Source organism: Ruegeria atlantica, from assembly GCF_013033965.1.
GTDB classification, from domain to species: Bacteria; Pseudomonadota; Alphaproteobacteria; order Rhodobacterales; family Rhodobacteraceae; genus Ruegeria; species Ruegeria atlantica_D.
This window is the reverse complement of the sequence record NZ_WQFE01000008.1, coordinates 1-57,671: the sequence shown is the minus strand read 5'-3', so window position 1 is coordinate 57,671 and position 57,671 is coordinate 1. Positions and strand designations below refer to the sequence as shown.

The window sequence follows — 57,671 nt, the reverse complement described above, 5'->3', positions numbered from 1 at the left end:
GACCATATGCAGAACGTCTTCGGCGGAACATCCGCGTGAAAGGTCGTTGGCCGGCTTCGCAAGCCCCTGAAGGATCGGGCCGATTGCTTCGGCTCCGCCGATACGTTGGGCAATCTTGTAACCCAGGTTGCCCGCATCAAGGTTCGGAAACACGAATACATTGGCCTCGCCGCGCAATGGCGAATCCTTGGCTTTTTTGGCCGCCACTTCCGGGACGAAAGCAGCATCAAACTGAAGCTCGCCATCGATCAGAAGGTCAGGGTCTGCAGATTTTGCGATCTCAAGTGCCTCGGATACTTTATTGATCTTCGGATGCTTGGCGCTGCCTTTGGTGGAGAAGGACAGCATCGCAACGCGGGGCGTCTCATGCGTCAAGGCCTTGAACGACGCGGCCGAAGCCCGGGCGATTTCGGCCAGTTCCTGTTCGTTCGGATCAACGACCAGACCGCAGTCGGCAAAGATATGTGCCCCCCGAACCGTGTGGTGATCGCGGCAGTAGAGCATCAGGAAAAAGCTGGACACCATGGCCGAGTCGGGCGCTTTGCCGATGATCTGCAAAGCGGCGCGAACCGTGGCCGACGTGGTTTCAACAGCTCCGCCAACGGTTCCGTCAGCAACGCCCATATGCACGAGCATTGCAGCGTAGTTCAGGCGGTGTTTGATTTCTTCAGCGGCCTTTTCAGGCGTCATGCCCTTATGCTTGCGCCGCTCGTATAACTCAGCTGCAAAGGCTTCAGAATGGGTCGAGTCAGACGGGTCGTGAATTTCGATACCGTCGACGTCCTGGCCATCCTGTTCAGCCAGCAGGGCAGTGACTTTGGCTTTGTTGCCAACCAGAATGATGCGTGCGACACCTTCTTTGCGGGCCTTCAAAGCACCTTCAACAACACGTGGATCATCGCCCTCGGCGAGGGCGATGATCTTGTCGGAGCTGCTGGCAGCTCCGAGAATTGTGCGCAGTGGCTTCACGCGCTTATGCTCCGGCCTGAGGCGTCATGTCTGCGTCGGAAACGCCGGCAACAGCGACAGGCTTCTTCATGGCGTCACGGCGGAAGGGCTCACCCAGTTCCTGGTTGATCAGAGCTTCGATCAGGGTGGTGGTGCCGTTCTTCTGGTCTTCGATCGCCTGGTTCAGCGCCGCGGTCAGCTCTTCCTGAGTGCGTGCAACGACGCCCTTCAGGCCACAAGCTTTGGCGATACCTGCATAGGAAACCTGAGTGTCCAGCTCGGTGCCAACGAAGTTGTCGTCGAACCACAGGGTCGAGTTACGCTTTTCCGCGCCCCACTGGTAGTTGCGGAAGACGATCTGGGTCACGGCGGGCCATTCCGAGCGACCAATTGCGGTCAGTTCGTTCACGGCGATACCAAATGCACCGTCGCCTGCGAAGCCAACAACCGGAACGTCCGGCTGGCCGATTTTCGCGCCGACGATGGCGGGCAGACCATAGCCGCAGGGGCCGAACAGACCAGGCGCCAGGTACTTGCGGCCTTCTTCGAAGGACGGGTACGCGTTACCGATGGCGCAGTTGTTGCCGATGTCCGACGAGATGATCGCCTCTTTCGGCAGCGCGGCCTGAATTGCGCGCCATGCCATGCGGGGGCTCATCCAGTCAGGCTTGGCAGCACGTGCACGCTCGTTCCAAGTGGTGCCCGGATCGTCGTCCTCGTGGGTCATTGAGGTCAGTTCCTGCGCCCATGCGGATTTCTTCTGGGCGATACGGTCCTTACGCTCTTGGCGGCCTTCATCACCAGCGGTGTCGCTCAGGCGGGACAGGATGCCGTTGGCAACTTTGGCGGCGTCGCCGATGATGCCGACGCTGACGTCTTTGGTCAGACCGATACGGTCAGGGTTGATGTCGACCTGAATGATCTTTGCGTTGGCAGGCCAGTAGTTGATGCCATAGCCGGGCAGGGTCGAGAACGGGTTCAGACGGGTGCCCAGAGCCAGAACAACGTCCGCTTCCGAGATCAGCTCCATACCGGCCTTCGAACCGTTATAGCCCAGCGGGCCGGCAAACAGCGGGTGCGAACCGGGGAAGGCGTCGTTGTGCTGGTAGCCAACGCAGACCGGTGCGTCCAGACGCTCGGCCAGGGCTTTCGACGCGTCGATACCGCCTTCGGCCAGAACAACACCGGCGCCGTTCAGGATGACAGGGTTCTTTGCGTTCGACAGCATCTCGGCAGCGGCAGCAACTGCATCTTCGCCGCCCGAAGGACGTTCGAATTCAACGATCTTGGGCAGCTCGATGTCGACAACCTGGGTCCACATGTCACGTGGGATGTTCAGCTGCGCCGGGGCGCTGGCGCGCTTGGCATTCATGATCACGCGGTTCAGGACTTCGGCAACACGCGAGGGGTCGCGTACTTCTTCCTGGTAGGCAACGCAGTCCGCGAACATGCGCATCTGTTCCATCTCCTGGAAACCGCCCTGACCGATGGTCTTGTTGGCCGCCTGCGGAGTGACCAGCAGAACCGGGGTGTGGTTCCAGTACGCGGTCTTCACGGCGGTCACGAAGTTGGTGATGCCGGGGCCGTTTTGCGCGATCATCATCGACATTTTACCGGTGGCGCGGGTGTAGCCGTCTGCCATCATGCCGCCGGAACCTTCGTGGGCGCAGTCCCAGAAGTTGATTCCCGCCTTAGGGAACAGGTCCGAAATCGGCATCATAGCCGAACCGATGATACCGAACGCATGTTCGATACCGTGCATTTGCAGAACCTTAACAAAGGCCTCTTCAGTGGTCATTTTCATCTGAGTGTTCTCCGCACAATTGAAGAAAGGTTCGGGCACAGCACCCGCCTTTGCATATGGTTTTGGCGTATGGGGCGAAGCGGCGTTAGGGCCAGAACGTTAACCGGGATATGTCCAGAGCGGTGCTAGGTAGACCGAATAGCATCCGCGATAAGTTTCACGCCCGGCGCAATGCGGTCCCGGCCGATGGACGAGTATCCAAGGCGATAAAAGTTGCGCGGCCGGTGTGATCCGTTGAAGAACGGCGCGCCTGGTTCGATATGTACACCCTGGCTCTGCAGCTTGTGGGCAAGTTTGGTGGTGTCCACCCGTTCGGGAGCGGACATCCAGAGCGAGGATCCGCCCATGATTCCACGCCCGGCAACGGTAAGCCCGTACTGTTCGACTGCGGCATCCAGCGCTTCACGGCGCCGCGCCAAAGTCTTGGACATACGCCGGATCTGGGCATCGTAGTGGCCCAGCGACAGGAAATAAGCTGCAGTACGCTGGATGTGGCCCGGCGGGTGGCGCAACACCAGGGACCGCAAGGCGCGGGCTTCGCGGATAAAAGGCTCGGACCCGACAATGTAGCCAAGTCGTAATCCGGGAAACAGCGACTTTGAGAAGCTGCCCACATAGATCACCCGTCCGTCGCGATCCATCGACTTGAGGGCCGGGGACGGGGATCCCAGAAATGCCATTTCAAACTCGTAGTCGTCCTCGACCACCATGGCATCCAGTTCCCGCGCCTTTTTCAGCAGCTCGTGGCGGCGATCGACGGGCATCGTCGCGGTTGTCGGGCTTTGATGGCTGGGCGTGGTGAAAATAACATCTGTTTCGTCCGGCAGCGCGTCCGGGGTCAGTCCGTCGCTGTCGACGGCCAAGGGTGAAACCTTACAGTCAGAGTGATTCAACAGATCCCGCAGCGCATAATAGCAGGGGTCTTCGATCACGGCCGTGCGATTGCGGTTCAACAGGATGCGCGATGCCAGCCACAGGGCATTTTGTGCCCCCATGGTGATCAGAATCTCTTCGGGGCGGGCGGCGATTCCACGGCGGGGCAGGGTGTGACGAGCTATGAACTCGATCAGCAGCGGATCATCCTGATCCATGTAGTCGCCGGTCAGCGAGGCAAAATCCTTGTGACCTAGCGCACGGACCGCACATAGACGCCAGTTGGCGTGGTCGAACAGTTTCCGATCTGCCTGACCATAGATGAAGGGATACTTGTATTCGCGCCAGTTACTGGGCTTGGGCAGCACGTCCCCATCTGAGAACCGGCGCGCCAAAGCTGTTCCCCAGTCAACATTTTCATCGCGTTTCTGAACAGGCGAGTACTTTGGCGGAACGGGCGCGTTTTGCGACACGAAGTACCCTGACCGCCCCTTGGCCGACAGGTAGTCATTGGCCAGCAATTCCGTGTATGCCAACGTCACCGTGATCCGGCTAACACCCAGATGCGCCGCCAGTTTGCGAGATGAGGGCAGTTTTTCCCCGACATGGAAGCGGCCAGACAGGATGCCCTCGGCAATCATCTGCTGGATCTGGGCCTGCAGTGTACCCTGTCCGTTCAGTTCCAAAAAGAATGTGTCGACTGATATTCCCATACGGCCTTATAGGGTGGACTTAAGTTGAGGGCAATCTGGACTTAAGCTCGCCTCGAGACTTCGTGAACAACGGTGTTGACCAACACGAGTGATTAACCTAAATAACTAGAAATCTAGTTAAATGGAGATGCCAGATGTGGGAAACAGCTGCAGCAGGATTTTCGGCCATGGGTTCTGAAGCTCGATTGAAGGTTCTCAAGACATTGGTTCGGGCTGGCCAAGCAGGATTGACCGTTGGGGAAATCCAGAACCGCACAGGGATTGCGCCGTCAACACTGGCCCACCACCTGCGATTCCTCGCGGCAGGGGGTGTGGTCGAGCAAGAGAAAATCGGGCGCGCCACCATCAATCGTGCGAATTACGACGAACTTAAGAACCTGGCGCAGTTCATCCTCAGCGAATGCTGCGCAGACGAAGTTGGAAAGGCTGCGAACGATGGCTGAACTGACACAAAACCCAAAGATACCGGCCAAGGTTGCCGTTGACCTGATTAAAACCCCTTGGGCGGTGATCGTGCTCATCCTGGCGCTTGTCGCCATCCTTGACCCCGGCAACTGGAGTGAGATCGTTACTTTTGCAGGGAAAGCTCTTGCCCACACCGGCCAGTACATTCTGTTTGCTGTCTTGCTGCTATCTTACCTTAAGGCGACCGGTGCCGAGGTGATGGTCGCACGCGCGTTCGAGGGGCGTGAGACGCGGATGATCTTTCTGGCAGCGGTCTTCGGCGGGCTCGCACCGTTCTGTTCCTGCGAGGTCATCCCGTTCATCGCCGGATTGCTCGCACTTGGTGCGCCTCTGTCGGCGGTCATGGCGTTCTGGCTCAGCTCGCCCCTGATCGACCCGCCCACCTTGTTGATCACTGCAAGTGCATTGGGTTGGCCATTTGCAATCGGCAAGGCCATTGCCGCCGTCGCATTGGGTCTGTTTGGCGGCCTTACCGTCCGCGTCCTGATGCGGAGCGGTGCCTTTGCCCAGCCACTGCGCGAATATAAACCGGCTGGATGCTGTGGGTGTGGTGCCAAGCAGGATGACAAACCGGTCTGGAAGTTCTGGAATATTCCCGAGCGCCGTCAGCGTTTCCGGTCCGAGTTCGTTCACAACGGCCTGTTCCTGCTGAAATGGCTGGCTCTGGCCTATGTGCTCGAGGCACTTCTGGTCAGCTATGTACCCGCCGATCTCATCGCCCGCCTCGTTGGCGGCGAAGGTGTCGTTCCGATTGTCATAGCAGCGCTTGTCGGCATGCCTGCCTATCTGAACTCCTATGTCGCGCCGCCGCTGCTGGCAGGTCTGATGGATCAGGGGATGAGCGCGGGGGCTGCGATGTCGTTCATGGTTGCGGGTGCCGTCAGTTCGATCCCGGCAATGGCCGCCGTTTGGTCATTGGTCAAACCACGGGTCTTTGCGACCTACCTGGCGCTGGGGATCATCGGGGCCATCATCGCTGGTATCCTGTTCCAGATGGCCTGATACGAAATCCGTCCGGTGTTATTATCTGATGTGTTCTGTGTTGTGGAAGGCAGTTGGCAATTAGCCTCTGAGCTTTAGTTGGCTCCACCAAAAACGGTGGAGCCAACTTTGATAGATTGGACGGAAACCGGTCATGCGCTGCAATCGCATGAATCCCCGGACGCGACTTTCAAAGCGGCCATTCATTTCGGTAATGGAGAGTTGAAAAGGAAGGTAATTCTCTTGTCGGGGCGGCTCAGTCTCGGTTTCGACAAATGATTCAACTTCGGTCTTTGTGACTGTATCAGTCTCTGGGTTGATGATTGTCGAGATGGGTGTGTGCGGATCAACATCAACGTCCGGGGACTTGATAGACACGATCAGTGCATAGCGCGCAGACTGACTGTTGTTTCCCGGTGTTTTAGAACCTTTCCACCAACCTGTAGCTGGAGACACGCAGATCATGTTCCGGGTCAGGAGTCTGGCGGCCTCTCCGAGCCAAACATCACAGTGAATCGATCCAGCAGATACGGCAGCACTTCCGAACACCCACCATTCATCAGACGGTCTCGTCTGTTTCTTCGCCTCTGTTCAAAAAGCTTTTCTTTAGACGCCTAAAGGGCGGACACGAGTAGATCAGAGACTGTTAAGCCGATGCTTCTCTAGTATCCCGCAAAGCATAGCCATGGCTTGGAGTCTGTGTTCTCGATGGCGTTCGCGCGCGATATCTGGTTGACCTTCGCTAATCGCTTGGAAGACAACTCGGTGATCTTCGTTGGATTTGACGGGCAGGGGCCTGATGAACAACGTCGTTGCGCGCGCGCGACTCACTTGGTCGCTCATCATGGCAACAATCGCTTCGACTCGTTTGTTGCCGCCCAACCGAACGAGCTCCTGATGAAACAACTCGTCGGCCTCGGCCCAGGCTTCAAGGTCTTCGGCTTCGATGGCTTGGTCCATCTTGGCAATTGATCCAGCAAGCACCGCCAGTTCATCTTCTGAATAACTCGCTTCGGCAGCGCGCTGTGCTGCGAGACTCTCGAGTTCCGTCAGTATGTCGTAAATCTCACGCATATCGTCTGAAGAAACAGGCAGTATCCGAACACCCTTGCGGGGCCGCATTTCCAGCAACCCTTTACTTTCCAACATCAACGCAGCTTCCCGTATCGGGGTGCGGGACATTCCAAGTGTCTCGGCGAGTTCCGATTCCAGATGGTCAGTTCCGGCCGCAAGTTCGCCGGACAGGATCATCTGTCGCAAATCCCTAACAGCGCGTTGCGTATTGGAAAGAGTTTTTGCGTCCTGATCCTTCACGGCGTCTCCAGGTTGATCTTTCGTCCCTCCGCAGCCGAGAGATAGATGTTCTCTTCAATGCGGATCACGTCCAAATAGTCTCGAGCCGTGTTTTCCAGCGGCGTGCCCTTTACAAGGCCTGAAACGACGTGACTTTGCAAGGCGTGTACGCAGTCTCCTCCAAACGCATCATGATCGCTCGGAGGGAGAATATTCTGTCGGTCCTGTTTTCCAAAAGCGCGGAGGTCAACTGAACCGTCGCCGTTAAGAACCAGTGATCCTTCGGTTCCTTCGATGAGAGCCTCACCCATGGTTTGACGCAGGTTTTCGGCACTGTGGTCGAGGCACCTGTTGCCGTCGAAAAGAGCTTTCAAGCCGTTGGGGTGATCAAACAGAATGAAACCTGCATCCTCGCCCGAGATAACAGGGTTAACTTGGCGCAAGTCTGCATAAACGGCGCTGGGCGCATCGAACAAAAAACGGAATGTGTCTACCCAGTGCACCGCAGTTTCATGAACCAGGAAACGCGGCATGTCCTGAAAATACGGCTGCCGGTCAAGGTAGGCTTGTGGTCCCTTTCCGTCGCCGGGCCGAAGCCGAAAAGTAGCTTGTAGTGGTGTACCAATTCGACCCTCTGCCATCGCCACCTTGATCGCACGATACCAGGGCTGAAAGCGAAAATTCTCATGCACGACAATAGTTGCCCCAACCGCTTCAGCCTCTGAAACAATCTTCTCAGCTTCATCCAAAGACAAACAAAATGGCTTTTGGCAGATCAACCATTTTATTCCAGAGCACAGTGCCGTTCGGATGGTATCGGCCTGCGCCACAGGTGGAAGGATGATGTCCACGAGATCTGGTTTTTCCGCCTCCAGCATTTTTGACAGATCATTGTAAGCGGCCAGTCCTGTTTCTTTAGCCTTGTTGATATCACGGTTGCAGGATGCAATCGGAATAGCTCCGGGCATTCGGGACCAGCTTTCGTAGTGGAACCTGCTGAAGTATCCCGCACCGACACACGCGACTCTGATGGTTTGGCAAGTATTCATACCCGAAATGCTTCCAATACCGATGAGGCTGCGTCTTGCGTTCCTGCGGTGCCACCTAGGTCACGCGTCAGGTTCTGTCCGTTCGCAGTCACTTTTTCCACCGCTTCACGCAACCGTTCGCCGTCGTTGGACAGGCCTGGGTGGTCATGGGTCAAACCCAACCATTCAAGCATCATTGCTGCGGACAGTATCATCGCAAAAGGGTTGGCAATACCCTGTCCGGCAATGTCCGGAGCGGAACCATGGCAGGGTTGGAATACAGCGTGATTCAACCCGATATCCGCTGACGGAGCCAGTCCAAGACCGCCCATAAGACCTGCGCCAAGGTCGGAGAGGATGTCTCCGAACATGTTCTCAGTGACCAAAACATCAAATTCCCAAGGCTTTTGAACCATCCACAGAGCGGTAGCATCAACATAAGCATGGTCTGCCTGCAATTCGGGATGGTGGGCGGCTTCTGCATCAAACATCGATCTGAAGAACGCAAAGGCGCGGAATACGTTGGCTTTGTCGACACAAGTAACTCGACCCCGACCGCGCCCGGTTTTTTTGCGGTTCTGGGCGAGTTCAAACGCGAAACGGAACAGTTTTTCGGAAACCTCACGAGTGATCAGCAGAGTTTCACGTGCTTCGTGTTCGGTGACTTCACCAGCACCTTGGGTGAAAAACAGCCCTTCTGTGCTTTCGCGTATTAAGACAAAGTCGATCTCTTTTTCGGGAGGCAGAGCCAAGGGGGTCATTTGTTCGCTGCTTACCTTTACTGGCCGTACACCAGCGAAAAGTCCCAGTTGCTTTCGCAGATCAATCTGCGGTGAAATCTCGGTTCCGTCCGGGTATCGAACATCCGGCAAGCCCATTGCAGACAGCAGAATCGCGTCTGCATTGCGGGCAGTTTCGAGTGATCCAGCCGGAAACGATTCTCCAGTTTTGGCGTAGTGGCCTGCGCCTGCCGGAGCGTCTGTAAACACCAATTCGTAGGAAGGACTGCCGCGCGAGAGCTGACGCAGGATTTCAAGCGTAGGGGCCATAATTTCAGGGCCGATTCCGTCCCCGTGGAACACTGCCACATCATATCTTTTCTTCATCTTAGCCCGCTTCCTTCCCGTTCCGCATTCATAGCGCGATAGCAGCTTTCACTACAGTCCGTTGACAGTGCATTCTTTAATGTATACGCAAATAAATGCAATAATAAACGCAAAGATGTTTGGGAGGACTTGGAAATGAAACTGAAGTTAGGGCAGTTGGCGGCCGCAGCCGTGATTGCAACCGGGATTTCAGGGGCTGCTACCGCGCAGGATTACCCTTACCGTGATATCACCACAGCTGTGGTCTGGGGGGCCGGTGGCGGCACGGATACGATCAACCGAATGATCATGGCCGAAATGGAAAAACACCTTCCGGTTTCGATCAATGTGATCAACCAAACCGGTGGGGTCGCAGGCTCCAACGGCATGGTCTATGTCATGAACCAACCAGACGATGGCTATACGCTGGTTGGTCTGTCTGAGTCGAACGTCACCGCTGCTGTGCAGGGCGGTTGGGACAAGAAATTTGACTTTTGGTATCCGTTTATTGTCGGTGGTTCACCTGATCTGATCTCGGTTCCGGCGGACAGCCCTTACAATACTCTGGAAGAATTGGTTGATGCTGCCAAAGCCGCCCCTGGCACAATTCCTGCTGCCGCGTCCGGCGCGGGTTCGATCCACCACTTGAACCTTCTGGCCATCGAAAAAGGGTCCGGTGCAGAATTCAAGTTTGTTCCCTACAAAGGCTCAGCCCCGGGGCAGGAAGCGGCAATAGCGGGCGAGGTTGCGCTGGTTGTGACATCGCTGGCTGAACAGGCCCCGTTGATCGAAGGCGGCCAACTTAAACCCCTCGCGATGTTGACACCTGAAGATGCGCAGATTGCAGGGGCAACAGTGCCTTCTGCCTTTGGCATCTATGACGGTCTCGATCAGTATTTGCCGCTCAAGCAGGCCATCGGGTTTGCAGTTCACAGTTCAGCCGGGGACGACGTAAAGGCCGCGCTTGGTGATGCCTTCGAGCAAGCGATTGCGTCCGATACCGTCGCTGAATGGGCCTCTGCAAACAATTATGATGTCGGTGGTCAACACGGCGAAGAGGCTCAAGAGCTGTTTGCGAACCTCGAAGCTACCTTTGCCTATACCTTGCAAGATCTGGGCGCAGCGACCGTCGATCCGGCGTCGCTGGGTATCGAGAAGCCATAATCCGATCACTTTTGAAAGGGCGCGCCTGATCGCGCCCTTTCCGACAAGAGGCAGGCAATGGACAAACCTGACGATACACTGATCATGCGGGCGCGCGATTTCTGGGCATCGATTGGTCTGATAGCAATTTCCACCTTTTTCCTTTGGAAGACGTCGGACATCCCGCTTTGGGGTGAAAACCGCGCAGGTGTAAGTGGATCGGATTGGTACAACTCGGCTGCAATTGTACCGCTGTTCATCTTCGGGGGATTGCTTGTGCTGTCCTTCGTTTTGCTGGCTATTTCAATCCGCTCAGGTGGAGCTCAACACGCGTTCAGTGCTTTGGGCATCGGGTGGGATAAGTCGGAAGCCTATCGAGCTTCTACAATAGGCCTGATCCTTCTTGCATATGTCGTTGGGTTGGTTCCAAGAGTGGACTTCATTCTGTGTTCTGGCTTGCTGATTACAGCTTTGACTTACGGCTACTACGGCGGTCACGCGCGGCGTGCTTTGGTGGCTTGTATCGCAGTTGTCGTCGCCGGTTTGTTTGCGTTCGCCGTGTTTCCTGCTCAGGCGGATTGGAATGCACACGGTGATGATTGGTTTACACTGGCCTTGTGGGTCGCGTTAACACTAGTGGTGTTGACCAAAGCGGCTTCTGAACGCGTTTTGCGGTTCGTTCCATTGGTGGCAATACTTGCCCCGCTCATCCTCGTTTGTGCGATGGCCTTTGTTTTCCGGCAGAACGTGCCCGCGCGCGGCGGGCTGATCTTCAAGCAAATCGAATACCACTACTACGTGACGCTTCGTCCGCTATGGAAAGACTGACCGGATGGACTTTATTCTTTCGCAACTGGCTGGATTTGGGACTGCATTCGTGGGTCTGGCGGTGGACCCGCTGACCTATCTGTATCTGATCGCATCCGTATTCCTGGGCATCACATTCGGCGCATTGCCCGGCCTGACCGCAACCCTGGCAGTGACGATCCTGACGGGTTTCTTCGGCAACAAGATCCCGTTGGACTATTCGCTCATCGCATTGCTCGGGGCCTATGTTGGCGCGATTTACGGCGGTTCTTACCCGTCTATTCTGCTGAACATTCCGGGCACGGCAGCCAGCGCGGCGACTGCTATGGATGGCTACCCACTGGCCAAAGCGGGTCGAGGGGGCGAAGCACTTGGGCTGACCACGACGGCCAGTTTCATTGGCACAGTTATCGGGACCATCACGCTTTTGATTTTCGTCTGGGTGTTGCTTTTGGTTTCAAAGAACATCGCAAGCCCGGAGAAAGCATTGCTGGCCCTGTTCGGCATTCTGCTTTCTGGCACTTTGATGAGCGAAGACCTGGTGATTAAGGGATGGATCGCCGGTCTGATCGGGCTTGCGATGTCCATGGTGGGGCTTGACCCTCTGTTGTCTGAACCGCGCTATACCTTCGGCTGGTCTTACCTGATGAGCGGATTTCAGGTTGTGCCAGTTTTGATGGGGGCCTTTGCGATCCCCCAAATCATTGATGGTTTGACGCACGTTGAGGCCGGGAAAGTTCTGGCCCTGAAAGGCCGCATTCTTCCAAACCTTCGCTCTATTCGACGTTACTTGCCGACCATTGGCCGATCAGGAGTGATCGGGACCGGGGTAGGAGCGCTTCCCGGCGTGGGCGAAGATGTCGCCGGTTGGGTCAGCTACGGTGTTGGCAAGACCGTGTCCGCCGAGGGCGACAAATACGGAAAAGGCTCCTTGGAAGGTCTGCTGTGCTCTGAGACCGCAAACAATGCCTGTATTGGCGGCGCGCTGATCCCGCTTTTGGTGTTGGGTATCCCCGGTTCACCACCCGCCGCCGCTTTGATGGGGGCCTTCAAGATCAACAACGTGATCCCGGGTCCGACGATTGATCCCGAGATCATTCTGCGCGTTGTCGCAATCTTGGTGCTGGCCTCCCTGACAATGTTCTTGATGGGGCTTTTCACCGCTCGGGTCTTTATCAAAATACTCGCCATCCCGCAGACCATCTTCTTGCCCGTTGTTATGGTTCTGACAACAATTGGGTCTTTCAGTGTTGGTGGTGGCATCAATGATCTCTACCTGATGCTCGGAGTAGGCGCCGTTGCCTATTTTATGAACTTGATGAAATACCCAATCGCGCCGTTGGTGATAGGCGTTATTCTGGGCAGCCTGTTTGATGAAACCTTCCGCCGATCGCTGTTCTTGTCGGACGGGGATCTTTCGGTCTTCTTTTCGCGACCCGGTGCGGCCATTCTGCTTGTGCTCAACGTTGGACTGATCCTCAGCCAACTGCCCGTGGCAAAGCGCGCTTTCTCACGTCTGAAAGGACTTTCCGTCTGATGTTTGTGGTTACCGTCACCTTCACTCTCAAGCCCGGTACGAGAGAAGCTTTCATGCCGCTGATGGTAGAAAACGCTTCAACCTCTTTGCGTGAAGAACCCGGATGCCAGCAGTTTGACGTATGCCTCGGCGACGATCCCGAGACAGTTTTTCTCTATGAGGTTTATGATGACAGCGCGGCGTTCTCCGCCCACCTAGAAAGTGCGCATTTTCAGTCCTTCGATACGGCTGTGGCTGATATGATCGCCACCAAGACGGTTCACCAGTATTCCGAGATCATCCGATGAACGATTGGGAAATTCACGCCGTCAAGTACGCGGATCGCAATGCCCGCACTCGACGCGACAGCTTCATCTTGGATGACAATCACGACGCACCTCACGCGATGGACTATTTCGTTTGGGTATTGAAGCGCGGTAACGAAGTCATTCTGGTCGATACTGGCTACGACTCCGATGAGGCCGCTGCCCGCGGTCGTCCCATCGCGATGGACCCACGCGAGGCTTTGCGCCCCTTGGACATTGCGCCGGAAGCGGCGACAGACATCATCGTGACCCATCTTCATTATGACCACGCGGGGGGGCTGCATATGTTCCCTAACGCGAAGTTGCATATGCAATCGGCGGAGATGGCCTTCGCCACCGGCCCCTGCATGTGCCACGATCACCTGCGCGCGCCTTTCACGGCGGGCCATGTCTGCGAGGTCGTAAAGCGTCTCTATTCAGGCAAGGTCGTGTTCTACGATGGAGAGGCCGAGATTGCAGATGGGGTGACCGTGCACTGTATCGGCGGGCATTCGCGCGGGTTGCAATGCGTTCGCGTAAGAACGGCAGTCGGGTGGATGGTTCTCGCCTCTGACGCCTCGCATTACTACGAGAATTTCATGGCGCGCAAAGCCTTTCCCATCGTCGTCGATTTGCAGGACATGATGGATGGTTTCGAGACACTCGAGAGGTTGGCGTCGCATCCTAGGCTTATCGTGCCCGGTCATGATCCACTTGTGCGTGCGGTATTTCCTGTAGGCGCGGCACCGCATATCCATAGGCTGGATCCAGGGCCGGCGCGGGACATTGAACTATGAAAATCGGTGTCATAGCGGACGATTTTACCGGTGCGAGTGATATCGCTAACACCTTGGCAAAGGGCGTTGAGCCGGAAGGTGGGTTACGAACCGCGCAGTTTCCAGGTGTTCCGAATACCCCAGCCGACGAGGAGATCGAAGCAGGCGTCATCTCGCTCAAGAGTCGCACTGCACCGGTCGAGGAAGCCATTGCAGCCAGCCTGAGTGCCTTGCGGTGGCTCGCGGACCAAGGATGCCAGCAGTTCATCTTCAAATATTGCTCGACCTTCGATTCCACGATGGAGGGAAATATCGGCCCGGTCGCGGAAGCACTTGCCAACGAACTGGGTGCGCAAAAGGTGGTTTTCTGTCCGGCCTTTCCGGCAACGGGACGTACGGTCTATCACGGTCATCTATTTGTGCTTGGCAAGCTGTTGCACGAGTCTGGGATGGAAAATCACCCTCTTACTCCGATGAGGGATGCCAACATCAGGCGATGGTTGCAGTATCAGACCCAAGAAGCGGTCGGGTTGGTGTCAATTGACGCCGTGGAGCAAGGATCAGAGGCGATTGCTGCTGCTTTGCAGAAGGCCGACGAACGCTTTGTGATTGGCGATGCGATTTCGGACGAGGATTTGCTGACCTGGGGCGAGGTTCTGAAGGATGCCAAGCTCATTACCGGGGGATCCGGGGTGGCACTGGGGCTCCCCAGAAACTTCCGGACGGAGGATTCATCTAAAAATGTTGGCAGTGTGTGCACCGGTATCGCTGGGCCTGCCGCGATCCTTGCCGGGTCTTGTTCAGGAGCGACCCGCGGGCAGATTGAAACTCACGCGAAGACCCATCCGACCTTCGCCATTGATGTTCCAGGTGTCATGTCCAGGGAAGTGACCACGCAAACGCTTCTGGATTTCTTTGAAGCGCACCCGGGTCAGGCGCCGCTCGCATATTCATCGGGAAGCCCGGAGGATGTGCGAGCGATCCAAAATCAATTTGGTCAGGAAGCAGTTGCGGAAAAGCTGGACAATCTCTTTGCAGAAACTGCACGGGAACTTGTCCAAACGGGGTATAAGCGCCTTGTCGTGGCCGGAGGAGAGACGTCGGGAGCTGTCGCCCAGGCTGTCTCTGAGGCACTGAGATCACCGGCCATGTCAATTGGGCCGGAAATTGACCCGGGCGTGCCAGTCCTGAGCGTTGGAAAAACTGAACCCATTGCGCTGGCTCTAAAGTCTGGAAATTTTGGCTCTCCCGACTTTTTTGCTAAGGCCCTGAGAATGATGGAGTCTGGCAAATGAGTTCTAAAGAATTGGTATTGCGACAGCAGATGTCAGATCTCTGCGCTTCGTTGTTTGCGCGGGGATTTTCAGTCGGTACTGCGGGCAATGTCTCCGCACGTCTACACAACGGAATCCTCATGACACCAACCAACTCCACCTTGGGGGATATCGATCCCGAGTGCATCGCCAAGATTGATTTGGATGGGAACCACGTCTCCGGAGACAAGCCGACCAAGGAGGTCTTTCTGCACCAAGCCTTCTATGAGACGCGGCCAGAAGCTGGTGCAGTGGTGCATTTGCATTCGACCTGGGCCACCGCACTGTCGTGTCTGGAAGACACCGATCCCAATGACTGTATTCCACCGCTTACACCATACGTGGTCATGCGCGTAGGCACGGTCAAACTGATCCCATACGTCAAGCCGGGTGATCCGAAATCAGGTGATTTGATCCGTGAACTGGGCGGCAATTTTAGTGCTGTTCTGCTGGCCAATCACGGGCCCGTCGTATCGGGAAAGGATCTGTTCTCAGCAGTTTGTGCAGCAGAAGAGTTGGAAGAAACGGCTAAGCTGCTAGTGGCTTTGCGCGGCCTGCCAACCCGCCTACTGGATGCTGAAAAAGTCTCAGAGCTCAAAGTGGCTTTCGGAAGAATTTAAACCGATACCGAAACGGGGAATGTGCATTTTTTGGGCAAATCGTGCAAAATGACGCACAAATACTACGCAAAGTTTTGGCCAAGCTTCTAAGATTTTCTTGGATAATATCAATGTAAGAAATCCGTCGTGAAACCTGCACTTTGGCAAACTTCTGAATAAGCCTTTGTCCTATTTGTGACCCCAGTTCTGTCCTGGGGTCACAGTTGGATACGCGCGTACTATTCGGCGAGCATAGTTGATGTTTCTGGATCAATAGTTGATGCAACACCGGCGGCTTCGCGGCGTCCGTCATTCCAGATCGCTTTTATCAACGCGATACACATCAGCGCCATGACGATAGAGAACGGTAGTGCGCCAATTACCATGGCGGTCTGAATGGCCCCAGTTCCGCCTGAGATCAGCAGACCACCTACCACCAATGCCAGCGCAGCACCCCAGAACATGATATGCGGCCGCGCCTTGGGTCCTTCGTCACCAGCCGCGTTGATCGTATTCACGATCAGCACAGCCGAGTCAGCTGAGGTCACAAGAAATGTCATCAACAGTACCACGATCACAACCGCCATGGCCCAAGCCAGGAATTCTGCTATGGGCGCAAGCATGTAGGTGGTCATGGCAAAGATCTTGTCGCCATTAGCTGCGTCTAGGATCACGCCATTTGCGCCGCCATTTAATTCAAGGTCGATGGCTGTGCCACCGGCCCACGCAAACCAGACAAAACACATCAGCGAGGGTACAATCATCGCGCCCAGCACAAACTCACGGATGGACCGACCGCGTGAGATGCGTGCCAGGAACAATCCGACGAAGGGGGCAAACGCGATCCACCAGGCCCAGTAGAACACCGGCCACCAGCCCTGCCATTGTGCCAGCAAGAATGACTCGGACCCTTCGACTCCATCTGATGTGTAGACGTTGAAGCTGAGCCAGGGCAGAGCGACCAGATAGTCCCAAATGCCAACAAAGAAGGCCTTGGCACCGAAGAATGTTGCTCCGAACAGGATGAAGAAACCCAACAGGAAGATCGACAGCGCCATGTTGATGTTTGACAGCCATTTAATGCCCTTACCAACGCCAGACAGTGCTGACAGCGTCGAAGCGCCCATGATGACCAGCAAGGCAACAATAATGCCCAATGTCGTGGCCGAACCATCTGCATGCGCCAGACCGCCGATGCCGATACGTGTCAAACCCGCCACGAACTGCTCAACACCAAATCCAAGCGTCTGTGCTACACCGAGGATCGTCGCAACAACCGCGACGATATCGATCAGGTGACCCAGATTGCCGGACAGTGCCTTACCAAAGAGCGGCGTCAGAGACGAACGGATCGTCAGGGGAAGCCCGCGGCGATAGCTGAAGAACGCCAGCGCAAGACCGGCAATCGCGTAGCACGCCCAAGCGCCAAGACCCCAATGCAGGTAGGACCAGACGTAAGCCGTGCGTACATTGTCCGCGTCTAGGGCTGTTGTCACACCCTGAATAACCGACGGGTTGTTCTTGAAATGTGCGACGGGTTCCGCAACGGCCCAGGTCAACATCCCAACACCGATACCGGCACCGAACATCATCGAGAACCAGGAGAAGTTCGAGAATTCGGGCTTTTCGCCTTCAACACCCAGGTTTAGGCGTCCCGCAGCTGGCCAAATGGCCAAACCTATGCAGACAATGACAAACCCGGTTACAACCCAGATATACCAGGCCGCGAACTGCGCCAGAATGGCTGCGTTCCAGTCGCCGAGAATCCTGCCGGCCTGGGTTGGCCACACGATGCACCAGACAACCAGCAAACTGATGATGATCTTACTGATCACCGTCACGTTGACGCTGAACCCCCGATAAAAACCGTTGTCAGCGGTCTTAATCGGAAGTTCCGAAAGAGGTGGCTTTATTGCCATATTCAACTTCTCCCTGTTCTTGATTTTAGAGCGGATAGATTTGCTTGTTCTGACCCGATCACCCATTTTCCCAAGACACCAATGAGATTGGCGATGCAGATAATCTGCTTTGCTAATCTCATTGGGTCCGGGGAGTTAATATTTGCCGGAGTTCTCAGCTCTCCAGAGCCAGCTTATGCACGTGAATTTCATTAATCGGGTGGCTCTCCGCGCCTATAATGCCAGGACGAGAGTGGCGGTATAGAGATCGCCAATAGGGTTGAATTATCGTTCCGTCATCTCGCATAAACTGTTCGATCTTTTCCATGCGGACTCGACGAGTTTCAGCATCGGCGATTGCTGAGGCTTCTTCCAGCATTGCGTCAAATTCGGCGCTGGCCAGACCGGTTTCATTCCAAGCCACCCCCGATTTGTATGCCAGCGTCAGCACCTGGACACCTAGCGGGCGATGTCCCCAGTCGGTCGAACTGAACGGGTATTTGTTCCAATCATTCCAGAATGTGTTACCTGGCAATACTGTGCGTTTTACCTTGAGCCCAGCATCGCGCAGTTGTGCCGCTAATGCGTCGGTCGTGTTTCGGCGCCAATCGTCGTCGATCGAGAAGATTTCGTGCTCGTAGTCGAGCATACCGGCTTCTTCCAACAATGCTCGTGCGCCCTCGACATCCTTTTCAGGTGCTCCAATGTCCGCGTATTCCGGGTGAATAGGGCAAACGTGATGGTTTTCGCCTAGAGTCCCACGATTGGCGTATCCCAATTCTAGCAGAATGGCATTGTCGCAAGCCATCGCCAGAGCCTGGCGAACACGTGCATCTTCATACGGCTTTACTCCGTCGACGTCGGCATCGCGGTTTGTTCGTAAAACCATAGTGTTGGCCGAAACGGACTCGCTCTGGTTCCAACCGATGCTTTCATAGATGTCAACAAATTCACCGACCGTTTCGTAGGTCATGTCGATTTCTTCGGCTTCTGCCGCAGCCAAATGCGCCGCGCCATCGGTGCCGTAGTCAATAAATTCGATCCGATCTAAATAGGCACCTTCTCCCCACCATTCGTGATCCGTGTTCTTTTCCAGTACAACCTTTTCACCGACCAGATATTCAACCAGCTTATATGGCCCCGTACCAACCGGGTCATTCGCCGGATCGCCAGACCAACCGTCGGGCACGATTGCTGCCGGGTATTCCGTGACGGCGGGAATAATTGTGATGTCAGGTCGTGTCAGCTTCAGTTTCAGCGTCAAATCATCGACCACTTCCAAAGCACCCTCTGCAGGGCCATCGCCAGCGTCATTCTGTAAAGACCCCATGCGCGCGGCCATGGAATTGCCTTCCCAACTACCGTCACACCATCGACCAAAGTTATAGGCAACATCCTTGGCCGTCAGCGTTCCGCGCCCGTCATTCCAGTTCACTCCGGGTCGCACACGCAATACATACTCCGTCGCGTCGTCGTTCACTTCCCAGCTTTCAAGCAACCGAGGTTCGAATGTACCATCAGCGTTGTACTGAACGAGATACTCCAAGAACCCACGCACCACGTTTCCAAGCTGAGGCCAGTTGTAAAGCGGCGGATCAAGCTGAGCGCGTACAACCTGCTGAATACGAATCGTACCACCAGGTTGGATATTCGACGCGGCCTGTGCTGGCTGAGCCATACCAATCATTGAATACGCAGCCGATGCAGACAGCCCAAGTGCAGTCGCGCGCGTTAAGAATTCACGGCGGCTGAGCATTCCGTCGGCTACTTCACCTGCATGCATGGCGATTGCTGGATGAATAGCCCGTCTGTGACTGTGTTTGGTCATGATTAGCTCCCGTGTTTCTCTCACAGGGCTGCTTACGCGCCCTTTGACACAGTTTTTGATATAATTTTTCTCTTTTTTGCAGTAGCTGAGTAATTATGGATGACATTAATAGAATTAATACCAGCCTAAGTCGCAACCTCGTGGCGCTGTATGCGTTCGAGATGGTTGCGAAACATGGGAACTTTACAAGTGCCGGGGATGCTCTCGGGCTGACTCAGTCCTCGATCTCGCAACGGATAAAAGGTCTAGAAGTTGATCTGGGCGTCGTCCTCTTCAAAAGAGAACACCGTGGCGTTTCACTCACATACGAGGGGCTGAGGCTTTTGAATGTGGTCAAACCCGCGATGACGCAGATGAATTTTGCGGTAAGTTCTTTGCTTGAGCGCAAAACCAAACCCAGGGTTCGAATTTCGGCTGATTTTGCGTTCTCAACTTTCTGGTTGCTACCGCGTCTGGGTTATCTTCGAGAGGAAATCGGGGATGAAATCGAAATTCAGATTTTGGCCTCAACTGTGCCACCCGGTCTAGATGACACCGATTGCGATATTCAAATCCATGTTGCACCAAAGGCCCAAATAAAGCCCGATGAAGTACTACTGTTGGAAGAAGTCGTGGCGGCCGTTTGCAGCCCGCAGCTATTAGAAAGGATTAGACCAATCCAATCGCCTGCGGACTTGCTGGATGTCCAACTTCTTAGCCTGTCAAAACCCGCTACCGCTGCTTGGCAAACCTGGCAAGGGTGGTTTGATAGTTTGGGCGTAACCGGAGAAAGAAAGAAAAATTATATCAGTTTTAATAACTATGACATGGTGACCCAGGCCGCTTTGTCTGGGGATGGCGTGGCTTTGGGCTGGATTGGATTGATTGATGATCTGCTCAATAAGGGTTCTCTGGTGACCATTACAGACGATTTAGTCTCCAGCGACGCCGGTTATGTGATGTCTCGGAGCCATACCAACTTGGGCCGCGGCCCTAGACTTGTTTTTGACTGGATAGGGGACCAAGTTCTCGCAACATCGTCAAAATAAAGCGTTATGAAACTGTTCGATTGACGGCATCTCCAAGTCTCGTCAATTCGAAGAATGACTGCATTGTAGCAACGCCTGGAAGCGACATTGAAGGCTCGCATATTAGCGCCCTTCGAAATTGCGAAGCCTGGTCGATAACATCAGCTTTGGCAGAGTGAACAGCGGTCATTCTCAATTGTTTTCCAATGGCAGCTTCGTTTCGCAAAGCCGACTTTCGTCCTGCTACCTTCAAAGTCCGCTCTAAACGCCGCTCACCAAGTTATGGAACAGCGAGTTCTACAAGTACGTCGTGGACCGGGCGTCGGCCAGCATATCCATTGCTGTTTGCGAGACCTTCCTCCCTGCCGCGACTTCTGCATCGAGGTCGGCTTCAAGCGCCCTTATGTGTTCAAGCCGCTGGGTGATCTCGTCGATCCGCGCAAACGGAACCACAACAACACCGTCCTGATCTGCCACGATCATATCTCCGCTGTTGATACTCTGACCTGCAACCTGAGCTGTTATGCCGATCTGTCCTGGTCCGGATGTGAACGGGGATGCCGGGTTGAGGCCGGTGCACCAGACAGGCAACCCGACTTCGACAATGCCTGGGTAATCTCTGACAGGCCCGTCTGTGATAAATGCGGCTCCACCGGCGTTGCGCAGCATTCCGATCACGCGGTCACCCGCCGCAGAACAGCCTTGATGACCGTCAACAGAAGCAATCAGTATGTCACCGGGTTCAATGAAATTCAGTGCTGCAACGGTTGCCAAAATGTCTGCAGGCCCGTTGATCGCCGTCAACGCAGGTCCAGCCGCTACGCATGTAACATCTCGCCCTTCGCCGACCGGGCGGATTGAGGAAGCAAGGGTGCCGCCACCTCCCAAGGCATCTGCCACAAACCCAGTCGGGACACCCCGAAATGCAGTCACCTGCGCTTTGGTCGGGCGCGGGAAATTATTCAGAACAGTCAGTGGGGTTGGTTCTTCAATCATCGTACTGTCTTTCAATGAGTTAATGGATGGCGTTTGTTCGTTGGGGTTATTGTTCACTTAGCCGAAGTGTGCGTTCCGGCGCTTGAGTGTTCTTTCCTGGGAGAAACAGCGCGACGATGAAGATAAATGTTGCTGCTACCGCCAGACCAAGGAACTGGCCCGCAAAACCAACGCCGCTTTTGGTCACCATCACCAGGACCGGTACGGCGGCAGCCCCGACACCCAAGGAAAGCACATATTCGATGGAAACAGCGCGCGATCTTATGTGCGGCTTAAGAAACTGACCAAGCAGCCATGTCGTGATCGGGATTTCGGCGAACACGAAGGTGACCAAGAGTAGAGCAAGTATCAGTGCAGAGATCCCCGTCGCCTGTATGAGCATGAGAAGACATATGATTTGCCCAGCGAGCAAAGGCAGCAGCACAGAACGCGCGCCGATCCGGTCGAGAAGTTCACCAACCGGGATCTGTGCGAATGCAGCGATACCAAAGACAAACCCGGTCGAGGCACTGACCCAGGTCAAGTCACCCCCAAGCCCTGTGAGTCGTTCATCGAAGAATTTCGGCAATGAGATTGTCACTGCATTGAAAATCAAGCCGCCAAACAGAGCCGACACGCAAACGATCAAGAAGACACGTATCTGAGTGCTGCGTTGGATGACCTGCGGACCATTCTTCTTGTTTGCATAAGTGACATGGCAAGGCGCTTGTTTTGTCCGGCATCTAACGAACAATATCACTCCGATCAGGACCGAAATGGCCCCCGGCATATAGAACGCTGCTTGCCACCCCACATATTGGGCGAGAAGGCCGGTTACGACGGCTGCACCGGCCAGCCCCATGTTCCCGAAAACACCATTTACAGCTAAGGCTCGCCCTGTGCGCTCGCCGATATGTGTGATCTGAGCGAGCCCGACCGGATGATAGATCGCCGCAAACAATCCGAGCAGGCCCAGGCCGATACTCATGACCAAAGCGCTTTCTGAAAGCGCAATTGCGAGGCTCGATGCACCACACCCTATGAAAAAGACCGCAATCAACGTCATGCGATCCAGTTTGTCCCCCAGCCAACCGACCGGTAGCGTTCCCAGAGCGAACATGATGTAGACCGGAGAACCCAACAAAAGCACATCTGCATAGTCCATGTTCCAGTCCGGGGCGATTGCCAATGCCGCAGTTGGAAAGATCAGAAGAAAGAAGTGATCGAAGAAATGCGCCACGTTGATGAATTGGAGGGTTTCGTTACGCGACATGCAAAATCTCCGAGCGTTGAGTGCCCTTTGATTATGGCTCGAAATGCTCTTACAATCTGTCGACATAATGACAAAAGATACGCCTAAAATGCCAAGCTCAAGGCAGCCCGGTCTGACCGGGTTCGCTTTGACATATCCGACCGGAACCCACATCGAACCGCATTCGCATGACGTTCATCAACTCATTCACGCGATTTCGGGAACGATGCGGGTTTACACAAAAAAACAGCTTTGGGTGCTACCGGTTGGGCGCGCATTGTGGATACCGGCAAAAACAGAACATGAAATTCGATGCAACGGTGCTGTCAAAATGCGGACGGCATATCTCAGCCCTGCGTATACCGATTTTCCGGAGTATTTGCAGGTCCTCTCCATTTCCCCTTTGCTTCGAGAAGTTCTGGTTCGCTTGGCAGAGGGAGCAGAGCAGGTTTTGCAAGGCCCCCTTGCCCTCGTATTGCTGCATGAAATCAAACACGCTGATACTGAGGCTCTTTTGCTTCCGCTGCCAGCAGATAAACGCATTGCCATTCTCGCGGCATCGCTGCGTTCGAACCCAGAGTCACATAAGACCATTACGGACTGGGCAAAGGAGTTAGGATTTTCCGAGCGAAACCTAATACGACGAATACGTGAAGTAACGGGGATGACGTTCAGGGAACTCAGGCGCCAAACCCGGGTGATAACGGCGATTGAGAAACTGGCTGAGGGTCAAACTGTGACGAATGTTGCGCTCGATGTCGGATTTGAAACGCCGAGTGCTTTTATCAGCGCCTTTAAAACGGTGACTGGCCTAACCCCGAAGCAGTTTGGAATACGTCTTTCATGAAGCCGACATTCGTGCGTTGCGCAGCATCGGTTAAATGGGCTCGCTGCCGACTTTCTCTGCAGTGAGCCTGAATAAGCCATTTGAGCCCATACCAGACCTTCGGTGCTGCTCGCGACTTTGCTCAGGCGGCATACAGCTTCTGCCAAAGCTGCCGTTCACGCTGCTTGGTACTACTAACGCAGCGAATGGCGGCTGTGTGGCCACTATTGCTTTTTGAAGTTTGACAGAAGGGTTCAATCGCAAATGGCGGCGGGCCCTCTATCCCATCGCTTTCCTTTCGTGGGCCAGCGGGATTTGGACAAGCCAAACACACCTGGCCGTCATGCCCATGCTGTGACCAGGACGTTTCACATCCGAGTTGGGACGCGAGCATGGTGTTGTCTCGCATGGCCATCCAAACGACTGCTTTCGCATCTTCGGCACTTGGCTTGGCCGAAAGTTTGAGACCGAGTATCGAGCGGCTGGCGACATCAATGGCGGCGCATAACCGCGCCCAAGACTTTCCGTTCAGTCGACAATGCGCAATTGATGGTTAATGGGCGGTAAGTTCCCGCGAAAATCAACGTCTGTCAGGCGTTCCGCCTATAACGTAGCAGCGGGCCAACCTGATTGTGGGGGAAGGTTGGAGTTCAATGTTAGATGGCTAGGATCCACCTAATCAGCAATCGTCAGGATATCTTCGAGTGGCTTCTTGATCTTCGCCACAGCGGGTACTTTTGCGTCCTTCGCGGCATGACCCGCAGCCACGATCATGATGGGTTTTTCACTATCCGGTCGGTCAAACATTCCATTGAGGAATTTCATCGGGTTCGGGGTATGCGTCAGAGTGACAAGGCCTGCATGATGAAGTGCGGCCAGCAGGAAACCGCAGGCAATGCCCGTGCTTTCCGGCACGTAGTAGTTCTTGAAACGCGTTCCGTCCTCGAAATAGCCCCAGCGCTGCGCAAAAACGACAATTAACCATGGGGCGTCTTCCAGATGCGGCTTGTTGTCGTTGGTGCCGATTGGTTCCAGCGCTTTCAGCCATTCATCACCACCCCCGCCATCATAAAACTGCCGCTCTTCTTCTTCGGCAGCTCCACGGATCTTCTTCTTTAAACCGGGATCTGAGATAGCCACAAAGTGCCAGGGCTGATGATTGGCTCCTGAGGGTGCCGTGCCCGCTGTGCGTATACACTCTTCAATAACTTCGCGAGAAACAGGCTCACTTGAGTAATCCCTGACCGTGTGCCGCCGCTTCATCCGCTCATAGAAAGCACGGGCCTCCTCAAGGCTTTGAACCGCCGAATAATCCAGGTGATCGGGAAGATCGATGGGTTCGTATTTGATTTTGTCGCGTGAAAACATTGATGAACCTCTTCTGGATATGCCGGTTGCCTGTTTTGCATCTCGCACGAGGTTTCCAAATACGCATCGTCTGAGCGGCCTGATTGCGAAATGAGCCCGCGATCTTGAACAACAAGTCAACTGCGTGGTCGCCTGAACTCCCCGCGTTTTTTTCAACGATTTTGGTGCAAAGCTTGTCGCAGCGGACCATAATCAAGCGGTAGCACAAAACAAACCACACTGCTATTTTTGGTGCACATTCCGTTCATTATCCGTCACTATTTCAGACAGGTCGTTTGAGCCCATCATAACCAATGCTGCACCGCGGTTGAACGGCCACTTTCTTTACCAGCTTTGGAAGGTGTGCCCGGTCGCGATAGAGCTGTTCTCCGACTTGTCCGGTGAAGGTCGAGTTCAGTTGGTTTTGAAACAGGGCTATTCAAATGGGAAACTGTCCAACCGTTCAGCCCCTGTTTCTGTGACCAGAATCTGTGTTTCCAGTTTGATGCTTTCAGAGCCTTCTTCGGCGATCAGACTCTCTACGCAGACGACTTGACTCGGCTCAAATCGCCCTGACATCGCACCTGCACCCCAGTCTACATGCAGCGGTACCACCGGCCATTCATCGGCCATGCCCACACCATGGACCGCCAACGAATATCGGTAAGGGACATGGGCTTCAGGGATGCGCCAGCTATTTTCGTTGAATTCATCAAAGCTCACCCCGGGGCGGACAAGGTCCAGATTGTGATGGATTTGCTCCAGCGCGGTGTCGTAAAGCCGCCGCTGCCTGTCGTTCATTTTGGTGTATCCGCATGTCCAGGAGCGTGACAGATCGGCACAATAGCCATAGGGCCCGATCATGTCGGTGTCGAACGAGATCATTTCGCCCTCTCGGCACACCCGGTCTGTACATTCCTGATACCACGGGTTAGTGCGCGGGCCACAGGTCAGCAGTTTGGTTTCCAGCCAATCCCCGCCAGACCGGGCGTTCTCAAAGTGTAGATGCGCCCATAATTCTCGTTCCGTAGCGCCGGGGTAGGAATGGTCGTAAATCCGGGCCATCCCCGCCTCGCACACGTGGATGGTCCAGCGCATCAATTCAATCTCGTCGACGGATTTGATCGACCGGGCTATTTCGGTCAGTTGCGTGCCTTCCACATAGGCCAGCCCCCGCGCTTCAAGTGCGTGAACCCCGCTGCCATCCAGCCTGTCGCAGGCGATGCGTGTGTTGCCACCGCCATATTCGCGGATCAGATCAGCAATCTCGTCGGCCCAGTTTTCCGTGGCCGCCCCGACCTTGTCGCCCGAGGCCATGAACATCCATGTCTTAGCGACCCGGATTTCGTCAATACCCGGCAGGCCCTCGCATTGGTGCAGGCAGCCCCTGAATTCGAACATGATCGCTGGACCATCCGCGAGGATAAGCGCGTAGCGCATCGGGTTGTGCAACGTCCAGACCTGCATGTTCGAGCAATCAAAAGCGTAGCGGATATTGCAGGGATCATAAAGCAACAGCGCCGCACAATCTGACCGGTTCAGTGCTGCGCGCAATCGGCCCAGACGGTATGCGCGGGCGCGGTCGAGAACATCATCATTGACCGGGCTCTTAAGTGGTTTATCTGAGCCTTCGGCGTTCAGGTACGTGAGTTTTCGATCGTCTTTTAAGGCGGTGTCCAGACTCATGTGGCACGACCATAAAAGCCGATGCGTTCTTGGTCAGAGAACTGTACGCCAGGGCGTTCATAGTATGAAAAGACGGCGATGATCCGGTCTCGATCACCCTTCACGGGAGTGACGCGATGTGCAGTATTCTTGCCCTTGAAGATATTGAGCGTACCCGGTTCCAATGCAATGCGTGTTGGGCTTCGGCGCCCTTCCAGCAGATCAGAGACGCCAGCATAGTTCGGGTCGTCTTGGCTGCGCAGGTCCTGATCATATTCAAACTCACCGCCGGCTTCAGACGCTTGCAACAAAAGGGTGGTGGTGAACTCAGATCGATCAAAATGCCAGTTCAACGCCTGCCCCTCGCGATAGCCCATGACATTCACTCGGGCCAACGGGTCTTGCATGGTGAACAGCTCGGATTTGTCCATCACGGCAGCCAGGAATTGCGCGAAAGGCGGCCATTCATAAAGCTGGATCACCGCTGCCTGGCCCATCTGATCGGCGCAAATCGTACGGTTTGACGTTTCAAATTCGGTTAGCGCCGGATGATCGGCGGGCAACTCCTCGATCTCTTTTTTGAAATAGATGTTATGTTTGCGTGCGTGGGTGAAGGCCTCCGCCTCCAGAATCGGCTTAAGTTCCGCCACAGCCGTCGGCAATGCATCTGCTTTTACAAAACCTGCAAGATTGAACAGACCATCCTTTGCCAGCATGGCCTTGCAATCATTGACAAGAGCGATCCAGTTCGGGCTGCCGGGTTGATTCAGTGGATAATCTTGCAGATTGATAAGGTCGCGCATGCCAGTCCCCCTCTGTTCTGCCAAAAGGGTAAGGCCGCGTGCTCTTTCCAATCAACAGTATTTCTATTTATGATAGATAAGAAAAAGTTTCGAAGTGGTCATGAATTTCAACGCACCCCTTAACGCTCTTAAAGCTTTTGAGGCTGCGGCCAGAACCGGGTCATTCACGGCTGCCGCAGCTGAATTGGGCGTGAGTTCGCCTGCCGTCAGCCAGCAAGTGAAGCTGCTGGAAGAATTCTGGCAGAAGGCGTTGTTCATCCGCCAAGGCAATCGGTTGTCACTGACCGATGCCGGACAGACGGCTTATCCGCAGCTCGCCCAGGCCATGGCCAGCTTGGCGGCGCTATCTGCCAAAATGCAAAGCGAACAGATCAGGAAAACCCGGCTGGTATTAAGCGCGCCTCATTCGGTTGTGGAGACTTGGCTGCCCAGCAGACTCGCCCCGCTGACGGGCGCAGATAAGTACTCCCCCATTGATGTGCGCATTGACGATGACCCGATAGACTTTGCCCGCGACAAAATCGACATGCGTATTTTCTTTGGCCATGACCTGTACGGCGATTTTCTGATCCATAATCTCTTTACCGATAGCCTGATTGCGGTTGCCAACCCGGATTTCATCCACCGTTTCGGCCCATATGTGCAGGAATTGCCGGATAGATATTTGATTCATACACACTGGGGTAGCGGTTTTGCCTCATCCCCGAACTGGGAATCCGTGCTGCCTGTGGGCAAAACCATCAATCGCGACCTGGGCATGTCTGTGCGCTCTAGCAGCGTTGCCCTGAAATTTGCGCGCCATGGCTTTGGCGCTGCTCTGGTCCCAGCGGCGATGGCGGCTGACGATCTGTCGTCGGGATGGGTCGTGCAATTGGATAGCCCGCCATTGGAATTGCCAAGTAAGTATCGCATTGCCCATCCAAAGCGACTGAAGTCCCATCCGACCATCGTTGGTGTGCTGGATGTTTTATCACAGTGGGCAGGCCAATCGAAATGAGAAACAGCCTTCATGCTGGCTACTCTGTTCGCAGCTGCCATTCCTAAACCAACTGCAGAAGGCAGCTATGTCCCGCATCTTTCCAGTTCAAAAACCGCGCAACGATGGGTCACTGCATAGCGCTTTCTCTTTGTGTTCCTCATAACTCCCATCTGTGCACGTTCAGGGCGGCTGAGTCAGGTCGGATACATATGGCCGGCTTCCGAGAGCATGCTAGAAATCATTTGCGAACAGCAGCCGGTACATACATTTGGGTCGAACCAGTTCGAACAAATCAGCCAAGCCAGCGCTAGTTCAATTAGATGTGTGGGTTGCAGAGCCACAAAACCTGGCGCTAAGACAATACTTGATCGGTTGCTACGCGACGTTGAAACGAACCGATACCGTCAACCCGGGCGAATTGTTTTTTGCAGCTATGAGCGCCGAATGATGATCTGCGATAGCCTTCACTAGCGCCAGACCTAAACCGTTTCCAACACTGTTTCGTTCGCTTTCAAGCTTATAGAAAGGAACAAAGAGCTTTCCCAGAGTGTTTTCGGGAACGCCGGGTCCATCATCAAGCACCGAAAGCGTAACGATGCCGTCTTCTTGTTCTATAAGCAGGCGAACTCTGGAGTGCTTTGGGCAGTGATCTATCGAGTTCTGCAAAAGGTTTGCGCAAAGTTGTTTCAGCATACCTTCATCGCCTTCGATCAGGGTACTTCCTGATTGGTTCTCAACAAAATTGAGGCTTTGACCCTTAGCCTCCGCAAGAGGAATCATCGTTTCAACTGCTTCTCGACCCAGCCTATTCAAATCTAGATAACTGAACGCTTTTGGACTGTTACCTTCTTCGATGCGGTTGATCCGCAAAACAGTTTCAAAGGTCCATTTTAGACGGTCAAGTTCAGACTGAATATTGTCGATCAGCTCCAGAGGCTGACCATCGGATTGTAGCGTGTCTCTTGCTTCCTGAAGCGCGATATAAGCATGAGTTAGCGGGTTCTTCAAATCATGCGCAATGGATGCAGCCGTCGATCGAGTCGTGGACATCAAAGCTGTCAGGTTGTCGAGATGCCCGTTCATCAGCCGGGCAATCCGATCTATCTGATCGTTGTTCTTACCGACTGAAAGCCTCGCTTTAACATCGCCTCTTGAGACTTTGTTAAGCGTCTTCGCCATTTGACCGAGTTTGCGATAGGTTCTTATGCTGGAGATGTACCCAACTAACAAAGTGCACAACGTCGCTCCAAATCCGATTGCAACCAAAGACCACGTCAGCGAACGAAGTGTGCTTTTCACAAAGGCAAGATCGCGACCAACCACAATTACAAATCCACGGTAGGTTTGTACGTTGACACGGTGGACCCGTTTTTCCCCACCCAGATCTATACCATCGTCTTCGATTTCTCCCCATCCTCTAAAGGACGGATATTCGTCGATGTTTCCCGCCAGACGCTTCCCCTGATTATCGAACAAGCCAATCAAACTGGTGTCGAACGGCAACCAGAGCGTAGCGTCATCTATTGCTTGAACAACATCGGAATCGTTGTCGTTGTCATCCAGTATTTCCTGAATGAACCGCATTTCATCGATCAACAATGAGTCCATTTCCCGTTGCAAATCGCCACGAATTCTTTCGAACGTCAAAAAGGCCAACGCTGTAACTGAAAGGAGAATTACTACAGCTGCATACAACGCTGTAGTAAATGCTGCTCCAGATACAATGTTTGAGCGTTTCATTGGTGTTTCATCCGACTAGAGTGGCGACCGCAAGTTAAATGGCTGGCAGAAGAACTTTCCTAACCAGTCAAGCGTGTGATCCGAGGTTTTTAGCCTAAAAACCAATGGAAGAATGGGGAATTTGGATGAATTTGTTGCATCATTGGTGATTTAGCACCTGCGAAGCACAATAAGAACAACGTGCTGACATCCTCGTAACCTCTGGCAGTGGAGCATGTCCGGCCGACGTCAAAAAGTTGTGCGGTGGTGTTCATCTGATGCAGGGAGAAAAAGAACGTTGGTTTTGATGAATTTGCAGCGCCCCCTTCCGAGGGGGAGGAGGGGAGCGCTGCTTTGACTGAGGGAAGCTTGCTTACGAGTGAGTGGTCCGTGTCCTCACGGTACCGGTGACACCCTTCAGGAGGGTTACGAGTGCTTCCTCAGTCGAGTATGCAGGTTCAGTTCCAACCCGAACGGCCTCTTCTCCAACGTGTCCTTGCCATCAGGCTTTCATCAACCTTACGTTTTTGAAAAGTTGTCGCGTCTGCTCGATTGATCATTGAGTAACTTATGTTAATCACCCATTTTTTGTGCAATGACCGTGATCCTCAGTCGATGTGGCACCATGTGTGGACAACTCATAGGTCATCGTTGGAAAATGAAGCGCCAAGGTCCAAACTTCGTCGGTCTTGATGTGGATGAATGTTACGCCGTCCAGTCCGTGCGCTACGGAGGCCATGCCTTCTGTGTTCTGTACGATCAGGCGCGCCTCTGAGAGATCAGTATCCTGAAAGATCTGAATGACTTCATCATTTGTTTCTGACGTGCATCGGTATTCTGTTTCGTCCGCGAACGCTGTAGCTGCAGGCAAGATTGTCATCAGGAGTATTGTAAACTTCGTCATTGTTTTTCCGATCAAAAGGTTGAGTTTTGTGGTTTGAGTGGTCCGATTGGAGGTTTGAATTTTGAGCGGTACAGTTCATTGACCTGTGTTCAGGCCGCGATGGGAGGTTTCCCAAAGCTCACGCACACCCGTAGGCCAGGTTCATTGTTTTCCGCAGTGACTATTGCGCCGTGGCGCATTGCAACGGCTTTAACTAGCGATAAGCCGAGCCCATTTCCGGCTTCTTTTCTTGTGCCGTCCGCCCGGAAAAACGCGTCAAAAATTTTGCTGATTTGAGGTTCCGGAACCCCTGGACCATTGTCTGTCACAATCAGCTCAATCGCATCAGGCTTGGCAGTCAGGGAAATCCTGATCCAAGATCCAGAGGGGCAATACCGGAGCGAGTTGTTCACGAGGTTGACGAGCAGCTGCTGCAGCATGTTTTCGTCGCCCCGGACTAACATCGTGTCGGCGTTGTAATCGGCTGAGATGTGTTTGCCTGCTTCGATACCAACTGGATATAACGCCTGAGCGACACCCTCGACGAGTGCACTCAGGTTCACGGTTTCAAAGCTCTTCTGTTGCCTTCCTTCCTCAATCCGCGAGACCTTGAGGATCGTGTCGAATACAATTCTGATGCGCTGCAGGTTGCTTTCTAGTTCGGTTAAGCTTGATCTCGGATCGCCACCATACTCGACTTCGCTGTACACCTGTTGCAAAGCAATGAAACCGTTAGTTAAAGGTGCCTTCAAATCGCGAGCAACTGTAACGGCAGTCGCATGAGTGCTATTCAGCAAACTCGAAATCCAATCAAGACGTCGGTTAACCAATTGGAAAATCCGATCGAATTGATCGCCTGATCCTGAAACAGGAAGACGAATAGTCCCGTTCGCTTGAACAGGCGGCTCGAGAGTGCGCTCAACCCACTTTAGTTTCCGATAGTTTTGAGAGCTGAAGTAGTAGCCAAGACCCAATACAGTTAGGGTGGTGGCAAGCGTGAGGAGCAATAACCCTTCCCAAAGTGTTGTCAAAGCTTGACTAAGCGATGTCATGCTACGAGCGATTACAGTGCGATACGCAAGATACTCGGACGCATGAAGCATATAGACAGGGGCGGTCCCACCGAATTGAACAAAATCCGGATCCACTTCGTGCCATCCGTTCGTATCAGGCACTTTTGCAATTGATCCAGCGAGTGCTGAACCGCTTTCGTCGAACAGCGCGATTACATGAAGCTTGGTTCGATTGGGGTAATTTAAATGTTCAATCGCCCGCTGAACTGCATTTGCGCCGCCTTCCCGCAATATCTCATGAAGCAACAACTCTTCATCGAGGATTTGTTGTTTGAGGTCAGAGCGGAGCTTGTCTTCCAGCGCCAGATAGGCTGCATATCCAAAAACAGCGGTGATGATCCAGACAATCAATGCGGCAAAACATGCTGTCCGGAACGGAGCACCCGCGACAATGCTAGCGCGGCCCATGAAGGCTGTATCCAACGTTCCGAGACGTGTGCAGAAGCGGCGTCTCGAAAGGCTTGTCTATCTTCGATCTCAGACGACTGATGTATGTTTCAATTATGCTCGAGTTCGGGTCAAAATTATAGTCCCAAACCTGCTCCAGAAGCATGGTGCGTGTCACCACCCGCCCAGTATTGCGCATCAAAACTTCCAACAGCGCAAATTCGCGTGGCAGCAATTCAATTGTCTTATCTTGCCGTTTGACGACCCTGCTGAGCAAATCCATTGATAGATCGTGGACACGGAGCTCGGTAGTTGACGCTCCGGAAGAGTGTCGCCTGATAATGCTGTTTAAACGCGCCAGTAGTTCTGAGAAATGAAAAGGCTTAACGAGGTAGTCATCTGCACCTTCAGTCAGGCCTTCAACTCTGTCCTGTACGTCTCCTATTGATGTGAGAAACAGAACTGGGGTCTGTCTGTTTGCTGCCCTCAGCGCCTTGAGAACTGAAAGACCATCCATGCCCGGCAACATGCGGTCCAGAATTATGGCCGCACATTCATTGTATAGACAATATGACAAGGCATCCCGACCATCTTCATACCACTCCACACTAAAACCGTTTGATCTTAGTCCAGCGTTGACAAAGTCGGCGGTCTTTTTGTCGTCTTCTGCGACGAGTATTTTCACTTTAGACCCTCCGACCTAAAAACTGGATTCGCTTGCTGCAGTTTGGAATGCGCGGTTTAGGGAACCCAGCCATAACGTGATGGCTAAGTCCATTTGGCAAATCGTTGCAGACTAAAGGCTCAACGTTTCTTCGACGGCTTTCACCTGGAGCCGGGCAAGGCCCAGATTGGCCGTCTTCTTGTCTAACGCAACGTACACAAAGATGTTTGGGTTTTTGTCCAGCGGGCGGACCAAATGAAACTGTTTACCAAGCGTGATCAGAATGTCTTCTATGGTATCGTTAAGTTTCAGCGCTTCGATTGCCTGAAGCTTGGCGCGAACGACTTCAACATTCGCAGCGCCTGCAGTTTCAAGATCAAACTTTGAACCACCCTCAGTGCCTAGGACTAGGCCCGTGTCACTGTCGACTAGGCACGCTCCTAAAAGACCTTTGATTTCGCTTAGTTTAGAGATATCCAACGACATGTTTGGCTCCTTTTTGGCCTTGGAATTGCTGTTCTGACCCGCACCGAATGATTGATTGATTGGACGAGTTTTGCTGTTTGCAGGTGGGATGGTAATGACGTGCTTTTGCACCAGGCCAAACCTTTCGCTAAATTTGGCCAGTACAGACGTTGCATCACCCTTGGGCTTCGACATTTGCTATCCAATTCTCGCTGTGATCATGGAGGTGGGCTGCCGAACCAGGTGTCCGCCACTGCGAGCGGCCTGGGTGCGAAGGAAGAGCCGATCAACCAACATGTCATCCAACCCTGGGAGAGTGTTCTTCCTACGCTGTAAAAGACATTCGGGATCTGCCCTTACATTCAAAACCGGTGCAATTGGTCCCTGAGAGCTATCGGGGCCTCTGTGCAAAAACCTTAGTGCGGCAATGCAGGCAGGGGCCAAGTATTGGGCATTGTTGGCTGAAATGGCCAAAACACCTTCGGGACTCGGAAGGAATGAAGACCACAGATATCCAAGTTCAAAAAGGACGCCGGCCAAAACGGGTAAAAAAACAGAACTCAGCATAGGACCCTCGCCTCGTTTCCAATCAACTTAGCGGTCCGTAAAATACTAGAGGCTTTAACCGGCTTTTCAGAAAGCTTAAATATCTGTAAGATATAGATTTCTTAACAGTGTTAGATGGGAATTTAGTCGCATAGCCTGCGTCCGCCATCTATCCTTATGTGGTGCCATAACGCCGTTCAAGCTCAGTGTTGCTGAGATCCGATTGCCACTTTGTTGTGTCAACTCCTAAAGCCGCCATTGGTGCAACCATAGCGATGGAGCGCTTTGTCCGCACTGCGGTCGTCGCCGAACCGCGTCTCGAATGGCAGTTTTCTGCAGCCACTGGGTGACTGGCAGCGCTATAACAAAGTGAGAACGACGCTGAAGGGGTGTTATGTGAAGCGATCTCTGGTCGAGTGACTCCCTTAACCTCGAACCCCACCGCCAAATTGGCGATGGAGTCAAAGAGTGCAACGCACCGTGGCTATGGAATACTGACCTCAGAAGTCCTTCCGACGGAAACCGCCCATGATAGCACCACCCATCAGGCATGTTAGGTTTCGCCAGGATGGTTCAACCGCATAACTGGCCATTTCCGTAGCCAGCGTGTCAAAGGCGCCCTTGTTGGTTTTTATCATGTGACCGGGCGACATGAAGCCAGCAGTCAAGATAGATTTCTCGACATTCTCGAAGCACATGGCGTTGCCGAAGTTGCCTACTCCCGAGACGAACTCCTTGCCTTCTTCGTTGCCGCCCCATGTCAGCCAGGGCGAACCGCAAGGTAGCGGGCTACAGATCGCCTCGCAGCAACACGTCAGAGGGGTGGGCTGATAACCCAGCATCAGTGGGCCAAAAAATCTGAATGGGTGGGCGCATCAGATCGGAATCCCCGGGCGCGTGCGCCCGGAATGCGCAATCGTAGCGCTCGGCTCCGCGTAAAAGCAGTTTTTTGGAGGCTGTATTCGCTTTATTGAGCTTTTAGCTTTCTAACTCTTGTGACCAAGCAAGGAAGAACCAGAGCGAAACGTAGCCAAAGGAAAGGCAGGATTTCTATGTGCGGAATTTTTGACGTGGACGGCGATGATCTCGATGTCGCATATGTCAACATTAAAGCCGGACTCGCTGCCCCTGAAAGGAAAATGCGTGATCTCATCGAAGGCCTTTGGGCGGAATATGAGCCGTACGCGGATGGTGATTTCCGGGAAGGCTTCGCGCAAGATGTCGATGGTCGTTTTTGGGAGTTACTCCTGGCTACTACGCTCCTGCGCTCGGGACACCAACTTCTTCCCAGATCGGAACGAAACGCAGACGGTGGACAACCAGACATATGCGTCCTCGAAGACGGTAGTCGCACTTGGATCGAGGCAATCGCTCCGACAAAGGGAGCGGCGGGCAGCGATCAAGTGCCCGACATTCTTCCAATCAATGAAGGAGGTTGGGTAGTACCTGTACCGCTCCGCCAAACTCAGTTGAGGGCGACAAGCGCTTTCTGGACAAAGTCCCGGAGGATCCAAGCCTATTTGGAAGAAGGAGTCATCGATCCATCGGATAAGAGGGTTATTGCTATATCGGCGAGCCGCTTTGCCACTGTTGCCACAGAAGACCCACCATTGATCATGAGCTCATTATTCCCAATTGGGGCAGCATTTGTTCGAGTAGATAGAAACTCCGGCGAGGTGATCGAAGAAGGCTATAACCACGCGCCAACCATTGAGCGACTAGGGGGCGAGATTCCTCGCGCCGCCTTTTCTGGCCCGGAGTTTTCGCACGTTTCTGGCGTCCTGTGGTCGCGAACTGGTTTGGGGAATATGTCGAGACAAGCCCGCCCGCTGACTATAGTGCACAACCCATATGCTGAGGTTCCGATTGAGCAAGGTTGGGGGCCTTGGGATAAGGAATACGTCGTGAGCGAGGATGCATCGGGATGGGTCGCCAACAATATCCGTGAGTTGTAGCGTTTGAACTAGGGCGATTTCCGGTGACCCAGACGACCGATCCATTGCAGTACCATGCGGCCCAAGAAAGGTCCGCTTCGACAGGCCGTGACGCAGCATCGCGATCGGTTGCTGGAGGTCAGCTATGGGCTCACAGCGGACGTTGTCAGATCGACGCCCGCCTGTGCGGGCGTGTTCCGTACCCTTTGGGTTGCCCAGCTCGCGTTAGCTCGTCAGATCTGTTTGGACCACTATTCAACCACCGACATACACACCCGACCTAGGTCGATAGAATATCTTCTGATCGTGCAGCCGCCCAAGCAGATCCTGAATTCGGTGCAAGCTGTCATTTCGTTCTTTCTTTTCGTCTTCGCCTTCACCAGGGGCTCCAACCGATAATGAAGTTAGTGCCCGCCGCAAGGATACTTCAATCAGATCGATGTCCTCGACAGAGAGTTCGAACAAATCGTTATATTGGGGCATTCTGGTTACTCCTACCCGGGCGTGGGTTTCCAGAGTGCATCACGTTCCAAACTAAATCCACCCTTGCACGATGCGATGCTCAAGATGACGCTCAGAATTGTTTGGTTACTGCCCACCGGTGTAAACGTCATATATTCGGTGCAAAAGACAGTGTCTTGTGACCGGACAAAGCTGCCATTCATCCTTCGACACCTAATAACAGTCCAACCCAAAGCGGACATCGGTGGAAACATCTTCCGGCATCTTTCAACCAAAGCCGAAGAAGTATAGCGCACAGTATCTGGCGAAGAAACGAGTACATCATAGAAAACTATATTCCCGCAGAACCGCGCAGGAATGGGAGGCCTTGTTGCTTGACAATCAGGTTCCCGCGGCAAGGCTTCGGACTCTGCCGGAATGCCTCGGCATGCCTCAAATCGCCGCGCGCTGGTATTTGCTTACAACGCCCGATGCTGGGCGAGAACACAACTGCTATCCTCCAAGATGCAACGCTTGGCCCCGAGGGCATTCGGCGACTGATCTCCTCCAAAGCGATAGGTCCGATCTGATTCTGCAGATCTGACCAGCCAGTTTTATTTTGAAGGGCTTTTGTGGAACCGGCAAAACTATATTTGTTTTTCAAACCCCGTTCTTATCCGGTTGAGAACCGCACCAATATTGTAGAAGCCTTTTTACTACATATGGGGTGGCTTGTTACCCACCTTAACGGGCTAAGAAATTTCACGACGTAGACGTAGACGTCGACGGTCAACGCGGCGACGCATCCATCCGATACGCGTCGGGCGGATGTTAACTCGTCGCAAACCTGGGATTGTTCGGGCTGTCAGTCGGTTACTGCTTCATCGACAATCTGATTACTAGTTTCCATGGTACATCGGCCCGCCTTTGTGACGCGGAAAGCCATAGCCATTGACAAAGACCACATCGATATCGCCCGGTTTGGCGGCGATGCCTTCGGCCAAGATGGCTTGTCCCTCGTCATGCAGTGCTCGGATACATCGGTCCGTTATTTCTTGAACCGACAAATCACGATGCGCAATTCTCGCCTTCTTTGCTATGTCTCGTATCAGGATAAGAACGGTGTCGTCCAAGTTCATGCTTTCCTGGCTGTAACTATAGAATCCAGCCTGCGTCTTGCGCCCCTTGCGGCCCATTTCAACAAGGCGATCATGGACCTGAAATGCCAAAGGGTGAACCGCCCCGTCTGGCAGCGCCTTGCGCATCAGATAGCCGATATCGATGCCCGACAAATCAAGCACTTGAAACGGACCCATCGCCATGCCGAACTGCCGCAACGCCGCGTCGACCGGCTCGGGTGAGCCGCATTCCAGCATCAGCAGACCGGCCTCGCGCTGATAGGCCTGATACATGCGGTTGCCGATGAAGCCATGACAAACCCCGGCGATCACGCCGACTTTGCCCAGCTTTTTCATCACCGCCGCCAGTGTCGCTGTGACCGCCGGATCAGTGCTGTCGGTGCGAATGATCTCGACCAGTTTCATGATCTGCGCAGGGCTGAAGAAATGCAGCCCCGCCACGCGGTCCGGCCGGGACGTGGTGGTGGCGATCTCGTTAATGTCCAGATAGGAGGTGTTGGTTGCCAGGATCGCACCTGGATGGCAGACCTGATCCAGCCGTTCAAAAATCTTCTTCTTGATCGTCATACCCTCGACCGCCGCTTCGATCACCAGGTCCGTATGCGCCAGCGCATTGTAGTCAGTGGTTGGCGTCACCTTCTCCAAACTGGACCTGGCCCGTGCGCCATCCAGCTTGCCGCGTTTGACGGCCTGTTCCAGATTGCCCCGGATTCGGTCGAGCCCGGCCTGCGCGGCCTCGTCTGAGATTTCAACCAGGGTGACCGGAATGTCCTGCGTGGCAAATACCTGCGCGATGCCTGCGCCCATTGCACCAGCGCCGATGACCGCGACGCTGTTGACATCCCCGGCCTGCGACAGGTCGAGTCCATCGACCTTGTATGTCGCCCGCTCGGCAAAGAAGATATGCCGCAGGGCCGTGGACTGAGGGCTTTTGCGCAACTCCAGCGATAGCGCGCGTTCGGTGTCCAGAGCGGCCTGAAAATCGGGGCCAGTCGCTGCTTGAACCGCGTCGATCACCGCCAGCGGCGCATCCAACCCGCGTTTGCGCCTGCCGCACATGGCCCGCCACCGATCGAACACGTCCGCGTCAATGCTGTCGGCGGCAATCGGGCGGTTCAGCTTGATCGGGGCCGGATCGACCCCGATCAACGTGGCCGCAAAGGCCAGCGCATTGGGTTCCAGATCCTCGGCGATCGCATTGATCAACCCGGTTTCCAGCGCTTTTTTCGCCACAACCGGCTTGCCCTCGACCGCCATCTCAAGCGCGGGTTCCACGCCGATCAGCCGGGGCAGACGCTGCGTCCCGCCCGCACCGGGGACAAAGCCCAGATTAACCTCGGGCAGGCCGAGACGGGCATTCGGGACTGCAATCCGATGCGAGCACGCCAGCGCGATTTCCAGCCCACCGCCAAGCGCTTGACCATGGATCGCTGCGACGACCGGCTTAGGACAGGATTCAATGAACAACACCAAATCGTTCAGGTGGGGCGGCACCGGTGGCTTTCCCAGTTCAGACGCATCTGCGCCCGCCATGAAGGTCCGGCCCGCACAGATCAGCACGCCAACCGCGACCTGCGGATCGGCGCTGATAGCATCGACCGCATCCCATAAACCCTGTCGTACCGTTTGTGAAATCGCATTGACCGGAGGGGCATCCACCCGGATCACCCCAACTTGCCCAACCCGCGTCACCGTCACCGCGCTCATGCTATGCCCTCCGGCTTGTATGATCCTCTGCCGGTATCTCTACCGAAGATCTCACCGAAGGAGGGTATAGAGAGTTCCGATCCCCCCCAGATGCAAACCCTATGGGACCACAATACACGCCCATATCGTTTTGCTATATCCAGCAGTCAAAAATGATATTTTCCTTATTGAATGCCACTCTCTACCTTTCCTGACAATCAGCGATGCCCCGCTTCAGGTTGGGCCCGAACACGAACTGAGAGGTTATCATGACGAATCTGGGATATCTTGTAACCCGCGCCGCCCGCTTCTGGGCCGACCGGATTGCACTCAAGGATGAACGTGTTGCGCTCAGCTATGTGGAACTGGACGACCGGACAAATCGCTTGGCGACGGCTCTGACCGGATTGGGCGTCGCCAGAGGCGAGCGGGTTGCAGTATTGGCGTGGAACCGGGTTGAAATCGCCGAAGCCGAGGTGGCGCTGTTGAAAGGCGGCTTTGTCCGTGTTCCGATTAACGCACGGCTGTCAGCGGAAGAAGTGGTGCATGTCTGCGCCGACAGTCAGGTTCGGGTTCTGATCACGGATGAGGCGCATCTGATCGCCGCACAACAGGCCCTGACCGAAACCCCCGGCCTGCAAACCCTTCTGGTCATGGGAGAGGGCGGAAGCTACGAAGACGCGCTGACACAGGCCGACAACGCCCCCGTCAGTGTCGAGGCTGACCCCAATGATATCGCTGTGCATCATTATACTTCTGGATCATCTGGCGTGCTCAAGGCCGCGATGCATTCAGTGCGCAACCGGCGCGCCATTCTGCGCAAGATCACGTTCCGATCGCGCCTTTATCCTGACCAGCCCGAGACCTTTCTGCATGTAGGACCCATAACCCACGTGTCCGGGATGGCATTGCTGCCCATGCTTGCGCAGGGACATACCAATATCATCCTGTCGCGGTTTGATGTGGACACTTACCTTTCGACGCTTGAGCGTGAGAAGGTGACCCAGACCTATCTGGTCCCGACCATGATCAACCGCATCCTCGCCGCACCGAACCGGGGCGACTACGACCTCTCCACACTTAAGTTGTTGCGGTACGGTGCGGCCCCCATTTCGCCCACTCGCTTGCGCGAGGCTGTTGAATTCTTTGGTCCGATCCTCAATCAGGGTTATGGCGCGGGCGAGGTTTGTTCATCCGTCACCATCCTGACGGAAGCGGATCACAAACTTGCTATAGAATCCCGACCCGAGTTGTTTCAGTCCTGCGGTCGTCCGCTGTTTGAGACCGAGGTGAAGGTGGTTGATGACGCGGGTAATGAATTGCCAATCGGTGAGGCCGGAGAACTGGTGATACGCGGTGAAGACGTGATGCAGGGCTACCATAACGCCCCAGAACTGACTGAGCCGGTGTTGAAGAACGGGTACTACCACACCGGTGACATCGCTTACATGGATGATACCGGCTATATCTTCATCGTCGACCGCAAGAAGGACATGATCGTCACTGGTGGCTTCAATGTCTATCCAAACGAGGTCGAGAATGCGCTGTTCGAACATCCCGAAGTCTATGAGGTGTGTGTCGTTGGTGTTCCAGATTCCGATCTGGGCGAGGCTGTGAAGGCGGTGATCGTTCCGCGCGATGAGATCAAGATAGATGCTGATGCTCTGATCGCACATTGCGTTGAAAAACTAGGGAAATTCAAGAAGCCTCATTCGATCGATATCGTGAGTGAACTGCCTAAGAACGACGCTGGAAAGATACTGCGTCGACAGGTGAGAGATGGATATTGGGCCAACTCGGATCGGAAGGTGTGACTATGAACCAGGGGTTAAATCGCGCGACGTCCGGTCTTGAAGCTCAAGCCTTCGCCGACCTGCGGTCGAAGGTGAACAACCTGCTCTATGATGAAATGATCCCGTTTGAGCAGGAGCACGGTCTAACCCACGAAACTCGGTTCGAACGGGCGCAACTTGAAGAATGGTGGAAACGCTCTCGCGAGTTGGGCATCTATGGCTGCAACCTGCCGGAAGAGTACGGGGGGCTGGGCCTGTCGATCGACCAGCTATGCACGCTCAAGGCCGATTGCACCCGATCAAACGCGGCACTGTATGGTTGCGTACTGGGCGAAAACGGCGGGCCAATGCGGATCGGATACATCATTACCCGCGCAACGGATGAGCAGAACGACGAGTTCTTCTACCCTGCCGCGCGCGGTGAACGCGCCGGGTGTTTTGCGCTGAGCGAGCCCAACGCGGGATCGGATGCGATGCGGATCGAAACCACTGCCGTCAAGGATGGCGACGACTACATCATTAACGGGCACAAACGCTATATCACCGCGTCGCGCACGGCGGATTTTGCCATCGTCATGTGTGTGACCGACCCGGATGCGGGGGCGGGCGGCGTGACTGCGTTTCTGATTGATGCGGCCTCGCCCGGGTATCGGGTCGAAGGGCATTATCTGCCCATGTCCGGCCAGCATATCGACAACGACATTATTTTGGAAAATGTCCGGGTGCCTGCCCGCAATATCCTTGGGGGGTTGGGCAACGGGTTCAAGCTGGGGATGGAGCGGATCAACATCAACCGTCTTCTGCAATGCCCCACCATGCTGGGCCATGCGCAGTTCGCACTGGAGCAGACGGTGGATTATGCCAACCGGCGGGTCCAGTTTAAGCAGCCAATCGCCAATTTCCAGGCGATCCAGCACATGCTGGCCGATATGAAAACCGCCAATTTCGCGGCTCATTCCATGATCCATGCCGCTGCTGCCAAGGCTGACCGCGGCGAAAACATCCGGACCGAGGCGGCCATGTGCAAGGTCTTCGTCGCTGAAAACGCCTTTCAGGTGGCAGACAAGGCTATCCAGATCCACGGTGCGACCGGAATGACCAAGAACCATCCCGTCGAGTGGGTGTTCCGTCGCCTGCGCATGTTCCGCGTATTGACCGGCAGTTCTGAAATTCAGCGCAACACCATCGGCAAGGGTATCCAAAAAGAATGGAAACAGGCTCATCCGGAGGCGGCGCAATGACGAATGACTGGTCTTTCCTGAATGGGATGCGAATTGTCGACCTGTCGCGCCTGCTGCCGGGTCCCTTTGCCACTCAGTCTCTGGCCGATCTGGGGGCCGAGGTCATCAAGATCGAAGAGCCCAAGCATGGCGATCCGGGTCGCCGATTGGGGAAAGACATGTTTGCGCGACTGAACCGAAATAAAAAGTCGCTGACGCTGGATCTGAAATCCGAAGAGGGCAAGGGGGTGCTCACCGATCTGCTAAGAAGCACTGATGCCGTGATCGAGAGCTTTCGCCCCGGGGTAATGGACCGGCTAGGCTTCGGGTACGAGGCCGTCCGGGCCCTGAACCCCGCAATCGTCTATTGCTCGTTGTCCGGGTTTGGCCAAACTGGCCCTTACAGCCATCGCGCTGGGCATGACATCGACTTTCTGGCGCTCTCGGGCTATTTTGCTGTGCCCAGCCAGGTCAATGACAAGCTTGCCCGTCCGAAAGTACGTCTGTCGGACTACGCAGGCGCAATGTATGGTGCTCTGTCGCTGGCAGTGGCCATGGGCTCGGCCAAGATCAGCGGTCAGGGTCAATATCTGGATGTCGCCATCACCGACGCGATGGTAAACTGGTCTGCACCATTGGTGCGCATCGCGCATGAGCTGTGCGAGGGCGATCCCGACAAGATGTCCTTTGTCATGCCAGACAACGATATCTTTGAAGCCAGCGATGGCGGCCATATCGCTATCGGGCTGTTCGAAAACAAGTTCTGGGTGCAGCTAGCCGCTCTGATGGCGTCTGATTTCCCGCAGCTGGGCCGCGAGGAATATGCCACCAACAAATTGCGCAACCAGCGCAAATCCGAAGTGCACGCTTTGATGTCCGAGATGTTCGCCTCAAAAACGCTGGCCGAGTGGGAGGCGCTTTTTGGTCCAACCGACCTGCCCTGGGCGGTGGTATATCAAGACCTGCGCTTGTTCGACGACCCGCATTTGCAAGAACGCGGCATGTTCGGAGAGCTGGGCGAAGGCGAGAACAAGAGCTTTCAGGCCGGGTACCCCACCAAGTTTTCCGCCGGTTTGAATGAGTTTAACCGCCCCCCGCCCGGCAAAGGTCAGGATACCGACGAGATCCTGCGCGGGTTGGGCCATGACGATGCCGCCATCCAAGCGATGCGCGAGGCCGGAGTGATCTGATGTCTGATGCCTTTATCTGTGATGCGATCCGCACGCCCATCGGGCGCTATGGCGGTGGGCTGTCCTCGGTCAGGGCCGACGATCTGGGCGCTGTGCCGCTGCGGGCATTGATGGCGCGCAACGCTCAGGTCGATTGGGCGGCGGTCGACGACGTCCTGTTCGGCTGCGCCAATCAGGCGGGCGAGGACAACCGCAACGTGGCACGCATGTCGTCGCTGCTGGCAGGGCTGCCGGATTCGGTATCGGGAACCACGCTGAATCGGTTGTGCGGATCAGGTCTGGACGCGGTCAGCTACGGCGCCCGTGCGATCCGGGCCGGGGATGCCGATCTGATCATTGCCGGCGGTGTCGAAAGCATGAGCCGCGCGCCTTTTGTGATGCCCAAATCGACATCCGCCTTTTCCCGCACGACCGAAATTCACGACACGACCATTGGCTGGCGCTTCGTGAACGCGCAGATGAAAGCACAACACGGGGTCGATTCGATGCCCGAAACAGCCGAGAACGTGGCGGAGGCCTTTCAGATCAGCCGCGAAGATCAGGACGCCTTTGCCCTGCGCTCGCAACAACGCGCGGCAGCGGCGCAGGCAGCGGGTGTTTTCGCCGAAGAAATTACGCCGGTGACCATTCCGCAGCGCAAGGGTGACCCGCTCGTCGTGGACACCGACGAACATCCCCGGGCAGAAACCACGCTAGAGGGGCTGGCCAAACTACGCGCGCCGTTCCGGCAGGGTGGGTCAGTGACAGCGGGCAATGCTTCGGGTGTGAATGACGGCGCTGCGGCGTTGATCATCGCCAGTGAAGAGGCCGCCAAGCGTCATGGGCTGACCCCACGTGCGCGCGTCGTCAGCGCGGCGACCGCGGGGGTTGCGCCCCGGATCATGGGTTTTGGCCCCGCACCTGCAACACAGAAATTGCTGGCCCGCACCGGGATGGAGATAGGTCAGATCGATCTGATCGAGCTGAACGAGGCTTTCGCGGCGCAGGCGCTGGCCGTGACTCGTGAACTGGGTCTGCCGGATGATTCTCCGAAGGTGAATCCCAATGGCGGCGCGATCGCGCTGGGACATCCTTTGGGCATGTCGGGCGCGCGACTGGCCCTGACCGCAACGCAGCACCTTGCGCGAACAAGTCAGACCTACGCGGTCTGCACCATGTGTATCGGTGTTGGGCAGGGAATTTCGCTTCTGCTGGAGCGGGTTTAAGGGAAATCGCGATGGCCAGGCATCCGTAGCGTAAGCCGTAGGGTCGCGCCATATGACTTTCCTATAGAGAAAATCATAAGATAATATTGTCCTAATGGCCCAACCCAGCGGTAGCCTTTGAAAATGAAATATCAGGCAATGGCGTATTGCCGCGAGCTCAATGGGAGGAGAACCATGACAAAACTTGGATGGATGAAGAGTCTGGCCGCCGGTGCGGCATTGGCTGTGACGGGAACGCTGGCCCAGGCCGCCGAGTTCCCAGAACGCCCGATCGATATGATCGTAGGCTTCAAAGCCGGCGGTGGCACCGACACTTATGCCCGGGCGCTGGCCAGCGCGGCTGAAGCCCATACCGGCGGCCAGCCCGTTGTCATTGTCAACAAGCCTGGTGGAGGCGGTCTGGTTGGTGGACGTTTCGTGGCGGATCAACCCCCGACCGGCTACACGCTATATCTGGCCTCGGCGGGCTCGATGGTTTTGAAAAATCTGATCAAACCGCAGGTTGTATCAACAGATGACTTCAAAATGGTCGGCACGATTGGCGAATTGACCGCTGGTATCTTCGTCCCTGCGGGATCGTCCATTCAGTCACTGGACGAACTGATCGAAGTGGCTAAATCCTCGGATTCGAAACTGCGCTGGGGCCATACCGGTCGCGGCAACGTATGGCATATGGCGGGTTTGGGCGTTCTGAATCCGAACGGGGTCGAAGCCAAGGATGTTCCGTTCAAAGGCGGCTCGGGTGTACGGGCAGCGCTGACCAGCGCGGATGTTGATTTTGGCATCATGGGTGCCCATTTGGGTCGCGGCTTTGAGGGCGATGTGCGCCTGCTGGCGGTTCTGTCGAATGACCGCCACCCGGCTGCACCGGACGCACCGTCGGCCAAGGAACTGGGCGTTGAGTTCATCCCGGTTTCGACCCCGATGATCGTTATGGCCCCTGCGCGAACCTCGGACGAGATTGTCGCCAAACTGTCTGACGCAGTGGTCGCGATCACCCAGGAAGAATCCTATGTGGACACCCTGTCCAAGGCGGGTCTGCCTACATCCAGCGTCAGCGGTCCTGACACCGCTGCAGCTTTGGAATCCTCCAAGGAGGCATGGGGTAAATTGCTGGAAACTATGGAATGACCGAGAACGTTCAAATGGATGTGGCGCGCAAAACTGCGCGCCACAATATTGTGGCAGGGGCCGCGCTGGTTGCTCTGGCCGCCTTCTTTTTCTGGAAATCCTTCAATATCTCACTGGATTTTGTTGACGAAGAAGGTGTGGGGCCGCGATTTTTTCCTCAGGCAATTTGTGTGGCGCTTGGGCTGATCGGCTTAATCCTGATTGTGTTTGGTATTCGCAATCAAACCGCACCGGCGGACAAAAGCAGCTTTGAGGCAAAGCGGTTCTTTTCGGACGCCGTACCTCTGTTCCTTATGGGTCTGGCCTTTGTCTGGATGTTCGGTGCGTTTGGGTACGTCACCGCCTGCTTTGTTACGCTGTTCTGCGCCGGGTTGTTGTTTGCTGTGCGTCTACCGGCATTGATCCTGCTGCCGGTGATCGGAACAATCGTTTTGTATCTGCTTTTCTTCAAGCTGATGACCGTGTTCGAACCAGCCGCAACCATCTTTAACCCCCTATCTCTTATCGGGCTTCAGTGAGGAAAATGACATGGAGCTTCTGAACGGTTTCTACACCATTTTCACCACACCCGAGACATTGATGTTCGTGGTGCTGGGGTCGATCCTCGGCGTTATCGTTGGCGCGGTGCCCGGTCTGACGGCCTCGGCCGCGATTGCGATGCTGGTTCCGATCACTTATTACATCGACCCTTTGTCGGCGCTGGCCTTCCTCTATGTCATCGGCAAGGCAGGGCGGTTCGGCGGGTCCATTTCTGCTATCCTGTTCAACACGCCGGGAACAACCGCTGCTGCTGCAACGGTCATCGACGGGCACGCACTGACCAAAAAGGGGCAGGCGGGCAAAGCGCTCAAGACCGCGACAACCGCGTCGGTCATCGGCGACTATGTCGGCGAGTTCATGCTAATCTTCGGCGCGCTGACCATCGCGCAACTGACCCGCGAACTGGGGCCGCCGGACTATTTTGCGATCTATGTCTGCGCCTTCCTGATCATCGGTTCTGTGATCTCGGATTCGGTCCTCAAGGGCATTGCCTCGACCTTGTTTGGCGCGTCGCTGGCGATGATCGGGCTGGATCCAATTACCTCTGAACCGCGTTACAGTTTTGGCATGGTCGAGCTGTATAACGGATTCTCGCTGGTACCTTTGCTGATCGGGATGTTCGTGATTTCCGAAGTGTTCGCGCAGGTTCAGGCCGCGCGGTCCGGTCAAACACATCATGACGAAATCGCGGCGCGCAAGCCTGAGGATGACGAGCTCAGCTGGGCTGAAATCAAGCGCTGCCTGCCCTTTATCGGACGCGGGTCTGTCATTGGCGCGCTCGTAGGCTTGATCCCCGGCGTCGGCTCGGCCGTGGCCTGTTTCGTGGCCTATGGCTCGTCCAAGGCCAAAGCCAAGAACAAGGAAGAATGGGGCAAAGGCGCCATCGAAGGCGTGGCTGCGCCTGAGGCTGCCAACAACGCCGTGTCCGGCCCGTCCATGATCCCGCTGCTGGCGCTTGGCGTTCCGGGTTCAACTATTGCGGCGATGCTGATGGGCGTGTTCCTGATCCACGGCATTCAGGTCGGTCCTAAAATCTTCGAGACCTCGGGCGACATCGTCTATGGCCTGTTTGCTGCCGGTCTGATCGGTATCGCGCTTTATGGTCTGATCGGCTGGTTCCTGGGTCCGGTCATTGGCCGGGTTATCGACAAGGTGCCGCAGCGGCTGATCTATCCGACAATTCTGGCGGTGGCCCTGATCTCGGCCTATACTGCGCGGTCGTCGATGTTTGACGTGCTGGTGGCCTGCATCTTTGGCTTGATCGGGTACTTCATGCGAACGCTGAATTTCAGCCCCGCTGCGGCGATCATCGCTTTTGTGCTGGCACCGGGTGCCGAACAGGCGCTGCGCCAGTCGGTCCTGCTGACCGATGACGGGTTCGGCATCTTCCTGCACCGCCCGGTCGCGCTGATCTTCTTTGCCATCCCCGTGATCGCCATCGGTATCCGCATCATCGGACGGATGCGCGCGCGCAAGGCAGCAACCGCCGAATTGCAGACCTGACAAACCCCGCCCGAGCGTCCTGACCGGCGCTCGGGCATACCAACAGGGACTCTGAAGATATGTTGGACGACACCGCACCCAATCTGCGGCAGTATCTGAACGCCCTGCGCGCCGATGGCTTTGGCGGTGACATTGTCGAGGACGAAGCAGCGCGGTTGGTTGGGGCGACCGACAACAGCATCTATCACATCGCACCTCAGGCGATCCTGTTCCCCCGGAATGCCGCCGACATGGCAAAGGCCGCAGCACTTGCGAACCGGTTTGGCATCGCGCTGACCGCGCGCGGTGGCGGGACCGGTACAAACGGCCAGTCGCTGAACGACGGCGTGGTGATCGACATGTCACGGCACATGACCGGCATTCTGTCACTGGATACGGATGCAGGCACCGTCACGGTTGAACCCGGCGTGGTGCTGGACCAACTCAACGCATATCTCAAACCGCAGGGCTATTTCTTTGCCCCGACGGTTTCCACATCGTCGCGGGCGACCGTGGGTGGCATGTTCGCCACCGATGCCAGCGGCAAGGGTAGTCGGATATATGGCCGCATGTCGGACCATGTTCTGAGTGCCGACATCATTCTGGCCAATGGGCGGGGTGCTTCAGTCACCACTCACGAAGCTTCGGATAAGGAATTAGAGCGTGTCGGCCGCACCATCCGAAGCGATCTGAACACCCACGCCCAAGAGATCGCCCGCAGGTTTCCCGTCATGAACAGGGGTCTGACCGGCTATAACCTGGACGACGCGCGCGCAGATGCGGGCGATCTCAATTACATCAAACTGCTGGCCGGGTCCGAAGGTACGCTGGCCCTGACTACCCGTCTGACGCTGCGCATCACACCGATCCCCAAGGCCCGGGCGCTTACGGTTCTGGCCTATGAAAATTGCGTGGCGGCGCTGGATCACGTCCCCTATCTGGCCAACGCCGAGCCTGCGGCCATCGAGTTTCTGGACGACAAAATTCTGGCGCTGGCCGCAGCCTCTTCGATGTGGAGCGAGGTGGAAAGCGTGCTGGGTCAGGTCGGTGAGGCAGGCGGGTTCCTGTTCGTCGAATTCACCGGCGACACCGAGGATGAGGTGCGGGCCGGTCAGGACCGTCTGGCGCGCGTTCTGGATCAGAACCACATCCCCCTGACCGCGCAGGTCACCACCGCTGCGCCCACCGAGATGTCGGCGCTGTGGGAGATGCGCAAACGCTCGGTCGGATTGCTGGCGGCGGTGGAAACCAGCCGCATCGGCCTGCCCTTTGTCGAGGACGCCGCGGTGCCGCCGGAAAACCTGTCGGCATTCGTGGCCGAGTTCGGCCGGTTGCTGGATACACGCGGTCTGACCTACGGCATGTTCGGCCATGCCGATGTGGGCTGCGTTCATGTGCGCCCAATGCTGAACATGCGCGACCCGGCGGACCGGGACCAGATCCGCCCAATTTCGGACGCGGTGTCGGCGCTGTGCCAAAAGCATGGCGGCCTGATCTGGGGTGAGCATGGAAAGGGGATGCGGGGCGAATATGTCGAAACCTATGTGGGCCCTGACCTCTATGCGGTGATGCGCCGGATCAAAGCGGCCTTCGATCCCGACAACCGGTTGAACCCGGGCAAGCTGGTGACAGCGGCCGACAGTGATCTGACGGTGATGAAACTGGACGCCGTACCGATGCGCGGCGCGCGCGATGCGCAAATCGACGAAACGGCCCATGCCGATTTCGACCGTGCCATCGCCTGCAACGGCAATGGGGCCTGCCACAACTGGGCACCCGATGATCCGATGTGCCCATCCTACAAAGCCACGCGCGACAAGGTTCAGGCCCCTAAGGGCCGCGCCAGCCTGTTTCGCGAATGGGCACGGCTGCGCTCGACCGGCGAAGATGTCGCCCCGGTGGAAGAGGCGCTGAAGGAAAGCCTGGACACGTGCCTGTCATGCAAATCCTGCACTGGCCAATGTCCGGTCCGGGTAGATATTCCGGCGATGAAATCCGCCTTCCTGCACGAATACTTCAAGACCCGCACACGCCCTTCACGCGACCATGTGCTGCGCTATATGGAGGGGCTTTCGCTTGCCCTGCGCAAGCTACCGCGACTTGCCAATCTGGTGCTGGGCAACCCTCTGAGCCGCGCTGTGCTGAACCGGGGGTTCGGCCTGGCTGATATCCCGCGCTATTCCGCTTTGTCCGCCGAACAGGCCGTGCAGGACGCCGGAGGTCGCGTGGTCTATCCCCACGCACCTCCATCGAACTGGGGGGAACGCCCCGTTCTGCTGGTGCTGGACAGTTTCACCGGCGCGTTCGATACCAAAGTGATCGCGCAATCGGCGGCTCTGCTGGGTCGGCTGGGGTTCACCGTCTGGGCCATTCCACCGGTCGCCAACGGCAAGGCCCGGCAGGTACGCGGCATGATGGGCGCTTTCGAAGCGCAACGCGATCACACCGCCGCACTGCTGTCGCAGTTTGGGGCGGATGACATTCCGATGATCAGCCTTGAACCTGCCGTGACCGACCTGTTGAACAAGGATTACGATCTGGGCCTGCGTACAGTCCTGTCGCTGGACCGCTTCCTGTCCGACAATTTGCACGCACTGCCCCATCTTCCCGCCGACGAGGCCGCGCGTTTTACCCTGTTCACCCATTGCACCGAAAAAACCGCTGACCCCGCCGCCGCCCGGCGTTGGCAAACGGTGTTCCGGCATTTCGGGCTGACGCTCGACATCGCCAGCACCGGGTGCTGCGGCATGGCCGGGTTGTTTGGCCACGAAGCCGAACACCGCGCCATGTCCAGCCAACTTTTCGACCTATCCTGGCGCGAATCTCTGGAAACTGCCGGATCGGGCGCGCTGGTCACCGGGTTTTCCTGCCGATCACAGGCCGGACGGTTTGGCAATGCCAAGCCTGCACATCCCTGCTCTGCGCTTCTGGCACGACTTGAACCGTAACTGCAACGAAGAAACGAGGCCCTCATGACCGCCCATAACATGATCGTTCTGATGTCCGATGAACACGCGTCCAACATCATGGGATGCGCGGGGCATCCGTTCATCAAGACGCCCAATCTGGACCGACTGGCCGCACGGGGCACCCTGTTTGAAAGCGCCTATACCAATGCGCCGATCTGTGTGCCTGCGCGTGCCAGTTTCGCTACAGGGAAATACGGCCATCAGACCGGCCATTGGGACAATGCCACCCCCTATACGGGTGAGCCGAAATCCTGGGGTCATTATTTGCAGCAGAACGGCAACCCGGTGGGATCGATCGGCAAACTGCATTACCGCGACGCATCCGATCCTGTGGGGCTGGATTTCCAGCAGATCCCGATGCATCTGGTCAATGGTGTCGGCGACGTGCTGGGCTGCGTCCGCGAACCGATGCCGCGCCGCTGGAAGGCGCGCGATCTGGCCGACAGTGCCGGTGCGGGTGAAACCTCGTACACCACCTATGACCGCAACATCACCGATGCGGCCTGCGTGTGGATTGCCGAGCGCGGGAACGAACCGGCGGGCGAGAAACCATGGACGGTATTCATCTCGATGGTCGCGCCGCACTTCCCGCTGACCGCGCCGCAGGAATTCTATGACCTCTACAAGGACATGGACCTCAAGCCTACGAAGCCCGCGCGCGAGGATGACCACCCGTGGCTCAAGGCGCTGCGCCATTGCTTTGTCTATGACAATTTCAACGAAGAACGCACGCAGGCCGCGCTGGCCGGATATTTCGGGCTGGTCAGCTTCATGGACTACAATGTGGGCCGCATTCTGGACGCAGCCGAAGCTGCCGGACTGAACGACAGCACCAACGTCATCTATGTCAGCGACCATGGCGACAACATGGGCGAGCGCGGTATGTGGGGCAAATCCAACATGTATGAAGAGGCTGCCGGTATTCCGATGATCATGGCCGGGCCGGACGTGCCGTGCGGTAAGGTCAGCAAAACGCCGGTGTCACTGGCTGATGTGTTCCCAACGGTACTGGATTGCGCGGGTTTCAGCGCCGATGACCCCGACCTGCCGGGCCGGTCGCTGTTTCAGATTGCTGCCGAGGAAGATTGCCCAAACCGCGCCGTATTTTCAGAATATCACGCTGCCGGGGCAATGTCGGGGGCCTTCATGATCCGCAAAGGGCCGTGGAAATACATCTACTACACCGGGTTGGTGCCGCAGCTCTTCAACCTCGACACCGACCCGGGCGAGGTCAACGATCTGGGCACCGCGCCCGAACACCAAGCGATCCGCGCCGAACTTCATACCGAATTGCTCAAGGTTTGCGACCCGGATGCGGTCGACCGTCAGGCCAAGGCCGATCAGGCGGCAATCATCGAAAAACACGGTGGCGTCGAGGCAGTGCTGGAACGCGGTGGATTCGGCGCCACACCAGCGCCGGGTATCAACGCAGACTTCGTCGCATCGAACGAGAACTCGGCGTGACTGGGACCGATGCTCAAATCCCGAATTGCGAAGCGCCTGACCCGGCCCCGCGCGCGCCGCGAGTTGTAATGCCACCGCTGGCCTGCGATTGCCATTCCCACGTGTTTGGCCCGCAGGACCAATATCCGATGGTGCCGGACAGACTGTATACACCGCCCGAGGCATCCTTGGCTTCCTACGAACATCTGCTGTCCACTCTTGGTTTCGAACGCGCTGTGATCGTCCAGCCCAGCATTTATGGAACCGATAATCGCGCGACGTTGGAAGCGGCCGAAACCGACCCCGAACGATACCGCGCAATCGTGGTCGTCGATGCTGCAGTCACCGAGGAACAACTGCAGAAGATGCACGATCAGGGCGCGCGCGGCGTCCGTGCCAACCTGTTGTTCAGCGGCGACAAGGCGATGACTGAGGTGCGCACCATTGCCGACAGGATCGCGCCATTGGGCTGGCACCTTCAGGTGCTGCTGGACATCAGCACCTTCCCCGACCCCTACACCTTTTTCTCGACTCTGCCGGTGCAGACCGTCTTTGACCACATGGGGCACTTTCCAGTGACCAAAGGGATCGGGATCAAGGGTTTTCAGGATTTGCTGAACCTGATGAGCGAAGGCAAGGCCTGGGCCAAATTGTCAGGCGCGTACCGGACAACCAGTCAGGCTGCGCCACCTTATGACGATGTCATCTCTATCGCGCAGGCATTGATTGCGGCGAGTCCGGATCAAGTGGTTTATGGAACTGACTGGCCACATCCACATATTCCGGGGGTAATGCCGAATGACGGGGATTTACTGGATGAGCTGGCCATTTGGGCGCCAGCGGCGGCAACCCGAAATGCAATCCTGACGGACAATCCCGCGCGCCTTTACGGTTTCTGATCCTCGGGCTGTACATGCCGAAACGTGCCTCGGATCACACCGCTGTCAAACAGTTCATAGCAGATGTCCAGCAATTCCTGACGCACCGCGCGCGATGCCGCATTCAGCGGCTGATTGCGCGGCCAGGTCAGAAATACCTCGCGGATCAGATCAGGGTTGACCAGGCGCTTTGCGGTTACTTCTCCTCGGCGCCAGATCGCATCCAGTGATGGCCATGGAAGAATACCGGATGTCACACCACTGCGAATATAGCTGAGCCGCAGCCGCGCCGATTCTGTTGTCACGCGCAGGTTCAGCGTGCGCCCCATCTTTTCCGCGACATCTTCGACAATCTCACGCACAGCATGCGACTGTTGGCTCAGGACCAGAGGTGTGGAAAACAGCGCCTCGACGTCCACAGTCTCCTCTCCGGAGCATGGCTTTTCATCCGATCTGCGGCGGGTCACAAGATACAAAGGTTCTGTATAGAGGTGCAAATATTCGGCCTTGGGGGTCTTGTCGCCGGTAGCCAGAACACCCAGATCCACGCGGCTATTTTCGATCATCTCTTTTACGTTGAGGGCCAGTTCTTCCATAATCCGAAGCTCGACCTCAGGGTACTTTTCGGCAACCCGTTCCAGCAACAATGGTGCCACGTGAACACCCAGCATCGGCGGCACAACAATCGAAACCTCACCGCGTGGGGTATCGGCTTCTTTGCGAACGTCGTCGGTTGCCTCTTTGATCTGTGCAACGATCTTGCGGGCGTGATGATACAGAACTTCGCCTGCCTTTGTCGGCTTGACCCCACGAGAGGATCGCACCAGCAGTTCGGTGGTCAGTTCCTCTTCGAGATTGGCAATATGCTGGCTAAGCGCAGGTTGCGCGATATGAAGGACCCGCGCGGCGCTAGATACGCTGCCCTGATCGACAATTGAAATAAAATACCGGAGTTGGCGGATGTTCATCGCGCACCTGAATACAAATTGCAGTCGAGATCACTATATCCCGGCGCGCGGCAGAAGAAAATGTGATCGCTTACTGTCGCGCCTCCTGCGCGAAGGATGACCGCATCTGTGCCGCCCAAACCCCGTCAATTCGTGTGACCACCCAGAGAGACTGAAAAGAAACCAGCGGTTGCCCGGATTTGTCGAACCGGTTCACCATCACATCCAGATGCACCTTTCTGGCCTCGGATTGCAGCGGCCTGAGATGCCCCCATTCCGTGTGCCCCCAAGTGTCGCCTGCGCGGGCATGGAAATCTTTCAGATAGCTGTCAGGCGTTTCCCAGATCTTCACGGTTTCACCGGCCAGGCGAAAATGCGGAAAATGCAGCGTCTTTGATATGGCTGCGGCATCACGTGCATTCAGCGCCTGCACATGGCGATGCATCACCTCTTTGGCGGCCGCGATAGCGTTATCGTCCATTATTGCCTCACTTCCGTATCCGCAGCATCTGTCTTCGGCATTCGCTATGATTGAACGATATCCGCACAGGTTCGGCTCCAAAAATATCTTTTCGATATGATCGTCAGACGAAATTCGGATAGCACGCCGAAAGGCAAAGATTATGGCCAGAATATCGCGCATAGCCACATATCCGGAACCTAGTTGGAAGTAACGTTTCGCTATTCCATGAAGTTGAGATTCTGATTTCTTAGGTGCGATGCCGCGTCACTTGGTTCCGAAATTGTGCGAAATCTAGCTGGCCTATTTCGTGCGGAAAGTAGATGATGCCGATCAGATGCTTCTCAAAGCGCACCAAAACTGACACCTCACCCGGAGACCAGAGATGTCCGCGAGAATGCCCAAAATTGCTTCGCTCAAGCTGTTTGCTGAGGTCATGCAGGCGGGTACCATCGCAAAGGTAGCTGAACAGATGCACCTGACGCCGTCCGCCGCCAGCCGGAAGCTGTCAGCACTGGAACGCGATCTGGAATTGAAGCTTTTTCGCCGCGAACGGCAACGCCTGGTTCCGACCGAAGCCGCGGAAACCCTTTTGCCCGAGGCAATGCGCGCACTGAGCGTGTTGGACGAGCTACCCCGCATCTCTGACGCGATCCGCGACGGTGCGACCAAAGAACAATTGGTCCGGATTTTAAGTTTTCCACGGCTGGCAGAACAAATCCTGCCCACAGCCATTCAGCACTATTATCGCGAAACCCGGTCGGAAACCCGTATCAACATCAGCGTCGAGGCGCGTCATAACATAAAGCGGTGGGCAGCATCGCGCCTCTTCGACATTGCTCTGACAACCGTTCCCGTTTTCCATCCGGGCGTTCGTGGAGAGCCAATCATCGACTTCCCCTTATGTGTGATCCTGCCCCGGGATCATGCCTTGTCCGGCGAACGTGAAGTACCGGTTCAGTCGCTGGCCCGCGAACCGCTGTCGCTGATTGAAAGCGGGGCGATCTTACGCCAGCGCATCGCCCGGGTATTCGACAGCGCCGGTCTGACCCCGGATGTGCGGCAGGAAAGCGGCAAGGTCGATGTCTCGATCCGTGTTGGATTGGCGGCGGGCAGTCTGTCGATCAACGATGGGATATTTCCTAAGGCTTTGCTGGGTCAGAAGTATGTGCTGCGCCGTCTAAAGACGCAGCAATCCGTTCCCGTCGGTTTTGTTGTCCCCCGCGACAGCGAGGTCGAAGGCGCCGCAGCATTCATCAAAGATGCAATCCGGCAAGAGGTTTTGGCCTATCGGAACGATCTGGACAAAGTGCTGGACGCCGATTGACCCCGGCTGCTCAGATCTTTTCCAGACGGACTTCTTTGCCAGGAATGGGCGAGGCCGCGATAGATCCAGCGTTTCTTACCGCATCGTAACCGCCTAGTTCTTCGATCCGGGCTAGCTGATCTGCTTTACTGCGCGTGTTCAGTTCCTCGGGGTTGACCTGCTTGCGTAGCAATGCGGTCAACTCTGCCTCTTTCGGGTGTGTTCCTTCGCCCGCCAGCAAATCATTTGCCTCGTCGGGATCCGAGGCCAGATCAAACAGCTGATTAGGCATATCGACGTGATAGATCAGCTTCCAATTGTCCTGACGGATCAGGAAGCTGGAATTCACACTGCCCATCGCATGATATTCGGCAAAACCCGGCCGCGAGTCCTGCTGACCCCCGATCACTTTCAACAGGGAACAGCCCGGGAGGTTTCCGCCACTTTTGTTAGGAACGCCGAACAGATCCAGAATGGTCGGGAACAAGTCCACATGGTTGACACAATCGGACACGGTCTTGCCTCTGGGCAGGTCGGGGCCTGCCAGAATCAGGGGAACACCCGCGGAATGCTCATACAGATTGGCCTTGCCCAGAATGCCGTGGGCGCCAATCGCCTCACCGTGATCCGAGGTATATGCCATCCGCGTCGTGTCAGTCAGGCCAAGTTCGTCCGCCATGTAGATGACCTTGCCGATTTCAGCGTCGGTCTGGGTAATCAGGGCGCAATAGCCCGCGTAGGCATTTCGCATAAAGGTTTCATCCATATCGTCAGGCAACTGGTTCATCCATGCCAGATAGGCCATCGCGGGGTGGTCGTAGCGGTTTGGCGCATCCCATGTGGATGGCAAAGGCATGTCTTCGGGCGGGTACAGGTCCCAGAATTCCGGATCAGCCCGGAACGGCGGGTGCGGGCTGGGATATGAGACAATCAAAGCCCAGGGTTCGGGGTTATCCGCATTGATGCGTAGCCAATCAATCGCTCTTTCGGTGATTTGGCGGTCATAAACCTGATAGTCGGTCTGGCCCGGTCCCGAGTTTCCGTAGATTGCCTTGTGACCGGAGCGATTTGGAACACCGTCTTCAGTTGCCCGCAACAGCGTCAGCGGAGAACCAACGCCTCCGACGACATGCATTGTGTGGATTTCCTCGGTAAATCCATTGTCATCTTCTGCTGTCCGGTAATGTAGCTTTCCAATCGCCGTGACCGAGACCTGAGCATCGCGCAGATGATGGTGCCACGTATCGACCGAGCCGTCGTACATCGTTGCATTGTCCCAAAAACCAGTTTGATGCGGATAGCGACCGGTCGCAATAGCAGCCCGCGCCGGACAACATAATGTCGTGGCAGCGTAAGCGTTTTTGAAATGGACGCCGCGTTTTGCCAGTCCATCGAGGTTCGGGGTCCGCACGTGAGAATGGCCTGCCACACCCAAAAAGTTTCGCGCATGATTGTCCGTTACGAACAAGATAAGGTTGCCTAGGCTTTTCATGAGTGTTCCTTACTCTGCACTTGGTAGAAACATACATATCGTCAATCACCGACATGGTTCGTGCAAATCAGGAAACAAGTTGTTCGAAATTTTCCCTCTGCTCAGTGGTTCTGCTTCTTCCGACAGTGAAAGCAAACATTGAGCGCACAAATTAAGTTAGATGGTTAGCGTTCAGTTTATCGCTACCAGATTTGCGAAGAAGCCAGATGTCAAACCGGGACGTGACTTAACATAGCTTCCCTTACAAGCTATTGAACTGAAGCCGCAAAGTTAAAATGTCCCACATTGGCAAGCAGAAGTGTCACACTTCCCTTTCGAGTAGGCAGGATTGGAATGTGACGGTGGGATTGGTTGTCATGAGCGAACGCGAGCTTAATCGTATTGAAGTGCTTAGCCTGATTTCCCAAGGTTGTCTTTACGGGCGGCCCAAATGTATGTACGGGCTGCTG

48 protein-coding genes (1 of these 48 running past the window's edge) are annotated in these 57,671 nt (G+C 55.6%); 24 read left to right on the top strand and 24 right to left on the bottom strand.

The window, feature by feature from the left end:
• The 3 genes from pta to GOW16_RS14730 form a co-directional block, all read right to left on the bottom strand.
• A protein-coding gene (gene pta / locus GOW16_RS14740; RefSeq protein WP_170416314.1) for a phosphate acetyltransferase crosses the window boundary here: on the bottom strand, positions 1 to 969 show its 5' portion. It extends 54 nt beyond the left edge of the window; 969 of the gene's 1,023 nt are visible here — the first part of the coding sequence; the start codon lies at positions 967 to 969; its stop codon lies off the left edge, out of view.
• Between the two features lie 4 nt (positions 970 to 973).
• Positions 974 to 2,752 (bottom strand): sulfoacetaldehyde acetyltransferase, encoded by a 1,779-nt coding sequence (xsc, locus tag GOW16_RS14735; protein ID WP_170416312.1) that lies wholly within the window; start codon positions 2,750 to 2,752, stop codon positions 974 to 976.
• 125 nt (positions 2,753 to 2,877) lie between these two features.
• Positions 2,878 to 4,338: a PLP-dependent aminotransferase family protein gene (locus GOW16_RS14730; protein ID WP_170416310.1), complete on the bottom strand. Its 1,461-nt coding sequence runs from the start codon at positions 4,336 to 4,338 to the stop codon at positions 2,878 to 2,880.
• Between the two features lie 134 nt (positions 4,339 to 4,472).
• Between GOW16_RS14730 and GOW16_RS14725 the strand changes: the two genes are divergently transcribed.
• Complete coding sequence (locus tag GOW16_RS14725) at positions 4,473 to 4,781, top strand: ArsR/SmtB family transcription factor (RefSeq protein WP_170416308.1); 309 nt, start codon at positions 4,473 to 4,475, stop codon at positions 4,779 to 4,781.
• A complete protein-coding gene (locus GOW16_RS14720) occupies positions 4,774 to 5,805 on the top strand; it encodes a permease (protein WP_170416306.1) in 1,032 nt (343 codons plus the stop codon). Before GOW16_RS14725 ends, GOW16_RS14720 begins: the two co-directional genes overlap by 8 nt.
• A 615-nt stretch (positions 5,806 to 6,420) precedes the next feature.
• On the opposite strand, the gene GOW16_RS23090 is transcribed toward GOW16_RS14720, so the two are convergent.
• Genes GOW16_RS23090 through GOW16_RS14705 form a run of 3 tightly spaced genes read right to left on the bottom strand, consistent with a single transcriptional unit; the run spans position 6,421 to position 9,211 of the window.
• Entirely contained in the window at positions 6,421 to 7,098 is a 678-nt protein-coding gene (locus tag GOW16_RS23090) for a GntR family transcriptional regulator (RefSeq protein ID WP_170416304.1), read from the bottom strand.
• Complete coding sequence (locus GOW16_RS14710) at positions 7,095 to 8,126, bottom strand: Gfo/Idh/MocA family protein (RefSeq protein ID WP_170416302.1); 1,032 nt, start codon at positions 8,124 to 8,126, stop codon at positions 7,095 to 7,097. Before GOW16_RS14710 ends, GOW16_RS23090 begins: the two co-directional genes overlap by 4 nt.
• The gene (locus GOW16_RS14705) at positions 8,123 to 9,211 is read right to left on the bottom strand and encodes an isocitrate/isopropylmalate dehydrogenase family protein (RefSeq protein ID WP_170416300.1); all 1,089 of its coding nucleotides are present in this window, start codon (positions 9,209 to 9,211) and stop codon (positions 8,123 to 8,125) included. The genes GOW16_RS14710 and GOW16_RS14705 overlap by 4 nt, the downstream gene beginning before the upstream one ends.
• A 135-nt stretch (positions 9,212 to 9,346) precedes the next feature.
• Between GOW16_RS14705 and GOW16_RS14700 the strand changes: the two genes are divergently transcribed.
• The 7 genes from GOW16_RS14700 to otnC are packed head-to-tail and all read left to right on the top strand — an operon-like array spanning position 9,347 to position 15,670.
• Positions 9,347 to 10,354, top strand: a complete 1,008-nt coding sequence (locus GOW16_RS14700; protein ID WP_170416298.1) for a Bug family tripartite tricarboxylate transporter substrate binding protein — start codon at positions 9,347 to 9,349, stop codon at positions 10,352 to 10,354.
• Positions 10,355 to 10,411: 57 nt separating this feature from the next.
• Complete coding sequence (locus GOW16_RS14695) at positions 10,412 to 11,161, top strand: hypothetical protein (RefSeq protein WP_170416296.1); 750 nt, start codon at positions 10,412 to 10,414, stop codon at positions 11,159 to 11,161.
• Positions 11,162 to 11,165: 4 nt separating this feature from the next.
• Positions 11,166 to 12,677, top strand: coding sequence for a tripartite tricarboxylate transporter permease (locus GOW16_RS14690; protein WP_170416294.1), 1,512 nt, complete (start codon positions 11,166 to 11,168; stop codon positions 12,675 to 12,677).
• Complete coding sequence (locus tag GOW16_RS14685; RefSeq protein WP_170416292.1) at positions 12,677 to 12,964, top strand: putative quinol monooxygenase; 288 nt, start codon at positions 12,677 to 12,679, stop codon at positions 12,962 to 12,964. Before GOW16_RS14690 ends, GOW16_RS14685 begins: the two co-directional genes overlap by 1 nt.
• Positions 12,961 to 13,758: an N-acyl homoserine lactonase family protein gene (locus tag GOW16_RS14680; protein ID WP_170416290.1), complete on the top strand. Its 798-nt coding sequence runs from the start codon at positions 12,961 to 12,963 to the stop codon at positions 13,756 to 13,758. The genes GOW16_RS14685 and GOW16_RS14680 overlap by 4 nt, the downstream gene beginning before the upstream one ends.
• Positions 13,755 to 15,032 carry a 3-oxo-tetronate kinase gene (gene otnK / locus GOW16_RS14675; RefSeq protein WP_170416288.1) on the top strand — a complete coding sequence of 426 codons (1,278 nt, stop codon included), beginning with the start codon at positions 13,755 to 13,757 and terminating at the stop codon, positions 15,030 to 15,032. Before GOW16_RS14680 ends, otnK begins: the two co-directional genes overlap by 4 nt.
• Positions 15,029 to 15,670 carry a 3-oxo-tetronate 4-phosphate decarboxylase gene (gene otnC, locus GOW16_RS14670; RefSeq protein WP_170416286.1) on the top strand — a complete coding sequence of 214 codons (642 nt, stop codon included), beginning with the start codon at positions 15,029 to 15,031 and terminating at the stop codon, positions 15,668 to 15,670. Before otnK ends, otnC begins: the two co-directional genes overlap by 4 nt.
• Before the next feature lie 218 nt (positions 15,671 to 15,888).
• Here the strand turns inward: otnC and GOW16_RS14665 are convergent, their stop codons facing one another.
• Both GOW16_RS14665 and GOW16_RS14660 read right to left on the bottom strand, forming a co-directional pair.
• Positions 15,889 to 17,568: a BCCT family transporter gene (locus GOW16_RS14665; protein WP_170416284.1), complete on the bottom strand. Its 1,680-nt coding sequence runs from the start codon at positions 17,566 to 17,568 to the stop codon at positions 15,889 to 15,891.
• Between the two features lie 154 nt (positions 17,569 to 17,722).
• Positions 17,723 to 19,375 (bottom strand): ABC transporter substrate-binding protein, encoded by a 1,653-nt coding sequence (locus GOW16_RS14660; protein WP_170416282.1) that lies wholly within the window; start codon positions 19,373 to 19,375, stop codon positions 17,723 to 17,725.
• A 95-nt stretch (positions 19,376 to 19,470) separates the two neighbouring features.
• Here GOW16_RS14660 and GOW16_RS14655 point away from each other — a divergent pair, with 95 nt between their 5' ends.
• Positions 19,471 to 20,403, top strand: a complete 933-nt coding sequence (locus GOW16_RS14655) for a LysR family transcriptional regulator (protein ID WP_170416280.1) — start codon at positions 19,471 to 19,473, stop codon at positions 20,401 to 20,403.
• A gap of 276 nt (positions 20,404 to 20,679) precedes the next feature.
• Here GOW16_RS14655 and GOW16_RS14650 read toward each other — a convergent pair whose 3' ends face one another.
• On the bottom strand, positions 20,680 to 21,378 hold the full coding sequence (locus tag GOW16_RS14650; protein ID WP_170416278.1) for an RraA family protein: 699 nt from the start codon (positions 21,376 to 21,378) through the stop codon (positions 20,680 to 20,682).
• 46 nt (positions 21,379 to 21,424) lie between these two features.
• Positions 21,425 to 22,630 (bottom strand): MFS transporter, encoded by a 1,206-nt coding sequence (locus tag GOW16_RS14645; protein ID WP_170416276.1) that lies wholly within the window; start codon positions 22,628 to 22,630, stop codon positions 21,425 to 21,427.
• A 67-nt stretch (positions 22,631 to 22,697) separates the two neighbouring features.
• Here GOW16_RS14645 and GOW16_RS14640 point away from each other — a divergent pair, with 67 nt between their 5' ends.
• Positions 22,698 to 23,456 (top strand): AraC family transcriptional regulator, encoded by a 759-nt coding sequence (locus GOW16_RS14640; protein WP_170416274.1) that lies wholly within the window; start codon positions 22,698 to 22,700, stop codon positions 23,454 to 23,456.
• Between the two features lie 654 nt (positions 23,457 to 24,110).
• Here GOW16_RS14640 and GOW16_RS14635 read toward each other — a convergent pair.
• From GOW16_RS14635 to GOW16_RS14625, 3 genes are all read right to left on the bottom strand, one after another.
• Positions 24,111 to 24,803: a nitroreductase family protein gene (locus GOW16_RS14635; RefSeq protein ID WP_170416583.1), complete on the bottom strand. Its 693-nt coding sequence runs from the start codon at positions 24,801 to 24,803 to the stop codon at positions 24,111 to 24,113.
• Positions 24,804 to 25,217: 414 nt separating this feature from the next.
• Positions 25,218 to 26,468, bottom strand: coding sequence for a M24 family metallopeptidase (locus GOW16_RS14630; RefSeq protein ID WP_170416272.1), 1,251 nt, complete (start codon positions 26,466 to 26,468; stop codon positions 25,218 to 25,220).
• The gene (locus GOW16_RS14625; protein ID WP_170416270.1) at positions 26,465 to 27,250 is read right to left on the bottom strand and encodes a HalD/BesD family halogenase; all 786 of its coding nucleotides are present in this window, start codon (positions 27,248 to 27,250) and stop codon (positions 26,465 to 26,467) included. The genes GOW16_RS14630 and GOW16_RS14625 overlap by 4 nt, the downstream gene beginning before the upstream one ends.
• 100 nt (positions 27,251 to 27,350) lie before the next feature.
• Between GOW16_RS14625 and GOW16_RS14620 the strand changes: the two genes are divergently transcribed.
• The gene (locus tag GOW16_RS14620) at positions 27,351 to 28,247 is read left to right on the top strand and encodes a LysR family transcriptional regulator (protein ID WP_170416268.1); all 897 of its coding nucleotides are present in this window, start codon (positions 27,351 to 27,353) and stop codon (positions 28,245 to 28,247) included.
• A 357-nt stretch (positions 28,248 to 28,604) separates the two neighbouring features.
• Here GOW16_RS14620 and GOW16_RS14615 read toward each other — a convergent pair whose 3' ends face one another.
• The 6 genes from GOW16_RS14615 to GOW16_RS14590 all read right to left on the bottom strand — a co-directional run bounded on the left by GOW16_RS14615 (position 28,605) and on the right by GOW16_RS14590 (position 34,808).
• Positions 28,605 to 29,969 (bottom strand): HAMP domain-containing sensor histidine kinase, encoded by a 1,365-nt coding sequence (locus GOW16_RS14615; protein WP_170416266.1) that lies wholly within the window; start codon positions 29,967 to 29,969, stop codon positions 28,605 to 28,607.
• Between the two features lie 556 nt (positions 29,970 to 30,525).
• Positions 30,526 to 30,852 carry a hypothetical protein gene (locus tag GOW16_RS14610; RefSeq protein WP_170416264.1) on the bottom strand — a complete coding sequence of 109 codons (327 nt, stop codon included), beginning with the start codon at positions 30,850 to 30,852 and terminating at the stop codon, positions 30,526 to 30,528.
• A gap of 89 nt (positions 30,853 to 30,941) precedes the next feature.
• Positions 30,942 to 32,312, bottom strand: coding sequence for a sensor histidine kinase (locus GOW16_RS14605; RefSeq protein WP_170416262.1), 1,371 nt, complete (start codon positions 32,310 to 32,312; stop codon positions 30,942 to 30,944).
• A complete protein-coding gene (locus tag GOW16_RS14600; RefSeq protein WP_170416259.1) occupies positions 32,299 to 32,976 on the bottom strand; it encodes a response regulator in 678 nt (225 codons plus the stop codon). The genes GOW16_RS14605 and GOW16_RS14600 overlap by 14 nt, the downstream gene beginning before the upstream one ends.
• A gap of 111 nt (positions 32,977 to 33,087) precedes the next feature.
• Positions 33,088 to 33,615: a roadblock/LC7 domain-containing protein gene (locus tag GOW16_RS14595; protein ID WP_217354633.1), complete on the bottom strand. Its 528-nt coding sequence runs from the start codon at positions 33,613 to 33,615 to the stop codon at positions 33,088 to 33,090.
• Positions 33,616 to 34,466: 851 nt separating this feature from the next.
• Positions 34,467 to 34,808, bottom strand: coding sequence for a hypothetical protein (locus GOW16_RS14590; protein ID WP_217354632.1), 342 nt, complete (start codon positions 34,806 to 34,808; stop codon positions 34,467 to 34,469).
• Positions 34,809 to 35,036: 228 nt separating this feature from the next.
• Here GOW16_RS14590 and GOW16_RS14585 point away from each other — a divergent pair, with 228 nt between their 5' ends.
• The gene (locus GOW16_RS14585; RefSeq protein WP_170416257.1) at positions 35,037 to 35,921 is read left to right on the top strand and encodes a hypothetical protein; all 885 of its coding nucleotides are present in this window, start codon (positions 35,037 to 35,039) and stop codon (positions 35,919 to 35,921) included.
• Positions 35,922 to 36,155: 234 nt separating this feature from the next.
• Here the strand turns inward: GOW16_RS14585 and GOW16_RS14580 are convergent, their stop codons facing one another.
• Both GOW16_RS14580 and GOW16_RS14575 read right to left on the bottom strand, forming a co-directional pair.
• A complete protein-coding gene (locus GOW16_RS14580; RefSeq protein ID WP_170416255.1) occupies positions 36,156 to 36,383 on the bottom strand; it encodes a hypothetical protein in 228 nt (75 codons plus the stop codon).
• Positions 36,384 to 37,240: 857 nt separating this feature from the next.
• Entirely contained in the window at positions 37,241 to 39,187 is a 1,947-nt protein-coding gene (locus GOW16_RS14575) for a 3-hydroxyacyl-CoA dehydrogenase NAD-binding domain-containing protein (RefSeq protein ID WP_170416253.1), read from the bottom strand.
• A gap of 248 nt (positions 39,188 to 39,435) precedes the next feature.
• Here GOW16_RS14575 and GOW16_RS14570 point away from each other — a divergent pair, with 248 nt between their 5' ends.
• The 10 genes from GOW16_RS14570 to GOW16_RS14525 all read left to right on the top strand — a co-directional run bounded on the left by GOW16_RS14570 (position 39,436) and on the right by GOW16_RS14525 (position 53,038).
• A complete protein-coding gene (locus GOW16_RS14570) occupies positions 39,436 to 40,980 on the top strand; it encodes a class I adenylate-forming enzyme family protein (protein ID WP_170416251.1) in 1,545 nt (514 codons plus the stop codon).
• A gap of 2 nt (positions 40,981 to 40,982) precedes the next feature.
• Positions 40,983 to 42,200, top strand: coding sequence for an acyl-CoA dehydrogenase family protein (locus GOW16_RS14565; protein WP_170416249.1), 1,218 nt, complete (start codon positions 40,983 to 40,985; stop codon positions 42,198 to 42,200).
• Positions 42,197 to 43,369 (top strand): CaiB/BaiF CoA transferase family protein, encoded by a 1,173-nt coding sequence (locus tag GOW16_RS14560; RefSeq protein WP_217354631.1) that lies wholly within the window; start codon positions 42,197 to 42,199, stop codon positions 43,367 to 43,369. The genes GOW16_RS14565 and GOW16_RS14560 overlap by 4 nt, the downstream gene beginning before the upstream one ends.
• On the top strand, positions 43,369 to 44,574 hold the full coding sequence (gene pcaF, locus GOW16_RS14555) for a 3-oxoadipyl-CoA thiolase (RefSeq protein WP_170416247.1): 1,206 nt from the start codon (positions 43,369 to 43,371) through the stop codon (positions 44,572 to 44,574). Before GOW16_RS14560 ends, pcaF begins: the two co-directional genes overlap by 1 nt.
• Positions 44,575 to 44,748: 174 nt before the next feature.
• Positions 44,749 to 45,705 (top strand): Bug family tripartite tricarboxylate transporter substrate binding protein, encoded by a 957-nt coding sequence (locus GOW16_RS14550; protein ID WP_170416245.1) that lies wholly within the window; start codon positions 44,749 to 44,751, stop codon positions 45,703 to 45,705.
• Positions 45,702 to 46,223 carry a tripartite tricarboxylate transporter TctB family protein gene (locus tag GOW16_RS14545; protein WP_170416243.1) on the top strand — a complete coding sequence of 174 codons (522 nt, stop codon included), beginning with the start codon at positions 45,702 to 45,704 and terminating at the stop codon, positions 46,221 to 46,223. Before GOW16_RS14550 ends, GOW16_RS14545 begins: the two co-directional genes overlap by 4 nt.
• 10 nt (positions 46,224 to 46,233) lie before the next feature.
• Complete coding sequence (locus tag GOW16_RS14540; RefSeq protein WP_170416241.1) at positions 46,234 to 47,748, top strand: tripartite tricarboxylate transporter permease; 1,515 nt, start codon at positions 46,234 to 46,236, stop codon at positions 47,746 to 47,748.
• Between the two features lie 59 nt (positions 47,749 to 47,807).
• Entirely contained in the window at positions 47,808 to 50,675 is a 2,868-nt protein-coding gene (locus GOW16_RS14535) for an FAD-binding and (Fe-S)-binding domain-containing protein (RefSeq protein WP_170416239.1), read from the top strand.
• Positions 50,676 to 50,699: 24 nt separating this feature from the next.
• Complete coding sequence (locus GOW16_RS14530; protein WP_170416237.1) at positions 50,700 to 52,160, top strand: sulfatase-like hydrolase/transferase; 1,461 nt, start codon at positions 50,700 to 50,702, stop codon at positions 52,158 to 52,160.
• Positions 52,157 to 53,038 (top strand): amidohydrolase family protein, encoded by an 882-nt coding sequence (locus GOW16_RS14525; protein WP_217354630.1) that lies wholly within the window; start codon positions 52,157 to 52,159, stop codon positions 53,036 to 53,038. The genes GOW16_RS14530 and GOW16_RS14525 overlap by 4 nt, the downstream gene beginning before the upstream one ends.
• On the opposite strand, the gene GOW16_RS14520 is transcribed toward GOW16_RS14525, so the two are convergent.
• The gene (locus GOW16_RS14520; RefSeq protein ID WP_170416234.1) at positions 53,026 to 53,985 is read right to left on the bottom strand and encodes a LysR family transcriptional regulator; all 960 of its coding nucleotides are present in this window, start codon (positions 53,983 to 53,985) and stop codon (positions 53,026 to 53,028) included. The genes GOW16_RS14525 and GOW16_RS14520 overlap by 13 nt on opposite strands.
• 70 nt (positions 53,986 to 54,055) lie before the next feature.
• The gene (locus tag GOW16_RS14515) at positions 54,056 to 54,607 is read right to left on the bottom strand and encodes a hypothetical protein (protein WP_170416232.1); all 552 of its coding nucleotides are present in this window, start codon (positions 54,605 to 54,607) and stop codon (positions 54,056 to 54,058) included.
• 214 nt (positions 54,608 to 54,821) lie between these two features.
• On the opposite strand from GOW16_RS14515, the gene GOW16_RS14510 reads away from it, so the two are divergent.
• Positions 54,822 to 55,751: a LysR family transcriptional regulator gene (locus GOW16_RS14510; protein WP_170416230.1), complete on the top strand. Its 930-nt coding sequence runs from the start codon at positions 54,822 to 54,824 to the stop codon at positions 55,749 to 55,751.
• A 10-nt stretch (positions 55,752 to 55,761) separates the two neighbouring features.
• Here GOW16_RS14510 and GOW16_RS14505 read toward each other — a convergent pair whose 3' ends face one another.
• Complete coding sequence (locus tag GOW16_RS14505) at positions 55,762 to 57,222, bottom strand: sulfatase-like hydrolase/transferase (protein ID WP_170416228.1); 1,461 nt, start codon at positions 57,220 to 57,222, stop codon at positions 55,762 to 55,764.
• Between the last annotated feature and the right edge of the window lie 449 nt (positions 57,223 to 57,671).

Coding starts and splice junctions, on each gene's coding strand:
- GOW16_RS14515 (WP_170416232.1), bottom strand. CDS start 54,607: ATGCGCGATATTCTGGCCATAATCTTTGCCTTTCGGCGTGCTATCCGA.
- GOW16_RS14535 (WP_170416239.1), top strand. CDS start 47,808: ATGTTGGACGACACCGCACCCAATCTGCGGCAGTATCTGAACGCCCTG.
- GOW16_RS14580 (WP_170416255.1), bottom strand. CDS start 36,383: ATGCCCCAATATAACGATTTGTTCGAACTCTCTGTCGAGGACATCGAT.
- otnK (WP_170416288.1), top strand. CDS start 13,755: ATGAAAATCGGTGTCATAGCGGACGATTTTACCGGTGCGAGTGATATC.
- otnC (WP_170416286.1), top strand. CDS start 15,029: ATGAGTTCTAAAGAATTGGTATTGCGACAGCAGATGTCAGATCTCTGC.
- GOW16_RS14545 (WP_170416243.1), top strand. CDS start 45,702: ATGACCGAGAACGTTCAAATGGATGTGGCGCGCAAAACTGCGCGCCAC.
- GOW16_RS14610 (WP_170416264.1), bottom strand. CDS start 30,852: ATGACGAAGTTTACAATACTCCTGATGACAATCTTGCCTGCAGCTACA.
- GOW16_RS14560 (WP_217354631.1), top strand. CDS start 42,197: ATGACGAATGACTGGTCTTTCCTGAATGGGATGCGAATTGTCGACCTG.
- GOW16_RS14710 (WP_170416302.1), bottom strand. CDS start 8,126: ATGAATACTTGCCAAACCATCAGAGTCGCGTGTGTCGGTGCGGGATAC.
- GOW16_RS14620 (WP_170416268.1), top strand. CDS start 27,351: ATGAATTTCAACGCACCCCTTAACGCTCTTAAAGCTTTTGAGGCTGCG.
- GOW16_RS14505 (WP_170416228.1), bottom strand. CDS start 57,222: ATGAAAAGCCTAGGCAACCTTATCTTGTTCGTAACGGACAATCATGCG.
- GOW16_RS14650 (WP_170416278.1), bottom strand. CDS start 21,378: ATGATTGAAGAACCAACCCCACTGACTGTTCTGAATAATTTCCCGCGC.
- GOW16_RS14530 (WP_170416237.1), top strand. CDS start 50,700: ATGACCGCCCATAACATGATCGTTCTGATGTCCGATGAACACGCGTCC.
- GOW16_RS14550 (WP_170416245.1), top strand. CDS start 44,749: ATGACAAAACTTGGATGGATGAAGAGTCTGGCCGCCGGTGCGGCATTG.
- GOW16_RS14725 (WP_170416308.1), top strand. CDS start 4,473: ATGTGGGAAACAGCTGCAGCAGGATTTTCGGCCATGGGTTCTGAAGCT.
- GOW16_RS14595 (WP_217354633.1), bottom strand. CDS start 33,615: ATGTCGAAGCCCAAGGGTGATGCAACGTCTGTACTGGCCAAATTTAGC.
- GOW16_RS14685 (WP_170416292.1), top strand. CDS start 12,677: ATGTTTGTGGTTACCGTCACCTTCACTCTCAAGCCCGGTACGAGAGAA.
- GOW16_RS14640 (WP_170416274.1), top strand. CDS start 22,698: ATGACAAAAGATACGCCTAAAATGCCAAGCTCAAGGCAGCCCGGTCTG.
- GOW16_RS14510 (WP_170416230.1), top strand. CDS start 54,822: ATGCCCAAAATTGCTTCGCTCAAGCTGTTTGCTGAGGTCATGCAGGCG.
- GOW16_RS14575 (WP_170416253.1), bottom strand. CDS start 39,187: ATGAGCGCGGTGACGGTGACGCGGGTTGGGCAAGTTGGGGTGATCCGG.
- GOW16_RS14665 (WP_170416284.1), bottom strand. CDS start 17,568: ATGGCAATAAAGCCACCTCTTTCGGAACTTCCGATTAAGACCGCTGAC.
- GOW16_RS14695 (WP_170416296.1), top strand. CDS start 10,412: ATGGACAAACCTGACGATACACTGATCATGCGGGCGCGCGATTTCTGG.
- GOW16_RS14720 (WP_170416306.1), top strand. CDS start 4,774: ATGGCTGAACTGACACAAAACCCAAAGATACCGGCCAAGGTTGCCGTT.
- GOW16_RS14660 (WP_170416282.1), bottom strand. CDS start 19,375: ATGACCAAACACAGTCACAGACGGGCTATTCATCCAGCAATCGCCATG.
- GOW16_RS14630 (WP_170416272.1), bottom strand. CDS start 26,468: ATGAGTCTGGACACCGCCTTAAAAGACGATCGAAAACTCACGTACCTG.
- GOW16_RS14635 (WP_170416583.1), bottom strand. CDS start 24,803: ATGTTTTCACGCGACAAAATCAAATACGAACCCATCGATCTTCCCGAT.
- pcaF (WP_170416247.1), top strand. CDS start 43,369: ATGTCTGATGCCTTTATCTGTGATGCGATCCGCACGCCCATCGGGCGC.
- GOW16_RS14680 (WP_170416290.1), top strand. CDS start 12,961: ATGAACGATTGGGAAATTCACGCCGTCAAGTACGCGGATCGCAATGCC.
- GOW16_RS14625 (WP_170416270.1), bottom strand. CDS start 27,250: ATGCGCGACCTTATCAATCTGCAAGATTATCCACTGAATCAACCCGGC.
- GOW16_RS14655 (WP_170416280.1), top strand. CDS start 19,471: ATGGATGACATTAATAGAATTAATACCAGCCTAAGTCGCAACCTCGTG.
- GOW16_RS14705 (WP_170416300.1), bottom strand. CDS start 9,211: ATGAAGAAAAGATATGATGTGGCAGTGTTCCACGGGGACGGAATCGGC.
- GOW16_RS14520 (WP_170416234.1), bottom strand. CDS start 53,985: ATGAACATCCGCCAACTCCGGTATTTTATTTCAATTGTCGATCAGGGC.
- GOW16_RS14605 (WP_170416262.1), bottom strand. CDS start 32,312: ATGGGCCGCGCTAGCATTGTCGCGGGTGCTCCGTTCCGGACAGCATGT.
- GOW16_RS14645 (WP_170416276.1), bottom strand. CDS start 22,630: ATGTCGCGTAACGAAACCCTCCAATTCATCAACGTGGCGCATTTCTTC.
- GOW16_RS14570 (WP_170416251.1), top strand. CDS start 39,436: ATGACGAATCTGGGATATCTTGTAACCCGCGCCGCCCGCTTCTGGGCC.
- GOW16_RS14565 (WP_170416249.1), top strand. CDS start 40,983: ATGAACCAGGGGTTAAATCGCGCGACGTCCGGTCTTGAAGCTCAAGCC.
- GOW16_RS14590 (WP_217354632.1), bottom strand. CDS start 34,808: ATGCTGGGTTATCAGCCCACCCCTCTGACGTGTTGCTGCGAGGCGATC.
- GOW16_RS14540 (WP_170416241.1), top strand. CDS start 46,234: ATGGAGCTTCTGAACGGTTTCTACACCATTTTCACCACACCCGAGACA.
- GOW16_RS14690 (WP_170416294.1), top strand. CDS start 11,166: ATGGACTTTATTCTTTCGCAACTGGCTGGATTTGGGACTGCATTCGTG.
- xsc (WP_170416312.1), bottom strand. CDS start 2,752: ATGAAAATGACCACTGAAGAGGCCTTTGTTAAGGTTCTGCAAATGCAC.
- GOW16_RS14700 (WP_170416298.1), top strand. CDS start 9,347: ATGAAACTGAAGTTAGGGCAGTTGGCGGCCGCAGCCGTGATTGCAACC.
- GOW16_RS14730 (WP_170416310.1), bottom strand. CDS start 4,338: ATGGGAATATCAGTCGACACATTCTTTTTGGAACTGAACGGACAGGGT.
- GOW16_RS14615 (WP_170416266.1), bottom strand. CDS start 29,969: ATGAAACGCTCAAACATTGTATCTGGAGCAGCATTTACTACAGCGTTG.